Raw genomic sequence first — 57,671 nt, 5'->3', positions numbered from 1 at the left:
GCGCGCCTCGGCGAGCAGCGCCGCGGCCTCGCCCAGCGGCGGCGCCTGCGAGAACGTGCCGGAGAACCGGTAGCTGACGGCCGCGGCCGTGGCCAGGTCACGGGCGGTCCCGGCGGGGTCGCCGGCGCCGCGTGCGACGTCGGCGGCGGCGCGGTACAGCCGGTACATGCCGTCGCCGTGCCGGCGGCAGCCGGCCACCGCCGCGGCGTGCCGGAGCGCCGACCGCACCGCGACCGGATCGTCGGCCAGCGACGCCGCCTGCTCGTAGCGCTGCTGGGCCTCGCCGGCCAGGTTCCTGGTGAAGGTCGACTGGGCCAGGGCGAGTGCCAGATCGTGCGCTTCGGCCCGGTGCTCGGGCCGGTCGGCGGCCCAGCCCAGGGCGGCCCGGATGTCGTCGGCCGCCGCGTCGAACGCGGCGCGCCATGCTCCGGTGGCCGGCGGCGTGGCCCGGGCCAGGTCGGTGGCGGTCGCCAGGCTCCAGCGCAGGTGGCGGGAGTGGACTTCGTCGAGCTCGCCGGCGCCGGCCAGCTGCTCGGTCCCGTACTGGCGGATGGGCTCCAGCGTGCGGTAGCGGGTGCCGCCCGGGGACGGGGCCGCCGTCAGCAGGCTCTGCTCGGTGAGCCGGGCCAGGGCGTCCATCGTCGCCGCCGTCTCCAACGGCGCGAACCCGGCCACCTGCCGCGCGGCGTCCACGGTGAACGGAGCGACGAAGACCGCGATCCGGCGCAGCAGCGTACGGTCGTCCGGCTCCAGCAGGGCGTGGCTCCAGTCCAGCATCGCCCGCACCGAGCGGTGCCGGTCGTCGGCGCGCGCCCCGCCGGTCAGCAGCCGCAGCTGGTCGGGGAGCACCTGGGCCAGGCCGTCCAGGCCGAGCGCGGGCAGCCGGGCGGCCGCCAGTTCGATCGCCAGCGCCACCCCGTCCAGTCCGCGGCAGATCTCGGCGGCCTGGACGCGCTGCTCCGGCGCCACCGGCCAGCCCACCGCCGCGGCGCGTTCGAGCAGCAGCGCGACCGCGTCCGAGTCGCCGTCGCCGTCCAGCGACAGCGGCGGGACGGGATGGACCCGCTCGAACGGCACCGTCAACCGGGCCCGGCTGGTGGCCAGCACGGTCAGCCGGGGACACCCGGCGAGCAGCCGCTCCAGCAACGGCGCCACGCCGTCCCGTACGTGCTCGCAGTTGTCGAGCACCAGCAGGGCGTGCCGGTCGGCGAGCGCGGCGACGACCGACTCGTCCATGCCGCTGCTCTGCTGCTCACCGGCGCCGATCGCCGCGGCCACCGCCGCGCCGACCATCGCCGGATCGGTGACCGGGACCAGATCGACGAACCACACCCCGTCGGCGAAGTCGGCGGCCGCGGCCTCCGCCACCGCCAGCGCGAGGCGGGTCTTGCCCACCCCGCCCGGGCCGACCGCGCTCACCTGCCGGTGCTCCCTGACCGCTGCGATCAGCGCCGCCCGCTCCTGTGACCGGCCGATGAACGAGGTCACCGGCGCGGGCAGCCCAAGCGCCGGCGCGCCGCCGCGTCCGGCCCGGCTCCACTCCGCGGCCAGCTGCGCGAGCCCTCGCCGGTCCGCCGCACCGAGCTTGCGCAGCAGCGAGGAGACGTGGGTCTCGACGGTGCGGACGGAGATGAACAGCCGCGCACCGATCTCGGCGTTGCTGAGATGCTCCCCGACGAGGGTCAGCACCTCGGCCTCCCGGCCGGAGATCCCTTGAGCTACCACGGCCCCATCCTGCCCTACCCGTGCGGCCGGACTCCGTGGTGGTCTCCGTGGTCGGCACGGATGCGGGCCCGCCGCAGCCGCGGGAGGCTCCACTGGCGGCCGTCGCCGACCTCGACGGCGGGCGTCTGCGCCTCGCGACCAAGGAGCGAAACATGATCAAGACTGTGCTGCACCCCGTGTCCGACCTGGCCGCGGCCAAGGCGGTGTACGCCGCGCTGCTCGGCGCGGTGCCCCGGGTCGACAGTTCCTACTACGTCGGCTTCGACGTCGACGGCCAGCACATCGGGCTGGTGCCCGGCGGCGGACCGCAGGGCATGACCTCGCCGGTGACCTACTGGCACGTGCCCGACATCGGGGCGAAGCTGGCCGAGGTCACCGCGGCGGGCGCGACCGTGAAGGACCCCGTACGCGACGTGGGCGGCGGCCGCCTGGTCGCCACCGTGACCGACCCCGACGGCAACGTCCTCGGCCTGCTGCAGGACCGCTGAGCGCGGCGCCGGAACGGGCTGACCGGAGGAGGGCGGACGCCCTCCTCCGGTCGGCTCTGTCAGCAAACGCCCCGGGGTGCGATCACTTGAAGCGGACGAACTGCGAGAACTGGCTGTTGGCCGTACCCACCGACACGGTGCGGTGGCTGTAGGCCGACCCGCCGTTGTAGTTGTACTCGTCGACCTCGAAGGTGCCGTTGGAGTTCACCCTGGTCACGAACGCGACGTGGCCCCAGGTGCCGCCGAGGCGGACCGCGACGTCACCGGCCTTCGGGCTGCCGTACACCGGGATGCCGGCGCTGCGGGCGGCGTTGGCCCAGTTGTTCGCGTTGCCCCAGTGGACGCCGTCGTAGTAGTTGTGGAACGGGACGTCCAGGCGGCTGCGCACCGCCCAGGCCGCGAAGCTGGTGCACTGGCCCTTGTAGAAGTTCCACGGGTCGACGCCGGTCGTCTGCCCGCGGTAGGGGTAGTCGTCCTTGGCGGGGTAGCTGGTGCCACCGGAGGGCGCGGGCTGGTGCGAGGCGTTGTTGTTCTTCAGCGAGGCGTTCAGGTTGACCTTCGCCCCGGCCGCGATGTCCTGGGACGTGCCGCCGAAGTCGCTGTTGTAGTACACGCGGATGGTGCTGCCGGTGCGGTTCCACGCCGACGCCGCGTTGTTCTTGACGCACAGGCCCTGGCCGCTGCCGGCGCTCTTGAACTCGTAGCACGACGGCTGCGTGGCGCCGTAGTCCGCCAGCGACGATCCGTGGTCGGAGAGCGACCCGGCGAAGTCGCTGTTGTAGTAGTAGCAGAACTCGCCGCTGTCGCAGACGCCGTCACGCGATGCCGCCTGGGCCGGTGCCGCGGCGACGGCGATGCCTGACACCGCGATGGCGATGGTCACGCCGACGGCGCGCAGCACGCGTCCGACTCTCCCTGACATGGTTTGCCTCCCCGAGGATGGACATGAAGTGCACGGTGAGGCGAATGTACGAAGCCGACTTACACACTCCATACATTTCCACTACAACCGCCCGGCATGAACGATCGCGGGCGGCCGCCGGAGCTCCGGCAGCCGCCCGCGACCTGCTCGCGGCTACACCCGCCCGGCCAGGCCACCGGCCTCCAGCAGGCGCATCGCCTCGTCGGCGGCGTCGGACTCGACCAGGATCTGGTAGCGCTCGGCCTGCATCGCCGCCACCGACGCGAAGTCGCGGCGGCGGCCCGACAGCACGTGCCCGGCCATGCCCATCAGGGCACCGGCGACCGCGCCGAACAGGACGCCGTACAGCACCAGCAGCAGCAGCGACACCAGCGGTGTCACCCAGTTGAAGAACCCGAACAGCCACGCCAGCAGCCCGCCCATCACCGCACCGGACACACCGGACTGCAGCGCCGCCCGGCCCAGCGACAACCGGCCGGTGACCTGCTCGACCAGGGTCAGGCCCCGCCCGGCGATGGCGGTGCGCTCCACCGGGAAGCCCTCCCCGGACAGGTGGTCGACGGCCCGCTCGGCGTCGGCGTAGTTGTCGTACGTGGCGATGACGACCTGCCCGGTGGTGCGGCTGTCGGCGGTCCACTCGGTCTGCGTCATGGGGTCCTCCTAGTCCGTTTCTCGTTGACGCGCCTATGCCCGGCGCGCCGGCCCCGGAAACGGCGACCGCCCGCCCTCCGCGGGGGAGGACGGGCGGTCTGCGTGGGCCGGTCACTTCGAGCGGCGGCCCAGCCACCACACGAAGCCGACGATCGCGGCACCGGCGACCCAGGGGGCCGGGTTGCGGCGTACGCTGTCGCGCACGTCGCGGCCCAGGGACTCCCACTGCTGCCGGTCGCTGGGCACCTGGTCGGCCAGGGCGTGCGCGACCTCGCCCGCCCGGTCCTTGGCCAGCGTCGCGGTCGCGGCGACCTGCTCCTTCACCTCACCCGCCGAGGCGGCGACGGTGCGGCCGGTGTCGGCCAGGACCTGCTTGACCTCCCCGGCCTGCGCGGCGACCGCGCGTCCCGAGTCGGCCAGCGCCTGCTTGACCTCGCCGGCCTGGTCGGCGACGACCCGGCCGGTGTCGGCCAGGGTCTGCTTCACTTGGCCCGCCGCCGCGGGCACTCCGTTCGTGCTTCTAGCCATGACGGACCTCCTCGTCGAGTCGGGCCGCTGCCGACCCGACGAGATCGCGATACCCACCGGGGTAGGCTTCAACCGCCCTCGGCCGAGATTTCAGCCGTTGGTGACCGTCCACTCGATCCACGGGGGACGGACGCTCGCGCACACCGGGGTGCCGTCCCGACCGGTCAGCGGCAGCGTGCCGGTGACCGCGGCCCGGACGTCAGGCCGCTGCACCAGCAGCTCGGCCACGGGCGCGAGCTGCAGTTTCGCGCGCCGGAACATGACCGGCAGGCCGGTGGAGGCGTGCGACCAGACGAGGTAGAGGAAGCGTTCGCCGCGCCGGCCGTGCACGTACGGGCCGCGGAAGTCGGGTCCGTCGGCGGTGTCGACCACGGTCACGTCGAACTCGAACACGGCCTGCTCGCCGTCGGCGGGCACCCACTGCTCGACGTCGCGGTCGCGCTGCACGCCCACGCGTACGCCGTCGACTCCCGCGCAGGACGCGCCGGGCAGCTGCCGTCCGATGATCCTCACCAGCACGGCACCACTGTGCCACCCGGGTCGGACGGTGGCCGCCCTCCCACGCGGGCAGGCGACGACCCATCATTCCCATATTTCCTATCGGGTTGCTAGAGTATCGCCGTCACTGGCGACGCGACCACCGCCGCACCCCCTCAGGAGATCCGCCCATGACCGTCCTGCCTCGACTGTCCCGCCGTACGCTGCTCGCGGCACTCGCCGCCGCCCCACTGACCGCGACCCTGTCCGCCTGCGGCGACGACGCACCCGCCGCCGCAGGCGGGCAGCCTTTGCGCATCGGCTACCAGCGCTTCGGCGGGCTCAGCCTGGTGAAGGCGCGCAACGCCGCCGACCCGAAGGCGACCTGGTCGCTGTTCGAGAGCGGACCCGCCCTCACCGAGGGCCTGAAGGCCAAGTCGATCGACCTGGGCCAGACCGGCGAGGCACCGCCGATCTTCGCCGCCGCCGGAAAGGTCGACTTCAAGATCATCGGCACCTCGGCGCCGGTGCCCAAGGGCGAGGCGGTCCTGGTCAAGCAGGCCAAGGGCTTCACCTCCTTCGCCGACCTCAAGGGCAGGTCCGTCGCGCTGAACAAGGGCTCCAACGTCAACTGGCTGCTGGTGAAGCTGCTGGAGAAGCACCAGCTGACCCTGAACGACATCGAGGTCAAGTACCTCAAGCCCGCCGAGGCCCGGCCCGCGTTCGACAGCGACCAGGTCGACGCCTGGATCATCTGGGACCCGTACTTCGCCCTGGCCGAGCAGCCCGGCGTCGCGATCCTGGAGGACGCCACCGGCCTCGCCTCCAACCGCGAGTACCTGCTGGCCGACCCGGCCGCGCTGGAGCAGAAGACCGACAAGATCCGCGAGTTCCTGCAGCAGTACCGCACGGTCACCGACTGGGGCATCGCCAACCCGACCGAGCGCGCCGCCGTGCTCGCGCCGGAGCTGAAGATCGAGCTCGACGTCACCACCCGGGCGCTGTCGCGCAGCGCCCAGCCGCTGGCCGCGGTCACCCCGGAGATCGGCGCCGAACTGCAGGCCATCGCCGACGGCTTCGCCGAGCTCAAGCTCATCCCCGAGAAGATCGACATCAAGTCCCGCGTCGACGGGCGCTTCGCCGAGGTCTTCAAGTGACAGCCGCAACCGGGACGGCGGCCCACGCCGCCGTCCCGGCCCTCGACGACACCGCCCCCGCCCCGGTCGCCGCCCGCGCGGGCGGCCGCCGCTGGCAGCGCGCGGTCACCCCACTGGTGCTGCTGGCGGTATGGGAGGCCGCCGCCCGCACCGGCCTGCTGCCCCCCGGGAAACTCCCCGCCCCCAGCGACGTCCTGCGCGCCGGCTACACCCTGGCCGCCGACGGCACCCTCACCACCCACCTGCTCGACTCGCTGCACCGGGCCGCCGTCGGCCTGGCCGTCGGCTCGGTGCTCGCGGTCGTGCTCGGCACCGTCGCCGGACTGCTCCGGCTGGGCGAGGACGTGATCGACCCGCCGGTGCAGATGGCCCGGATGCTGCCGCACCTGGCCCTGGTGCCGCTGCTCATCATCTGGATCGGCATCGGCGAGGAGCTGAAGATCACCCTCGTCGCGCTGGGCAGCTTCTTCCCGATCTACTTCAACACCTACGCCGGCATCCGCGACATCGACGAGCGCCTCGTGGAAGCCGCCCGCACCTGCGGACTCGGCCAGCTCGCCCGGCTGCGCCACGTGGTGCTGCCCGGCGCGCTGCCCGCCCTGTTCCTGGGCCTGCGCCTGGCCATCGGCGCGGCCTGGCTCAGCCTGGTCGTCGGCGAGCAGGTCAACGCCCAGTCCGGCATCGGGTTCCTGATGATGGAGGCCCGCGACTTCATGCAGACCGACATCGTGGTGCTCGGCCTGGTCATCTACGCGCTGCTCGGGCTGCTGTCCGACCTGCTGCTGCGCCTGGCCGAACGGAGGGCGCTGACATGGCGGCGCGGCCTGAAGGCGACCTGACCCCGGTGCTGACCGCCGACGGCGTACGCCGCGCCTTCGGCGACACCGTGGTCCTCGACGGCGTCGACCTCGCCATCCGGCCGGGCGAGGTGGTGGCGCTGCTGGGCGGCAGCGGCTCGGGCAAGAGCACCCTGCTGCGGGTACTGGCCGGACTCGACCCCGACGCCGCCGGGGCCGTCCACCGCCCGTCGCACCTGGCGGTGGTGTTCCAGGAGCACCGGCTGCTGCCGTGGAAGCGGGTCGCGGACAACGTCTCGCTCGGACTGTCCGGCGCCGACGTCCGCGCCCGCGCCCTGTCCGCGCTGGAAGAGGTCGGCCTGCACGGGCGCGGCACGGCCTGGCCCGCCGAACTGTCCGGCGGCCAGGCGCAGCGGGTGGCCGTGGCCCGGGCGCTGGTCCGCCGGCCCCGGCTGCTGCTGCTCGACGAGCCGTTCGGGGCGCTGGACGCACTCACCCGGCTGCGGATGCAGCAGCTGCTGCACCGGCTGCACCAGCAGCACGGCTTCGCGGCGCTGCTGGTCACCCACGACGTGGAGGAGGCGCTGCTGCTGGCCGACCGGATCGTCGTGCTCGAACACGGCCGGCTCGTCGAGTCGATCGAGGTGCCGCTCGCCCACCCCCGTACCCCCGACGACCCGGCCTTCGGCGCGCTGCGACGGCACCTGCTGGGGCGGCTGGGCGTATCGGTCTGAACCAGGCGGGCCCACGCCAGGCATCCGCCGGGCGCGGGCTCCGTACCACGCAACGGCGACCACCGCCCAGGAGGCACCATGGCCCGGCACCGCGCAGTCACCACCTCGGCCCCGCACCGCCACGCCCACGTCCTGCGCGACGGCGCCGAATCGCTGGCCGCCGCCGCGGAGCTGGCCGCCCAGCGGCACCAAGCCGCCCTGGACCGCCTGCGCACGAGCGGGCTGCTCGCCATCACCGTGCCGGCCGTGCACGGCGGAGCCGACGTCGGCTCCGCGGTGGCCGGCGAGGTCGTCGACCTGCTCGCGGCCGCCGATCGCGGACTGGCCGGGCACCTGCGCGGCCACCTCGCGCACGTCGACGCGCTGCGCCGCTGGGGCAGCACCGCCCAGCAGGTGTTCTTCTTCGCCGAGGTGCTCGCCGGCAGCCGCTTCGGCGGCCGCAGCCGCGACCTCGGCACCGGACCGGCTACCGCCCGGCTCAGCGCCGACGGCCCCTGCCGCTACCGCCTGGACGGGACGGTACGCGGCGACGGCTCGATCTGGCTGGCCGACTGGATCGCCGTGCCCGCGCGCGGCGACGACGGCGGCATCCACCTGGCGTACGTGTCCGCGGGCTCGCCCGGCGTCGACGTGCTCGGCCGCTGGCAGGGCACGGACCGCCGCGGCCGGGCCGGGGTGACGGTCCGCCTGCGCGACGTGCTGGTCCCGGGCGGCCAGGTCATCCCGAACGACCCGGCACCGCACCGTTCCGGGGCACCCCGACCGGCGGTGCGGTGCTCCGCGCCGTACCGCCGCGACAGAGAGAAGTAGGCACGATGAGTCTCACCTTCCACTGGTTCCTGCCGACCTACGGCGACAGCCGGTTCATCGTCGGCGGCGGCCACGGGCTGCCCGCCGGGGTGGCCACCGGCGCCCGGTCCGCGACCCTGGCGTACCTCGGCCAGATCGCCCGCACCGCCGAGCAGCTGGGCTTCGTCGGCGCACTCACGCCCACCGGCGCCTGGTGCGAGGACGCGTGGCTGTCCACCGCGATGCTGACCGAGGTCACCGAGCGGCTGAAGTTCCTGGTCGCGTTCCGGCCGGGACTGCTGTCGCCGACGCTGGCCGCGCAGATGGCCGCCACCTTCCAGCGGCACTCCGACGGCCGGCTGCTGCTCAACGTGGTGACCGGCGGCGAGGCGCACGAGCAGCGCGCGTACGGCGACTTCCTGGACAAGGACGCCCGCTACGCCCGCGCCGACGAGTTCCTGCACGTGGTCCGCTCACTGTGGCGGGGCGGGAGCACCGACTTCAGCGGCGGGCACATCCGGGTCGAGGGCGCCACCATCCCGCGCGTACCCGACCCGGTGCCGCCGATCTACTTCGGCGGGTCCTCGGCCGCGGCCGGACCGGTGGCGGCACGGCACTGCGACGTGTACCTCACCTGGGGCGAACCGCCCGCGCAGGTGGCGGCCAAGCTGGACTGGATGCGCACACTCGCCGCCGAGGAGGGCCGCGAGCTGCGCTACGGCATCCGGCTGCACGTCATCACCCGCGACACCGCCGAGGAGGCCTGGGCGCAGGCGGGCAAGCTGCTGGCGGGCATCAGCGACGCCGACATCGAGCGGGTGCAGGCGGGCCTGGCGCGCAGCGAGTCCGAGGGGCAGAAGCGGATGCTGGCGCTGCACGGCGGCAGCCGCGACCGGCTGGAGGTGGCGCCGAACCTGTGGGCTGGGGTCGGTCTGGTCCGCGGGGGCGCGGGCACGGCGCTGGTGGGCAGCCACACCGAGGTCGCCGACCGCATCGCCGAGTACGCCGAGCTGGGGATCAGCGAGTTCATCCTGTCCGGGCACCCGCATGTGGAGGAGGCGTACTGGTTCGGCGAGGGCGTCCTGCCGCTGCTGCGGGGGCGCGGGCTGTGGCGGCCCCCGTTCGGCGGCGCCGCCGACGAGGTGCCCGACGTGCCGTTCGCCGCAGCCGGATCCCGCTGACCCGATGGCCCGTCCCGACGCCGGTACCCGGCGCCAGTGCCCGCCGCGCGGCGCGGCGGTCGCCCTGCCGCTCGCGCCGCGGCGCGACCGCTGGTGCTGGTGCCCGGACGTCGGCTTCCACGACCGGATCGATCCGGCCCGGACGGTCGTGCTGCGGGTGGGCACCGCGCTGCTGCCGGGCGGCCGGGCCGTGAGCGCGCGCCAGGCCGCGGAGCTGGGCGCGGGCGGTGCGCTGCCGCCGGTCGCCGCGGGATTCTGCGGCCTTGACCAGTGGGTACGGTTCGACGACGCCACCCCCTTCGCCCGCCTCGGCCACGCCTCCCTCCAGCTCGAACAGGCGTTAGGAAGGGACCCTTCCACCACGGATAGCGATAACGAGGGTCCCTTCCTTCGGGGCGTGGTGGTGGGGGCGCTGGGGCGGATCGAGCCGGGCGGGCTGCCCGCCCCGTGGCGGCGGCCGCTGGCCGTCGCGGCCGCCGAGAGGGTGGATCCGCAGGAGCTGGCCCGGCTGGAGGACGTCTGCGACGCGGCCTACCGGCGGCTCACCCGGTTCACGTCAGGTTGGCCGCCGCCGGTGCTGGACCGGCAGGCCTGGTGGGACTACGCCGCCGCCCGTACCTGCGTCGCACTGTCGAAGCAGGACTGGGACGCCGCGGCGCAAGCCGTGACGGACCTGTACGGGCAGACCCGGCCCAGCCGTTCTGACGCGGTGGACTGGCTGGACTCCGTCTCGGCCGCGCTGACATCCGTCTTCCACGGCTGAGCAGCGGATATACCAGAGATATACCGCTTTCGAACCGGAGCCGCCGAGGGTGGGGCCATCCGGCAGGCAGGCTGCCGGCTCTGGTCGAAGGAGATCACGAATGGTCAAGGCAGTGACGCGCACCCTCGCGGTCGGCGCGCTCATCGCGGGTGGTGCCCTGATTCCGGCTTCCGCGGCGCAGGCGGCCCCGACCGGCTGCGTGGAGAGCTACGTGGGTTCCACCCAGTACAAGGCCAAGTGCGGCACCCCGTACCCGTACCCCACCTTCTACGTGCGGCTCGTCTGCGACAAGGTCGTCGGCAGCGGCACGCAGATCAAGCTGGGCAACGTGGCCACCACGAATGCCGGCACCTACTCGACCGCGACCTGCAGCAGCGGCTACGAGGCCACGGTCGGCACCGTCGAGCACTAGTTCCGATCCGGCGATCCTGTCGTGAGCGGCGGGGGAGGGTCACGCCTGGGCTGATCCTCGCCCGCGGCCAGACTCCGGCGCATGACCTGGCGGTCCGGTCACAAATCGGGGGGCTGCGGAATCTCGGCGGTCAAGGCTGCCGCTTGGGCGGACAGGAACTGGTATCCGTGCTCCTGCGCCATGGCCAGCGCCTCAGCCGCGCTGGCCATGGCCGCCTCGTTCGCTCCGAGATCACGGCAGGCGGCGGCCAGGCCGAGCAGGATCCGGGTGGTGATGTATCGCTCGGGCAGGTCTCGAGCCTGTGCCAGGGCCTGGCGGTGGCCCCGCACCGCAGCCTCGACATCGCCGACATAGTGTCGGATGAGCGCGTGCGTGTATCCGATGATCACTTCCTGTCGGGGTTCGCCGACGGAGCGAGCCAGATCCGATGCGGCATCGGCGAGGTCCTGTGCCCGGGTCGCCTCGCCGAAGGCGGCGAGCGCGGCGGCGAGAGCGCACATCGCCGGGATCTGGTTGCCGGAATCGGCCAGCGACATGCTGATGTCCACGGACGCGGTGAGGTTGGCGATCGCGTCGTCGAAGCGTCCCGACAGATACTGCGCCTCACCCGCGCGCATCAGGGCCTCTGACCGGCCGCTGCTGGAGTTGGACTCCGTGTAGAGGGCCAGAGAGTCCAGTGCCTGTTGCTCGGCCGCGTCCAGGTCGCCCGATATCAGGCTCACCTGCGCCAGATTGACGCGGTTGACAGCCAGCATGGCCCGATTGCCGATGTTGCTGTTCAGCTTGTGGGCGCGGCTGAACTGCTCGGCGGCGGCCTGCAACTTCCCGGCATCGAGACTGCCGACCCCCAGGTTGTTCACGATGGCGGCTTCGCCTTCCTGCCAACCGCTCTCCTCCGCCAGTTCGGCGGCTCTGCGGAGGTGGCGCCACGCGTCGAGATGATTGCTCTGACGCCAGAGGAGCACGCCCAGACCGAGCCGGATGCCGGCCTCGGCGACAGGATCACCGGCCTGCTGCGTCGCGGAGAGTGCCGCTGTGGCGACGGCCGTCCAGTCGGTGAGGTGGGACCGGTGCTGGAAATAGGCGCGCAGCGCGTCGGCCAGCTGCCAGGCTGCGGGCCAGAGGCGATGCTCTCCGGCATGGACGGCTGCGGCCACCAGGGCGGGGCGTTCATCGTCAAGCCATGCGGCGGCCAGGGCGTCCGTGGCGAACGGGGCCGCCGAGGGCAGCGCGGCCGTGTCGGGCAGCTGGACCACCCCCGGGAAGAGCATGCGGGTGGCGCTCTGGACGTGCGCCAGATAGAAGGCGAAGAGCCTGTTCACGGCGGCGGCAGCGGCCGACTCCCGGTCAGCCTGTTCAAGGCCGTACTGGCGTAGCAGGTCGTGCAGGGTGAACCTGCCGTTCGGATGCCTCTCGACCAGGTGAGCGTTGACCAGTCCTTCCAGCAGCGCAGCGGCGTCGTGCTCGGGAGCCTCGATCAGCGCGGCGGCCGCGCCGACGGTGAAGTCCGCACCCGGGACCAGGCTCAGCAGGCAGAAGAGGTGGCGCTGCCTGGTGGACAGCGCCGTCAGGGACAGGTCGAACGCCGTCCGCACGGCAGCTTCGTCATCGCCGTATACCGACAGCGCTCCCAGGCCGTGCGTGCCCAGTCGGCGTACCTGGTCGGCGATGGTGAGATCGCTGCGCCCGGCCATGTTGGCCGCGGCGATCCGCAGGGCCAGCGGCAGATAGGCGCACAGCCTGGCGAGGTCGTAGACGGCTTCGGGTTCCCGGGCCGCCCGGTCGGCGCCGAGTAGTTGCTCCAGGAGGCTGCCTGCCTCGTCTCTGGACAGCACGCCGAGCCGCACCGCGTGCGCCCCGTCCCGGGCGGTCAGGCCGCTGAGTGCATTGCGGCTGGTGACCAGTACGAGGCAGCCCGGCGAGCCGGGCAGCAGCGCCCTCACCTGGGCGGCATCCCGCGCGTTGTCCAGGATGACGACTATCCGCCGGTCGGTCAGCATGGACCGGTACAGGGCTGCCGCCTCGTCCGCGTCCAGGGGGACGTGGGCCGGTGCCACCCCGAGCGCGTGCAGGAATCTGCTCAGGGCCTCTATCGGGCGCAGCGGCGGTGCCGACGAGTGTCCCCGGAGGTTGACATAGAGCTGGCCGTCGGGGAAGCGTGACCTGGCCTGATGGGCCCAGCGCAGCGCCAGCGCGGTCTTGCCCACGCCCGCCATGCCCGCGATCGCCGAGACGATCACGGTGGTGGACTGCGTCTCGGTGAGAGAACACAGCCTGTCCAGTTCGGCGAGCTCGTGGGCGCGTCCGGTGAACGCGGAGACGTCAGCCGGCAGCTGCGCCGGAGCGATGGCCGGAGGCTGGCCGACGCCGCCGGAGGCCTGCGTCGCCTGATCGAGCTGCGGCCCGGTGTCCGTGCCGCGGAGGATGTCCAGGTGGATTCGCCGAAGGGCGTCGGTGGGCTCGATACCCAGCTCTTCGCCGAGGATCGTGCGCCCCTCCTCGTAGCACTGCAGGGCTTCCGCCTGCCTGCCGCTACGGTTGAGCGCCAGCATGAGCTGCCCGCGCATCCGTTCGCGCAGCGGATGCTCCATCACCTGGGCGGTCAGCTCGACCACGATCGACGCGTGCGCTCCGAGCGCGAGGTCGACGTCGACCCGGTCTTCCCAAGCCCCGATGTGCTGCTGGGTGAGGGTGGTGACGGTTTCGCGCAACGCGGTCACCGAGGCCAGGTCGGCGAGGACCGGGCCGCGCCATCCGGCCAGCGCCTGGGTGAGCAGTTGCCGGGTCTGCCGCAGGTCGCCTGCGGCCAGTGTTCTTCTGGCCTGCTGGAGGTCGTGCTGGAAGTTCTCCGCGTCGAGTTCGCCATGCCCGACCTTCAGCGCGTATCCGTGCGGATGCCGGACCACACGCGCCCGGCCCAGCGCCTGCCGGAGCTGAAGGACATAGCCTTGCAGGTTCTTGACGGCGGTTCTTGGCGGCAACTGCTCCCAGATGGCGTCGATGAGCTTCTCGGTGGAGACTGGCTGGTTCGGGTGGCACAGCAGGACCGCCAGCAGAACTCGCGGGTTGCGGGCGGTCAGCGTGACAGGCCGAGAACCGTCCGTGACGTGCAGAGGTCCTAGGATCCCGAACTGCATTCCGCCTCCTGGACCGGACGGCCGGGCTTGATCGCCGGGCGGCCGACCTGAACCCTACCGTGCACTCAGGACCGTCGCTGGCCCCAGAGAACCGCTCGCACGCTGGGCCGAGTGGCTTGACGTCCGAGGTGACCACCGCCGCACCGCAGGGACGGCGTCCGGTGGGGACGCCGCCACCTCCCGCCAGGTCGGCGAGCCGCCCTCGTGCATGCGGAGAACGGCAGCAAGTGGGTGTTGACGTCGGATGCGCACCGCGTCGCCGGTTCGAGCACGTCCAGCCCGGCCGCCTCCGGCTGGGCGAAGATCGTCCTCCGCCTCGATAATGCGACACGTGACAGTTGCCGGACAGACCTCCCGCACCTCCGACAGCCACATCGGAAAGGTCGTCGACCGGGTGCTGGACAGTCTCCCCGACCCCGCGAGGTGGCAGAATCCGGGCGGCTACCCCGACGGACTGGCGCTGTGCACCATCGACGCGGTCCAGTCGATCGGAGTGCGGTACGGCAGCGTCGTGACCGTGCTCGACCGGTACCGGACCTTCCGCCGGGCACAGGGTGCCGAGCCGGCGGTCGACGGCGCGGCGGAACTTCTGCGGACCTTCGCCGACGTGGGCGGGGTGAACCCGTGGGCAGCGGCGATCGGCAACGCGCACCGCACCTCCACCACGCCAGGCGCTCCGCTGAAAGCCGAAGCGGTCGAGCAGGCGGCCACGGTGCTGCTGGCCGCCCGGCTGCCGACCTGCCACGCCCTGCGGCAGGGCGCTGACGATCAGCTGCATGTCGCCAAGCAGGCGTGGCTGAGGGTTCCGGGTCAGCGATCGGGCATTTCGTGGCGGTACCTGCTGATGCTTGCGGGCAGGCCGGGGGTCAAACCCGACCGTATGATCATCAGGTTCGTCGCCGCGGCGCTCGGCTGCCCGGTCGGCGCCGTGACCCCGGACCAGGCGGCAGACCTGGTCGAGCAGGCGGCGGGGCGGCTCAACGTCACCTCGACCCACCTCGACCACGCGATCTGGCGCTGGCAGTCCGGTCGCGACCTCGGCACCGGCGCGCAGGTGGACCGATGACGGCCGGATCGGCGGCGGCTGGCCTGCAGCAGGTGATCGACGGTCTGCACGCCGCACCGGTAGCCCTGGGTGAGGCGGTCGCGCGCCTGCCGCGTACACCGGGCCTGTACGCCTGGTGGGCATCGCCGAGCGTCCTGGCTGACCTGCCCGGCCCGGTGAACGCCACCGACTCGGGACTGAGGCTGCTCTACCTGGGCATCGCCACCAGCCTGCGCACCCGGATCGCCGGCAACCACCTGGCCCGATCGGGTAGCTCGACTCTGCGACGCACGCTCGCCGGCCTGCTGCTGCCGACGCAGGCATATCAGACCGTGTGGACCGACCGGGTCGTGCTAACCGCGGCTGACGAACTGCGCCTCACCGGCTGGATGACCGACAACCTGCGCCTGACGTGGTGGGCGTGCGGCGACCCGCGCGACCACGAACTCAAGCTGATCACCGCACTGGCGCCCCCGCTGAACGTCGAAGGCGCGGCGCCTGGCCGCCACCGCGATCTCGTGCGGAACGCGAGGGCTGCCTACCTCGCCAGCGCCGGGCCGCGCCCGTCGTCGCGGTAGCGAGCCACTGTTCGGTCCCGCCGGTGGCCAGGTCGCGGGCGGCCTCGTCAGGGTGGCGGCATCCGGGGGTGCCGGATGCCGCCGGTGGTGGTTACGGGTTGCCGCTGCGGCAGGCGACGCCGCTGGTGTCGGTCGCGGACGCGCCGAGCGCGTCGACGACCACCGCCTTGTACTGGTTGCTCTTGGTGGTCGAGCAGCTCCAGCTGGTGAAGGCCTTGTTGTCCTGCGAGGCGAAGTAGGCGCCGTTGTAGTACCAGCGGGTCGTGTACGGGCCGGTGCCGCCGGTGATGGTGCGCTCGCAGAGCACTGCGTAGTGGCCGAGCGATTCGCAGGTCACGTCGACGGCCAGCGCGGCCGCCTGGGCGGGCGACGCCTGGGCGATCCCGGCGGTGGCCAGGAGCGCGACGGCGGCGAGCCGGATCAGGTTGTGTGATCGGTTCATGCCCGTACGATATCGACTAACGACGATGCAAGCCAGGTCTGCGGACCCGGTCGCGCAGCACCGCTGATCAGGCCGCGAATTCGAGGTGGACGCCGGGCTGGCCGATGGCGCCGACGCCGAAGCTGTCGTCGGGCGTGCCGTACTCGTCGAGCACGACCACGTGCAGGGCGCAGCCGAAGTAGGCGCCGACGCAGTCCTGCCCGTCGCCGAGGAAACGGTACACCGCGACGGTGACCCGGAACGTGCCGTCCGGCCGCAGCGGCACCGTGGCCAGCGGCAGGCTGCCGGTGCAGCCGCTGCCCTGGATGATCTGGAAGCAGCTCGCCTCGACGATGGTGACGTAGCGCCCGGTCGAGCCCTTGGCGGTGCCGGTCACCGTGACCCGCTGCCCGTCGGCCAGCCCGGTCGCGGGCGTGGCGCCGATCGTGGCGGGGGACCCGGTGAAGTGCATGACGTCGGTGCCGACCGAGTGCGGCCCGGTCCCGTCGGTCCACTCGAAGAAGTAGCGGCAGATGTCGGCCCGGCAGTAGACGGGGCTCGGGTCGCCGTACTCGTGGCTGCGGTAGACGAGGTTGCGCGGGTTCAGCTGCACCGATGCCCTGCCGGCCGCCGAGGTCGTCACCGTCGCCACGGCCGGGCAGCCGACGGGCCCGTCGCCGGTGTCGTAGGTCTCCACATCGCACTCGACCACCGCGACCTCGATCTGCGCGGGCAGGCCGGACGCGCTGACGGTGACCGTGGATGCGGCGGACAGCCCGAACCTCGGCTGCACCCGGGCCGCGGGCGGCCCGTCGACCGCGGCGGCGGGACTGGACGCGACCAGGCTGCCGACCGCGACCAGCGTCAGGACGGACAGCAGGGAGACAGATTTCACGGAGTACCCTTCCCGCGGCGACAGCCTTCGAGGAGCCAGTCTGCGACACCGGCCCGTCTCTGGATGTCGCTCAGGCGACATACGCGCGCATCCGCCCTCGACGATCCGGCAGTCCGGTCGGATAGGAGCGTTACAACCGTTCCGTGATCGGGTATGGCAGGCCGGTGCCGGACGGTGACGACACAGTCGACCCCGGATGGCCGAAGAGACGCTGCCGTCCTGGCCGAGTGCCCGCCGCGACGGCAGCGTACCGTCAGCGCGTTCCGGATCGAACCTCGTCGCGCCGGGACAGGACACTCAGGGGAGGCAGGGATGGGCCAGCCGCATCCCGGATCGGCTCGGCAGGCGCGCAAGCTCGTCCTCGACCTCGGGCGCATGCTGACCGACATCACGTCCGGGCGGGACGTGTCCGAAGTGCACCAGCGGCTGCTGGACCGGTTTGACGCGGCCGACCACGACAGCCGCATCGACGCGATGGAGGTCGGCCGCCGGGAGTTCACCGCCACCTGGACCGCGCTCGTGCAGGGCGTCGGCCTGCCCGAGGCCGCCTGGGAGCAGGTCGTCCTGCCCACGATCGTGGCGTTCAGCGACCCGGTGCACGCCAAGAACAACCTCGGACTGGCGACGTCGTGCTGGCTGGCGGCCCGCGCCGCCGTCGACGCCGTGCCGGACTTCCCGACCGAGTCCGCCGAACTGGCCGCGCTCGAAGCCCCGGCTGCCGAGAGCGCGGCCGCTTCGGTGCGGTCGCTGACCACCACCACCGTCCGCACGCCGATCGTGGCGCCGGCCGCGGCTGCGGCCCCGGCGACCGGGCCGGAGCACCCGTCGCGCCCGCGGCGGCGCCGTACGCTGCTCGCGATGGCGGCGGTCGCCGCCGTCGCGGCCGTGGTCGTCGTCCTGGTGCTGGTCAACGGAGCCGGTGACGGTGACGACCGGGCCGCGGGTGTGCCCGCCGGGATGCCGCTGCCGGGGCTGTCGGCCGGGGTCATGGCCAGCTACGGCGGCCAGCCGGTGACGCTGCCGACCGCGCCGCCCACGGCGAGCCCGCAGCCGCTGCCGGTGATCACCGGCGAGCCCACCCCCGAGCCGGTCTGGAGCCCGTCCGCGGCGGCCAGTCCGGCGCCCGGAGCGCCGTCGCAGCCCGCTCCGGTGCCGCCCACGGCGCCGACGGGCCTGACCGCGGTCGCCGCCGACGAGCACACCATCTGGTTGGCCTGGTCCGCGCCCGCCGACGGCGGATCGGGCGGCGTCTCCTACTACCGGATTCTGCGCGACGGCCAGTTCGTGGGCTGGACCCGCGCCACCAGCGTGACGATCGACGGGCTCGCGGCCGGGACGTCGTACACGTTCGCGGTGGTGGCCTGCAACGCGGCCGGGCTGCAGTCGGGTCCGAGCGGCCAGATCACGGCGCTGACCGCGTCCCCGCCGGTGCCGTCGCCGTCACCGGTGGTCGTGCCGACGCAGGTCCAGGAGCCGTCGCCCACCCCGTCGCCGTCGCCGGAGCCGCCGTCTCCGTCGCCGGTCGAGACCGCCGCACCGTCCTCGGAGCCGTCCCCGCTCGTGGCGCCGGAGGTTCCTGACGACGAGGCCTGACCGGCCGCGTCCCGTTCCGCGGTGACCGCCGCCGGTCGCGGCGGTCACCGCGGGCGGTCAGAACAGCAGCGGCCGCAGGTGTTCGACCTCGATCACCTCGGTACGCAGCCCTAGCGCGCGCACCACGTCCCGGACCCGTGTCACCGCCGTACGGTCGACCGTGGCGGCGAGGTCCGGGTCGTCGTACCCGGTGACCATGTCGTCATGGTGCACCGGGATGACATAGCGGGGGCCGCCCAGCACGGTCAGCAGGCGCTCCAGGTAGCGGTGCAGCGAGCTGTAGTCGGTCATGCACAGCGCCACGACGTCGGGCCGCAGCCCGGACAGCTCCCGCTCGACGAAGTTGGTCCCGCCGAACAGCAGCACCTTGAGCCGGTCCCGGACGGTCACGTGGTAGGCCAGCGTGCCGCCCTCTACGAGATCGTTGATGCTGGCCGGGGCGGGCGGCGGGGCGACCCGGGTGCCGGGGGCGAAGAAGCCGTAGCCCAGGGACTGGCTGTGCAGGCTCCGGATCACCTGCACCCGGTAGGCGCCGCCGCCGAACTCCAGGTCCTCGCCGCCGGTGGCGACGATGTTGTTCTTCAGCCTGGCGTCGGAGGTACCCATGGCACGCAGCAGGTTCCGGTGGGTCTCGGTGCTGATGGTGCGGATGGTCGCCGCCGCCCAGTCGGGGCGGGCCAGCAGCTGCGGGACGTCGGCCAGGTGGTCCCAGTGCCCGTGACTGATCATGATGAGCTCCGGCGGTCCGGCCAGCCGACCGGAGGCCAGCAGCCGGTCCACCGCGGTCGGGTCGACCGCGAGCGGGCCGCCGGGCAGCCGGTAGTCGAAGCGGCTGACGTACGGGTCGAAGTAGAGCACCCGGCCGTCGAAGGCGATCTCCCAGCCGGACACGCCCAGCCAGCGCATCGACACCCCGGCCCGTCCTGAGGCGACGGTCGCCGCCGACGGCGCGGCCTGCGGCGCGGCCGCCCCCGCGGCGGCCGCGGGCAGCCCGGCCGCGGCGACGCCGACAGCGGCACCGCCGAGCACCGCGCGGCGCAGCACATCCCGGCGCTGCACGCCGTCACCGGAGGTCGGGGTGGAGGTGGCGCAGTTCTGACACATCGGATGGTCTCCCTCTCGGTAGGTTCACCTGACAGGCAGCCAACCCCGGGCGGCGGCACCCGGTCCAACATCAATTCCGGTCAGGTGCGATATCGGATCGGGTATCGTCGCAGCGCATGGACCTCGTGCGGCACCTGCGATACTTCATCGCGGTCGCCGAGGAGCTCCACTTCGGCCGCGCCGCCGGCCGCCTGCACATGTCGCAGCCGCCGCTGTCGCAGCGCATCCAGCGCCTGGAACGGGAGCTGGGCGTCCGCCTGTTCGACCGGTCGCCGCGCGAGGTCACCCTGACCGAGGCGGGCCGGGTCCTGCTGCCCCAGGCCCGCGAGCTGCTCAGCCGGGCCGAAACGGTGCTGAACCTGGCGGCCGAGGTCGGCACCGCGGCGACGGGCGTGCTCCGGGCCGGGCTGCCGCCGGAGCTGGAAGGGGACACCGTGGCGGCGGTGCTGGCCGGATTCCGGCAGCGCCGCCCGCGGATCAGCCTCGAGCTGCGGGAGAGCACCACAGCCGCCCAGCAGGAGGCGCTCGCCGAACGGCGCCTGGACGTCGGCGTCCTGCAACTGCCCTTCGACCTCGGGAACCTGACCGTCGGCCCGGTCGTGCACCGCCCGCTCGGGGTGCTGGTCGCCGCCGCCGGGCCGCTGGCCGCTCAGGCCGAAGTGCTGCTGGCCGACCTGGGCGGCCACGACCTGGTCACGTTCCCGCGCGCCGCCGCGCCCGCCCGCTTCGACGACATCCTGGACACATGCGCCCGGCACGGCTACCACCCGCCGACGGTGCACCAGGCGGACGGGCGCAGCTTCGCGATCGGACTGGTGCTGTCCGGCACCGCTGTCACGTTCGATCCGGGCGCGGGCCCGCCGCACCCCGACGTCGTATGGCGGCCGCTGGCCGGGCAGCCGCTGGCCGAGCGGATGGCCGTGGCCTGGCCACGGGAACGGCACCACCCCGAGGTGGGGGCGTTCGCGCTCACCGTCGCCCGACTGCTCGAACCGGCGCCGGCGCTGCGGCCGCTGCCGCACAGCCGCCCGTCCTCGGAGTTCCTCGCCGCACCCCACGGAGCAGCCGATGGCGTATGACGACATCCGCGACCGGATCACCACCCAGTTCGCCGACGCCGGGGTCACCGGCCGCCTGCACGCCACCGACCTCGACACCGGCCGGGAGGTCGGCGTCGGAGCCGACTCCGCCGTACTGATGGCCAGCGTCTTCAAGGTGCCGCTCGTGCTCGCGCTGTACCGGGCCGCCGACGCGGGCCGCCTCGACCCGGCGGCACCGGTCACGGTCGTGCCCGAGGCGCGCACCGCAGGCCCCACCGGCATCGGCGCGATGGCCGACCCGGTCACCATGTCCCTGCGAGACCTCGCCCACCTGGCGGTCAGCGTCTCCGACAACGCCGCCGCCGACGCCCTCGCCGACCGGGTCGGCCTCGACGCGGTCGCCGACGCGGTCGCGGCCGTCGGCCTGACCGCGACCCGCGTCGTGGAGGTATGCCGCGACGTCGCCGCCCGCACCGCCGCGTCGCTCGGCACCGAGGACCCGGCCCGGCTCGCGCGGCTGCTCACCGACCCCGTCGCGCTGTCGCAGCTGGCCACCCTGGACGTCGGCCGCTCCAACCGGACGACCGCCCGCGACTGCACCACGCTGCTGGCGGCGCTGTGGCGCGACACCGCGGCCTCGCCCCGCTCCTGCGTCGCGATCCGCAGGCTGCTGTCGCTGCAGGTCTGGCCGCACCGGCTCGCGTCCGGTTTCCCGTTCGACGACGTCCGGGTGGCCGGCAAGACCGGCACCTTGCCGACCGTACGCAACGAGATCGGCGTCGTGGAGTATCCCGACGGCGGCCGCTACGCGGTGGCCGTGTTCACCCGCAGCGCCGCGACGTCGCTGACGCTGCCGCGCGCCGACGCCGTCATCGGCGCCGCGGCCCGTACGGCGGTCGAGCACCTGCGGTCCGCTCGCCGCTGAACGCCGGCGACGACCCGCCGACGTCACCATCAGACGGGCGGACCCGGACGGGTTTGCGAACCCCGACCAGGCAGATATGGCCCGACGACGTGGCGGCGACCGGGGACGGGATCGCGCGTGCGTGATCGCCGGCGGGTCGGGAGCAGAACGGGTAGCACCGGCGCTTCCTGAACGGCTCCGGGACGGCGTCAACGGCGCCGAATGACGTTGATCCTGGGCGCTGCGGCACTCGCGGCGTTGAACACGTGACGAGGGCGCCCCACCGCGGTCGCCGAACGGTGCGGGTGCAGTCGGCGCCTGCTTAGGCAGGCTCCTGGGGCGCTCTAGACAAAGCCATCCAATTCACCTGAGGAATCGTCATGAAACGGACACGGGGGCCTCGTGTGTGCCTCGGCTCAGAGTGCGCTAGTCTGTACAGGCTGCCGCGGTGAGAGATCATCAAGGCAACGGGCTGTAGCGCAGCTTGGTAGCGCACTTGACTGGGGGTCAAGGGGTCGTCGGTTCGAATCCGGCCAGCCCGACGTTGTGTAAGACCTGGTCAGAGCCCGTTTCCGGAGTTCCGGAGACGGGCTTTGATGTTCTTCGAGACACGGTTTTTTACACGTACGAGCGTACGGTTTTGACGAACCGCGCCCACGGAACTTGGTGCGTCTGAACTGGCCAAGGCTTCTTTGATCTTGGTTGTGGTGTTACGCATCTTGGGCGACACTCTCAGATGCCCTGGTGGGCAGAGGGAATGGCCACGGAAGTCTTTATGATCATGTCCGCGGGACGTGTCGTCGGCCCAGTCCGGCGGTGATCAGGATGTCTGTCGTGTGTGGATGGTCGCGACACGCTTGGGGCACATACTCACGCCGCAACCGCAGGTCTTCGATGCCGCACAGGCTTGGAGGAGACGTGTCGCTGGCCTAGACCGAGGTTTCTAGGATGCGTAGGCGTTATGGTCCAGGACTCAGGTGAGACAGCTCGTTCTCTATGGCTGTCAACCCTCGGGAACCCGTGCTGTGCGCAGGACCGCCGGCCGAGGTCGAGTACACCGCTCGTGGACACCTTGACCCACGCCCCAGGGCGGCGAAGACGCCGAGAGCGAGTCCGACGGCGGCATAGTCGACCACAGTGATGGCCTGCACGACCGGGCCGGAACGATCTGGCCGGGCACGACCGCGTACAGGAACCGGACGCCGGTCACACAGCGGTAGTGGTCCAGCCTGCAGCGCGCAAGAGCGGGATGACAGCCGCGCCGTCTCGGCCAGGCTGGCGGTGAGCCGGACCCGCAATCACAGCGCTGGTCGGACGTGTCGAAGCCACACACCCCGCACTGCTCGCCTTAGGTCACCTGCAGGCCCGTGCGCACGCCGCCGCAGGGGACGCCGCGACAGCAGTTGATCTATATGAACGACTCCTCGCGGACATGCCCGCTGGCCTTCCGAACGCAGACGCCATCGCCGTTCGGCGCGAGCACGCCGTGCAGCTCGCGATCGTCGGCGAGGTACGGCGCGCGGACGCACAGCTGAACGCCCTGCTTGAGGAGGTAGTAGCCATGCGGGGCCACGAGGACCGAGAAGCCATCACGGTCAGAACATCGCTCCAGCTTGTCCGCTCCCGAGCTCATTAGCCAGCCCATCAACGGTCGACTAATTCGACCTCCTCGGCGGCGGTGGCGTCTTGGGCACCACGACCCCTAGATTGGTGCGCCGGCACTCGCAGCCGGTCGGCTTAGCGGGACCAACCACGACGAGAGGCGGACCAGGGATGCGCGAAGACTTCCGGAATCGCATCCAGTCCGAGGCCGACAACGTGGCCAGGCTGTACCTTTTCGGCAGGGAGATCGGCCAGCCGGCTACCCTCGAGCAGAAGGCAGTCATCGAGAGTGTGGTCGCCGCGGACTACGACGGGCGTACGCTCATCGAGCTGCTCCAGAACGGTCACGACGCCCATCCCGGCGACCGCACCGACGGGGCGCTGGAGTTCGTTCTTCGCGAGGGCGAAGGCCCCTGGGGCGTGCTGTACGTGGCAAACGGCGGGCGGCCGATCCGGCATGAAGATTTCGAGGCCATGTGCCGGGTCGCCATGTCGAGCAAGCGCCCCGACGAGGGCATCGGTAACAAGGGAGTGGGGTTCAAGAGCGTTCACCAGTTGGCGGATGCCCCGGAGATCTACAGCCGTGCCGACGCGGAATCGGAAACGTTCGACGGCTACTGCTTCAGGTTCGCCAAACCCGGCGACTTCGACGACCTCGCCGCGCGCGTCGCCGGGAACATGAGCGGTCTCGCGGAGGAACTTCGCGAGAATGTCGCCTCGCTGAAGGTCCCCGTGCCCCTCGGGCCCGCTCCGAGCCAGGTCGCCGACTTCGCAAGCCGCGGATTCGCCACTGTGATCCGGATGGAGCTTCGCTCCGCTGAGGCCCGCGAGCGCGCCCGCCAGCAACTCAACGAGATCACTTCCCAGGGCGTGCCGTTCCACATCTTCCTCCAGCGGGTGGGGACGGTGGTCGTCACCAGGGAGGACCGCGAGGGAAAGATCTCCAGTACGACGCTGCGGAAGCAGATCCTCGACAGCACCCGAGCCGGAGACGTGGTCGTCGAGGACGTGCTGCTGCAGTCTTCGCGGCGGTTCGTCATGCTGCGCCAGTTCGTGCCAGAGGAACTGGTGAAGGATGCCATCGCTCGAAGCCGCAGGGAAGGCCGGCTGAGCAGCGGCTGGGACAGCTGGCGCGGCGATGCGCAGGTGTGCGTGGCACTACCCCACGATGGCGACGTCGTGGCGGGCAGGCTGTACACGTTCCTTCCCATGGGCGAGGCAGCGGCCGCACCGCTGGCCGGCTTCGTCAACGCGCCGTTCTTCGCCCGGCTCGACCGCCGCACCCTCGATCTGGGCGTCGCCCTGAACGATCTGCTGCTCAACCAGGTCGCGCTGATGTGCGCACGCGTCATCGATCTGGCCTGCCGCGGTGAGATCGCGGTCTCGGCAACGCATCTGATCGACCTCACGGCCTGGAAGAGGGAGCACCTCGCCCGGATCGAGGACGCGTTCAAGCAGGTCGGCGACGACATCCGGGACGCCGCGTTCATTCCGTCGCTGGGCCGGGTACGGCGCACGAGCCTGCGTGATGCGCGCCTGTGGTCTGGCGAAGGCAGAACATTCACAGCCCACGCCGCTGCGTCAGCAGGGGTCGACCATCTCGTCGACCCCGCACTCGACGGGGCGCGTCAGCTGAGGCTCAGAAAACTCGCGGAGTGGCTCGGCTTGTCGATCGACGCCCGGGAAGAAGAAGTCGCCGCGTGGGCAGAGCGCTACGCCGACGTGCTCACCCAGGAACCCCTCGATACCAACGCATGGGCGGACTTCTACGACGACCTGTCCGCCATCTTCAACGATGGTTCGGTCCTGGCAGGACGAACTATCATCCTGGCCGATGATGGCCGACTCGCTCGAGCCGAGTCACGCAGCGACGACCTGGCCGTCTTCTTCTCGCCCCAGCAACGCGCCGACTCATGGAGCCCTGCGCTGGTTCCGAAGATGCCGGCGGCCATCACGTCCCGGCTTGTGTTCGCGCACCGGGCCGTTCCATGGCGAGGCGACGACCCTGCCCGCAAGCGCCGTCCCGGCCGCGCGTGGCTTGAAGAGCATGGCCTCGTGCGCGAGTTCCGCACTGAGACCGTGCTCGATCTCGTCGGAGCGGCGATGCGAGCACTGCCCGCATCCGAATCTGAACAGCTACGGGAACTGCTGATGTTCGCGTTCGCTGTATGGCGCCGCGCGTCACGCGAGGTCACCGCAGACGCTGTCGCCGGTGCACGGCTGCTGGTCCCCGCCGGCGACACGTGGATGCCGGCGGAGCAGGCGCACTTCGGACCGGGCTGGAACGGGCCCGCCCGCGACCTTGACGACCTGCTCGCGCGGTTCCTGCGCAGAGCCGCAGACCACTCACCGGCGCTCAAGGAACTGGCCGAGCGGACGCTGAACCGGCCCAAGACCCTGCATCTCGACGACCCTGACGGGGTCGAACGGTTACGACTGTTCCTTGAGCACGCAGGAGTCCGGCACGGACTGACGCCTGTGTTCCTCCCTCGCCAGCACTTCATTCTGCCCGGCAGCCAGCTGGCGTTACCACGCACAGCGCCGAACCTGCCGATCAGCGTCCCGACTGAGCAGCAGAAAGCCTGGCGCGGCGTTGCCGAGCGCTGGCCGAATCACCAGCCGGTGTTCACCTCCGTCCGGTACCAACCTGCCGATCACGTGGCGGTGCTGCCCGCACAGGACGACTACCACTGCTTCGACAGCGAAGCACGCCGCATGTTCGCCGAGCTGATCCTGCACGGCCTGGACCGGTGGCCCGATCACGCCATGGAGATCGAGTTCCGCAGGCAGCAGGAGACCGCCGCGACCTGGCCCAGCTTCCTGGCCGCATTCCTGGCTACGGCCGACTGGCTGCCGCAGACGACACCCGGCCAGCGCGATGACATCACCTTCCTGCCGGTCAGCAACTCGTGGTGGATCAGAACAGCCGAGACGCCAAGCTACCTGAGGGCACAGCCCGGCCACCTGCGCAGCCTGGCGACAGGCAAGGTTCTCGACCGCCTGCGCAAGATCGGCGTCCGGTTCTGGGACGACTCCAGCACGGCTCGCGACAGGCTCGTGGAGCTCACCGCACTTGTCGGCGCGCGCCCGCTGGACGCGCGCAGCCAGACCAGCCTGTCGGTCCGCAAAGCGTACGAAGCAGCCTGGAGCGACCTCGTCTCCGCCAGCACGCAGGAAAATCCGCTGCCGCACGACGTGATCGCCCACCGGTCGGGAACCCTGTTTGTCGCACTGCTCGGTGACGGGGCGGAGACCGTTTACGTACCCGACCGGGCCGGCGTCGTCCAGGAACGCCTGCTGCGCCAGGCCCCGATCCCCGTGCTTGCACTGCGCGACATCAACCTGTCTGAGAACGTGTACCACCTGCTCGACACGACCGGCGCAGGCAACCTGCGCCGTACCAGCGACGCCCGCGTCGACATCACCGTCGATGGTCAAAGCCCGCACGACAAGCATCGGCGGCCGCTGCTAGCGGCCACCGGCCAGTGGGTGACCACTGTGGTGCTCGCAGCGATGGAGTTCCACCACGCCATGCCCACCGTGTCAGATGCGCAGCTGACCCGCGCCGCGCAGCGGCTGGCAGCCGCGACACTGACCACCGCCACCGATCTCGACACCACCGTCGACGGTCACCAGGTGACCGACCTACGACCATTCCGGTCGTTCCTGCTGGAAGGCGACATACCCCAGCTGATCGTCGCGGGCGCGGCGGACACCTCGGCCTGGTCGGTGCTCCAGGCGGCCAGCTCCGCGATCTGCGAGCTGGTAGGCGCACCCCACCTGGTCGAGACGCTGCGGCTAGCCTTCATCGACCTACAGCAGCGGTGCTCCGGCGCCATCGACCCGTCACTCGACGACATAGCGGCCGTACTGGGGGTCTCCACACAGGAACTCAACGCTCTGACCGACCATCACACGTCATGGCGCGCGCGCATTCCCCGCCTCGTGCCCGTACTCGCTCTGGTGGACGCACGGGCCGCCGAGCAGCTGCAGGGCGTGGCGGACACGCTCGACAGTCTCGACGACCTGCGCAACTGGCTCACCGACCAGCTGACAAACACGCCGCATACGCCCGCGAAGCTGCTCATGATGGCCGACGAGTCGGACGTGCGAGGTGCGGCGCGCGAGCTCGGCGTCGACCACGCGTCCATGAACGCCGCGCTGGCCGCCCTGGGCCTGCCCCGGCTACACAACCACGAGGGCCACGCCCGCCAGCTCGCGGCTTACCTCCAGCAGCACGCCAGCGACATCCACCGCCGGATCAGGGACGCCTTCCTGCACGCATACCAGGCCGGCGAGCCGCTGCAGCGCTACGTCGAGTTGCTGGGACTCGCCGGGCTCGAGCCGGAGGCCGCCTGGCTGGACCAGCACTGGGATCTGCCCGACAGCCTGCTCGGCGAGCATGTCGAGCTGTGGCTGCAGCAAACGGTTCCCCATCCGACCACCCGGACCGAGCTGCCCGCCGTCGAGCAGATGCGGGAGTCGAACCGCAGGCAACTCGGCCGGATCCTCAACGAGCTGGCACAGCTGACCGATGCATGGATGCGGCACACAGGCATCGGCCAGGAGCACACACCAGCCGACCCTGCGGCGGTATCCGACGCAATGACGGCAGCAGGCGTGCTGGACTTCGAGCGCATGTCGACGGACACCGTCATCGGCTGGCTGCGGGCGCACGAGCAGTGGCCGGCCGCCATGCCACCGACGGCAGCCCTGACCGACCTGGGCCTGACCCGCCAGGATCTCCTCGACGCTCGGCAAAGACTCCACCAGACCGCCACCCGGGATCACAGACCAGTACACGTGACCCTCGACGACCGCGAATACTCACTGGCGCCAAGCGACCTCATGACCTTCGTAGACGCCGTCCGTGACGGGATGACCGAGCAGCTCCTCAACACCCCGGCGTCGCCGATCGCCGCCACCCCGCTGGATCTGACCCGGCCGTCGGCACGGGGGACCGGCATTGCACGCTGGACCGCGACCACTGACGCCGTGCGGCCCGAAGTCACTAGAAACATCGGGCTGGCGGGGGAGATCATCGCCGGTCAGTGGTTGCAGCACCAGTTCGGCGTGCCGCCACACGACAGCTGGGTATCGGGCAACCGCAACCAGGTACTCGGCGACGGACAGGGCAACGACGCACTCGGCTACGACTTCCACATCAACGCCAGCGATCGAACGTTGTTGTTCGAGGTGAAAGCCACCACCGGAGACCAGCCGCAGTTCGTGCTCGGCGAGAGCGAAGTCCGGCGGGCGCAGAACCTCGCACCCGGCGAAGAGTACGTCATCGTATTCATCAGCCATGTCCTGGACTCGGGCCGACGACGTATCATCCCGCTGCCGAACCCGATGGGCGCCGGCGGCCTTGGCTACTACCGGGTCGTCGGCAGCTCCCTTCGGCTCCAGTTCACACTCGAAGCCGCACCAGTGGCACCGTTCCAGGCCGACCCTGCCGCTACCAGCTGATCACATCGACGGTGGCAGCGTCCGTTCGCGGACATGTCCACGAACGGACGGACCCGACGGGGAGGGCTCGGTGCCTACCGTTGGCCAGGGCCGCCCCGGCGGTGGCTTCGCACGAACGTGTGGCTGTCGGTCAGCGGCCGGTCGACGACTTGCGCGCTGCGCCGGCCGGGCCTCGTGGTAGAGCTCGATCTGCTCGTCGGAGGCGACCGCGCCCTCCGGCAGGCGCCGCACGAACGGGGTAACGGTGTGCACGGTGTGATGGTGCTGCCAGGCGTGCAGGACCTGCCGCCGGACCTCGGGATCCAGGTTCCTCACCCGCGGCTTATAGTGCAGCAGCTCAACGTGCTCCGACGGGACACGAGTGCACCTCCGTGGACTACCGCGGCAGGCTCCTGCGAAGCCGCAGCTAGACGAGAGCGATGCGACGCGGCAGGCTTCAAGCCATCAGGATTACGCGCCGCTGACCGCCTCCGGCCGTTGCCCACGAGATGGTCAGACTTTGAGAGGAAGTGCCGTGACGCGAGAGTCGGCTGGCGGGGCCGCAGGTGCTGGCGGCGTCCGAAATGAATGCCGCTGGCTGGCATGGGCCCTGGCTCACCTCCTGAGCGAGAGCCCGCTGCCCGGATGGGCAGGCGGCCGCGTGATCGACGCCGCGGGGGCCCAATCCGAGCGTGCAGCCGACGACTTCGCGGCCGTGACCTCGGATAGGGCATGGATCATGGGCCAAGCGAAAACCGTGATCAAAATCGACTCACGCAAAGGCAGCCCACTGGCGGAATCCCTCCAGCAAGTCGTCGAAGCCTACTTCACGAAGGTGCCCGCAGACGGCGCCGGAACCATGCGCGATATCCAACCAGCCCACGACCGGGTTCTGATCTTGGCAGGCCCGCAGTCACCAGCCAGCATCAACGACACACTCGGCCCGCTGATGGACCGCCTGCACGGCTGGGCTGCTCAAGTGCCCTTGGCCGAGGCGTTGAGAAACGAGCCCGAAGAGAAAGCATTTCGCTACGTCCGCGAACACCTCACGCGCGCTTGGAGGCAGATCAGAAGCGCGGACCCGACCGACGAAGAGCTACGTGCCCTGCTGCGCTTGACCGGTGTGCGCTCGCTGGACCTCGATGCAGGCCGAGACCTCGCCGACGTGTGCGCGGCGCTGAGAGCTATCTGTGAAGAGAACCTGGTCGACGACGTCTGGCGTGAGCTACAGATCCTGGCGCAACAGTACGACGCAGAGCGGCAGATGGTCGATCGGCCAGCGCTACTCAGACGTGTACAACAGAAGATCGCGCTCGAGCCGCTGGCAAGATTTCGGCGGAGCATCGCACTTGTAAAGTCGCTGACCGAGGCAAACCTGCGCAACCTGGGGCGGGGAGTGGTGCTATCGGTACCAGAAGGCACGGTGACCCTCGAACGGGCACTACTTAACGATCTTGAAAGCGTCGCCGGCAACCTGGCACTAATCGGGGATGCGGGCGCCGGCAAAACTTCGATCTTGCACCGCTTCGCGGTGCAACTGCGAACCGCCGGACACGATGTCGTTGTCCTGCGAGCCGAAGACCTCTCATCGGCATCCCGTGACAACCTCAACCTCGACTTTCCGCTGCATCGCGTACTGGCGGAGTGGCCAGGAACTGCTCCCGGCTATCTGCTCGTTGACGGCCTTGACCAGGTAAGCGGTGAAGACCTGTCGCCATGGCTGAGCGCCGTCATCGACGGCCTGGATGGCAGCCGCTGGCGCACCATAACCACGATTCGGGAGTTCGACCTCCGCAACAGCATCCCATGGAAGACGGTCTTTCGCGGCCTCGCCCCCGACGTGACCCGCAGCGCCCCGGGCCTGGAAGACGTCCGCCACATGCACGTCGGCAACCTCACAGACGACGAACTCGCTCCTATTGCTGCGACCAGCCCGACCCTGGCAGCACTGCTCAACACAGCTGATCCACGGCTGAACAACCTGCTACGAAACCCGTTCAACCTCAGCCTCGCCGCGACGCTGCTCAGCGCCCCGGAGCCGCCCGACTTCACCCAGATCAGCCACCGAGTACAGCTACTTGATCAATACTGGCAAAGCCGCGTCATCGGCCGAGGCAAAGCAGGCCTCCGCACCAGCGTCACAAAAGACCTGGTCCATGGCATGCTCGCCGCTCGAAGCCAGACGCTCGATCCGATGACACTCGAATCGGTACCCGACGACGACGTAGTGGAAAGCCTCCACCGAGAAGGACTGCTGCGATCGATACCAGCAGGACCGGGCCACCCCATGCCACTGATCGAGTTCAGTCATCCGGTGCTCTTCGACTGGGCCGTCGCACTCCTCGCGCTCGGCCCAACAACAGAACCCCGCTCCCTGATCACCGCGCTCAACAACGATCCTGACCTGGTACTCACTGTCCGTCCCAGCATCGAATATCGCCTCGTCACAATCTGGCACCACACGCAAACGCGAGAGGCGTTCTGGGACGCGGCACTCACTCTCGGCGCCACGCACCCCCTCGCCGCAGCCAGCGCGGCCAAGCAGGCCGCCGAACTCGTCCGGACCCCAGCCGACACCACCGCACTCGAACTCGCCTGCACCGCCACCGAGACGCACTCCGCAGGCTGGCAACCAACGCACGCCCGCACCCTGTTGCTGCTGACCACGCGCTACATAAGCCTGTCCGCGCGTACCGAACCCATGACCGAACTCGCCGATATGATCGCCCGCGTAGCCCAGCGCGCCAAGGCCACCGCCAACATCAACCTCGCCGATCTATGTCTGCACGCCTGTCTCCGCGCGAATCTAGCCGCAAAGATCAACGCAGCCACACCAGGCCTGACCTCGTGGACGACAGCAATCTGCGACAGCCTCACCGCAGGCATGACAGACCCGGTCGCATCAGCGTCCACCTACATTCCGCGAGCCGGCGGCCAGCTCCTCGCCGCTGTCACACCGCATCACCCGGCGGCGGTAGAGCCGATCCTGCTCAGAGCACTGCAGCCGCAGATCACTAACCACTGGGGACCTGAGCTCCTGCTCCCGCTCGCCGACCGCTTCAGCGACATCGCGCACGCTGCCCCTCGACTTGCTACAGCCATAGCCCACTCGGCGTGGCGCCATGACGGTCAACCGGGCGTAAACGGCAACCGGAACATCAACGACAGCGCAAGCCAGCAGATCCTCCACAGCGCGCAGTATGTGATCGCAGATCGATTTGCCGCCCTGCTATCCAAGGCGCCGGCTGACGCGATCCGCACGATCGCCCACATCCTCAACGCCAGCGAGCCGCACTCCACCGACCAACATCCAGCTCCGCCCAAGCTGCAGTACCCAGGCGTCATGTTCATAGGAGCGCCTGACGGCACCGACCTTAAACTCGCCACGATGCTCGCAGCCTGCCTGGCCGGCGAGCCTGTGGCGACGGGACACCCCGGCCAGGTCCTAACCCCGGAGCGGCCACTCACCGAGACCGAACTCGCCGACGCCGTCCAGATCCTCATCAACGAACTACACAACGCAGAGGCATGGCAGAAGGTCCTTCACACCGGTGCCGTCGCGAGCACTCCACGTCTAGCCTTCGCCCTTGCGCCAGCTCTCACCTCGCCTAACCTCTTCACCCATCCGGTCACCTGGATGATCGCGACCTACGTAGCCCTACGGATCGTGGCCGACATCGAACCAGCGACTCGACGCAAGATTTTCACAGCCGTCGCCGGTCTCGTCTCCGACCGTGGCTCTGCATCAGTACAGGAAGATCCTTCAGCCCACCTCCGGGAACGGGCGAGCACAATCCGCCGCGAACTACAAGCGCGGCTCGACGGTCAACCGTCGGGTCTTCCCGCCACCCCTGAAGACCCATCAGACACATTCCGGATGATCTTCTTCGAATCTAGCAGGCCAGAGGTGGGATCACCGGCGTACCTCGACCAGCAAATCCAGGAAGGCCACCAGCTCCTAACCAGCTCAGAGCCGGCAAAGAGCCAAGCCGGCGAATCCCAGCTCCTAGGCATCTGGGAGAAGTTGCGTGAAAATTCCGACTCGTCCGGCGTCGATGGACAACGGTTGACCCTAGCCCTACGCCTGGTCAAGGTCCCTGTAGTCACGCCCGACTCGGCCATCGGGCGGGAGATATACGACGTGCTGACTACTGCGATTGTTGCGCAACCGACTGCTACACCCACCGCGAACCAAGATCTGGATGAGGGCGAGGGCTACTACCCCTCGCCCAAGACACGTGCTGTGGAAGGAATCGTCGGGCTTCTGGACCGGCCCGAGTGGGCAGCTACCCATGGCACCCAAATACGGGACCTACTCCGCCCGCTCACCGCAGACCAAGACCGCGGCCCCCGCTACATCTCCACCGGCGCAATGTACTTGATCCACCCGGACATCGCGGAACTCGTTGCCGCCGTCGAAGGCCGTCTACGCGTCGAAACCTGGAGGCCGATCAGAGCGTCCCTGCTGAGCCAGCTCTGGTACACCCACCCGAACGACCCACAGCGGATCGACGATGTGATCGCTAGGCTCGCCGGCATCCCGAGCTGGAAGTTCCTCACCGCGGATCAAGACGACGAAGTGGATCTCAAGGGCACCGAACGCCAACTCTGCCTCAGTATGCTTGCGAGTCTCGCCTGCCATCGCCGCACATCGTTCGCATCAGCGCGCTGCGCAGCCTGGCTCGCGTCGCCGTGTACGTATCCCCGCACGGCCAGCGTGATCGTCAGATCATTCGGCAACCTTCTTAATCCAGCCGATCCGAGCTACGGCACCGCTCAGGTTGAGGCATTCCGCCTGCTCAGCAGCCTGACGGCAACTGCGACAAGCCAGCTAACGACCAGCACACCCGAAGACGCAGCTTCGGTACGCAGTGTTCTAGGCGAGGTCGCCATGCAGTTGTACTTCGCCAGCGGGGCAACAGACAAACAGGTAGGCCGCGAAGTAGCCCGCGGTTCCGACGACAGCTTCGCCCATCTAGCCCTGCCGATCCTGCAAAAGGTTGGCGGTGTGAACGACAGCCGCATCGCCCACTACATCATGCAAACTATCGACCATCTTCGTATGGGCCATGCCGCTGAAGCCATCACCATCATGGGCAACGTAGTCGGCGCCAACCCGCTCTACGCTTCCGAGTACCAGGGCATGAACGACGTCAAGATCCTTATAACACATTTGATCACCGAGCAAAGTTCCGCCGTCCTCGGCCACCCTCGCGGCCTGACTACCGTACGCGCCGTGCTCGAGCAACTCGTAGAGAAGGGCTGGGACCAGGCGATAGACCTCTACGACAGCCTCACCGACCTGAGCATGAAATGGACACCAGGTCACAGCTGGTGATCAAGTACGTGAGCGCTCCGACGCCTGCTGCGGCAACCGAAAGCGTCGAAGGGTACCGCCTTGCTGCAGGAGCGCCGCTCGATCCGCGGCACGAGCGGGCCTGCGCCCGATACGTGTAGGCCACCAGCCGGTCTTAGATCCCGTTAAATAGCCAGGTCAGCGGGCTGGTCGCCGGTTGAGGTGGGGCCGTACGCGAGTCTGTTTCGGTGTGTCGGGCTGATGAGGGTGGGGCCTTCAGGTATGGCTTTGGTTGTCTACGCCAAGCCCTCCCGAAGGCCCCACAGTGTCTTTCTACCTGGTCTGCGGCCAGGCCGATGCCGCACCCCCGACACCGGAGGCAGAACACCTGCCCACCGGCCGCGTACGCCGCTATCCGTCGGACACCACCGACGCCGAGTGGCGGGTCATGGCCCGTTACGTGCCCGCCGGCGGGGCCGGCCGCGCGGTGTCCTACCCGCGCCGCGACGTCGTCGACGCGATCCGCTACCTGGCCCACAACGGCTGCGTCTGGCGGGCGTTGCCGGTCGATTTCCCGCCCTGGCCGACCGTCTACCACTACTTCCGCACCTGGACCCGCGACGGCACCCTCACCCGCCTGCACGCCGGCCTGCGCGAACAGGTCCGCACCGCCGAAGGCCGCAACGCCCAGCCGTCCGCGGCACTGATCGACTCGCAGTCGGTGCGCACCGCCGAGACCGTCGCCCGCGCCCAGCGCAGCTTCGACGCCGGGAAGAAGGTGAACGGACGCAAGCGGCACATCGCCGTCGACACCACGGGACTACTGCTTGTCGTGCTCGTCACCGCCGCCGGAGTTCAGGACCGCGACGGCGGACGCGTTCTGCTCTGGGCGCTACGCACCTGCTTCCAGCGCGTCACCATGATCTGGGCCGACGCCGGCTACCAGGGCCACCTCGTCGACTGGGCCGCCAAGTGTCTGGGCATCACGGTCGCTATCGTCCGCAAGCTCGCCGGCCAGGTCGGCTTCCAGGTCCTGCACCGCAGATGGGTCGTTGAGCGCACCCTGTCCTGGATCACCCGCTGTCGATGCACCGTCCGCGACTACGAACGTCAGCCCGAACACCACGCCGCGATGGTTCAGTGGGCCATGGTCATCATCATGACCCGACGCCTGGCCCGCCGCAGCCAAGCCCGTCGCCCCAAACCACGCCCACTATCCGCTGACCTCGCTATTTAACGGGTACTAAACTCCGCGCATGAACCCGGCAGATCTGTTCGTCCAGAAGCAAGATTCCAGTTGGGCGATGAACGGTGAGCCGTGGTCGGTGCCGCATGCCTTCGACACCGACTTGGTCGAGCACCTTCGCCAGGCAAGCGCTGACGGCGTAAGCGACGTGGACGCCGCATATGCGCTGGCGCAGCTCGGGCAACAAGAGCTGACCGCCTACGGCACGGACGGCGGCGAGCGCCTCAGCAACGACGAGATGTCGCTGCTGCTGCGAAGCCTTCGGTCGGTTCTGCGCCGACTCGGGATCCAGTTCGATCCGCCATTTCGGGACTTCCAGGGCTTCCGCGGATACTGGTCTGCCAACAACATGTCAGGCGGCGGCGGTTGGGGCGCTAGGCGGGGATACGTAAACGCCCTATTCACACCGGTCCTCTCCAGCCTGGAAGTGCTGGAAGACGCCAGCGTCAGGTCAGCCCAACTCGTTGGCGTGGATGGCGAGGTCAAGAACATCATCTTCGCCTCCACCGGGCCGAAGCCCGACATCGTGTTCCGAGACGCGCTCAGCAACGTCATCGAGATCGTCGCCAACGGCGAATTCTGCCTGTTCTATAACCGCCCCCTCACCGACGTCGGTCTCGACTGGGGAACGTTGACGTCTTGGTGGCGAACAGAACATGCCTCCACTGATGCGACCGACGAGCAGGTAAAGACGAGCCTCTACCGGCGCCTGCGGGAATCGCTCGGCGACAACAAGCCCGAACTGCTCCTGTTCGACAGCTACTACCGCCGATTTCGGGGACGACAAGCAGCGACGCAGCCCGCTTTGCTGCCGCAGGTCTACCTGCACTACGACCCTGCGCGGCAGAACAGCCGTGTCCCAGAGAATCGGCCTCTGTACCGGCAGCGGCTGGACTTCCTTCTTTTGCTGCCAGGCGGAGTGCGGATAGTCCTTGAGGTCGATGGCAAGCAGCACTATGCCGTCGGTGATGTGGCTTCGCCGAAGAACTACAGCGAGATGATGGCCGAAGACCGGGCATTGCGACTGGCCGGCTACGAGATCTACCGCTTCGGTGGATACGAACTTGTGGCACCAGAGGCTCATATAATGCTCGGGCAGTTCTTCGACAGCCTCGCAACACGGCATCAGCTTCCGTGACAGCTTGCGAGGTACCTCCCTTGTGGCGCCGCCGGTCACTCAAGGTCGATGATCCGTGCGGCCTGCTGTGCCACCTCCGACCGGTCAGTTGCGTTCAACACCCCGAACTCGGCTTCCATCTGACGACGGAGGTCGTCCGGCAGCCGGATATCGGCCCCCGCGTTGTAGAAGAACACGTATCGGCGTCCGTGATCGCGATGGTGGAGCACGCCGATGGCCACTGTTGCCGACGACGGTTCCGCCCCTGCGGCCAGGGCGTTCTCGTGCCGCAGCGTGCCGTAGGCGGCAACTTGTGCCATGAACCAGTCGCCGGCTGGCCGGTCGTCGGCGTCATACTCATATAGAAACGCCAGCCGGGTTCCCCGACCGCTCGGACCTAGGGCAACGAAACTGCGCCGGGAACGGGACGCGCACATCTCCAGGTACGTCTGACGCATCTTAGCCCCGAGGTGGACTCGCACGATTGCGGGGACACGGTCAAGTTCCTCGACGATCCGTAGGTACTGCTGGGCGTGCCAGCCCGTCGCGCCCTCGGGGTCAGCAAGGCGCTCGATCAGGTCCTCGAACAGTGCCGCATCCCTGGCCTCGGCACCGTCGATCGGGTAGGGCGGCAAGACCGGCAACGACGTCAACGAGCCGGGGGCGCGCAGGTCGGCAGCGGCCAGAGCACGGTAGCGGTCCTGTTCGCAGCCGAGGTCGACCTCGACGCGGCTGTCGATGGCGCGCCGGACGTAGCTGATCACCTGCGACGTGGACCGCAGCCAGCGGTGCAGGTTACGCCAATCGTGCAGCGAGATGTAAAGCGTCTTGGGCTCTGCCGGAAGCGCGACCTGGGGATTGCTGGGATGGCCCACGATGATCACGGCCGGCCACGTCGACGCGTTCGGGAGAAGTCGCTCGAATCCGCGCAGCGACCGGACCTGGACATGGCCGTCGCAGATCGACCGGCGGGTCCCGTCGGCCTGGCGTACGGCGTCGGCGGCGGTCTTGGCGCACCACGACTGGGCCTTCTGCACAGAGTCGCGCTTCGCCGCCTCCGGATCACGGCTCTTGACCTGCAGGATCAATCCGTCGCCGCCAGCCACGAGCAGGCCATCGCTGATCTCACGTAGACCGCTGCCCTTCTTAACCACCGCCGGCTGATAGACGAAGTCGCGGACGCCGAGGTCGCCCGCCAGTTGGCGGGCGTAGTCCTCTGCCTGATGTCCGGGAGTCTCAGTGGTCACCGGACCATCGTCGTGGCCGACGACTGCAGTCGCGAGGAGATTTCCGCCGACACGCCCGACTCACGCACCACGCCCTCGAGCGATGACGTTGACCCGAGGGGCGTTCGCAATTGTCTGACTCACTCCCGTTCCGGCGATGGCAGACACCGGCACGGTCAGATCACGGCGGAGGCCAAGCCCCTGCAAATGGGCCGCCTGGCAAAGCCTGGACATGCTGCTGCCGAGCGCGGACTCGCCAGCAGATGGGTTTGAAGGCCCTATGCCTCATCGAGCAGGCGCTGATCGCTTCGAGGTTCTCGGTTTGGCAAACTGCGGCTCCACCGAGCGGTCGGCCGGGTCCCGCAAATCGGGTTGACCTCTACGCGTGAGGGCTTACTGAAGAACTCTCCGACGGCGAGAACTACTATCAGCTAACATCGCGGCGTGACGAAACCGGCGCCCCATTGGCTCCCGGAGCGCCATCTCGGCGTCGCCGCGACGCTATCCCACGCCGACGAGCTGATCGGGCAGGTCAGCGATCTCCTCTTCACGTACCAGACGCAACCCCACGGTGTGTTCGGCTTGCGCGAGGTTCGGGCCGGGTCGTTCAGTCGCACTGTGGTGGAGAGTGTCGCTCCGATTCCACGCAAAGTGCCACTCCTCGTGGCAGACGCGTTGGTCGCGCTACGGGCTGCGCTCGAACACGCACTGTTCGCCGAGGTCGAGTTTCTCGACGGTGCACCGCTAGATGAGAAGGCGGCCAAGTGCGTCGAGATGCCCGCATCGATCACATATGAGAAATTCGAGCAGTGGAAGAAGAAGAATCTCCGAGACCGGCCACCTTCGCTGCGAGAGGGCAGCGAGCTGGTGCGCCGTATCGACCAGCTGCAGCCTTTCCACCGGCTACGCAACCCTCAGCTGCACCCATTGGCTCGACTGGCACTCCACACCAACCACGCTAAGCACAGGACGCCTGCGCTCACCGCGGTTCGCCTGATCGCGATGTACCAGGATGACCAGATGCCGCGCTCAGTCCACGACCTTCCTATGCGGCCCGAAGAACCGCTGCGTGTCGGCGACGTCATCGCGCAGACGCCCATCGGCACGACGATCGACGTCACCCTGTTTCCGACGATCGGGATCAACCGGCCGGGAACGGACCGGTGGCCGGTGCTCATCCAGGAGCTCGACGAGATCTCGAACTGGGTACGTACGCAGGCAGTGCCGCGACTGCTCACGGGCACAGAGCCGCCCGAGCCGGCACTGCCGACACTGCCGACACGCTACGAGATCGCCGTCGGCCAGCAGGACGAACGCCACGCAATCTCAATGGGTTCGACCACATCGGCCGCAGAACGCCACAAGCAGCGGCTGACTGCTGCAACAGCACGGATCGGCATGGCCGAACTCATCGGTCAGACAGACGGAGCCCCGAGCGAACAGCAGATCACGGCATGGCTCGCACAGCTAACCGACGAGCAAGTGCTCGAGCGGCAGTCGAAATTGAAGGCCACCTACACGTACGATCCCGACATCCTGCTGAACAACATCGAAGTCCTGGAGCTTCTGCGTGGCGAAGCCCAGGAGTTCGAACGTGACGTTTAGCCTTCTCGCCAACTGAACCGACGCACCGGCTCGCCAGCGTACTGGTGACTGGTCGAATCTGCTGGTGCGCTTGCGTGCCGTCGGTGAGCGAACCTTGGTATGTCCAGATGGTGCGCCGCAACGATCATTAAGCCTGTTGATCGGCCTGGGCCAGTGAAAACGGGCCTTGGCACGACTGTCACGTTCCTCCGCCGACCGGAGAGGCCACGGTGTGAATCCGATTCAGCGTTATTGGATGACCGAGTCCAAGAGGTTGGAGCTCGCCTTCAGCTACCTGCGGAACGCCGCCTCCGATTCCGATGTCAAGGGCGGCGGAAACGAACAGATGATCGCAGAACTTCTGCGTAAGAGCTTCCGCGGCCACCACATCGTCACCAACACCCAGGTCATCGACTCGCATGACATGCAGTCGGCAGAGATCGACGTCGCGGTCTGCAATGCCTACCAGCCGTTCGAGCCGGACCCTCACCAACCGCTGCTCATCGTCGAGGGCGTCGACGCGGTGATCCAGGTGAAGGCAAAGCTCGACAAGCGCGAGATCGAGAGGACGTTCAAAAACGCGGCGTCGGTAAAACAGCTCCGCAGGAGATTCGTCGATCAGGACACCGTCAGAGTCGATGCCCTCGGCGACGCCGAACACTTCGTCATGCGCGTGCCCTACTTCTGCTTCGCGTTCAGCTCACTCGAAGACCGCACCGTCCACGACCACATCATCGAGGCGGCCAAGGACGTACCGTCAGAGCTCCAGCCCGACGCGTTCTTCATCCTCGACCGGTGCATGTTCCTCAATGTCAGAGACAACAACACGAGCCTGGCGCTGCGCATCCCCGTCTCGGGGTGGGTGCACAACAACGCCGGCGGTCATGTCATTCCGATGATGTTCAGGTACCTCTACAAAACCGCGCCACAGGTCCGTAGGTTGATGCACCCAGTGCTCTTCTACCCTATCAGCGACGAAGTGCTCTGACCGTTTGTGTCCATCTGACCGCATAGAGCAGCAGCTTGTACGCGAGGCGAGCTCTCCTGAGTCTGCGCGAAGGACGACCCCGGCGTTACTCGCCGGATCGAGGTCAGGGCCGCGCCGAAAGCTCTCGTGCTCGATCAAGTTTGTCGTAGGCGATAAGTAGCCGAAGGGAGTCCTTGCCGTCGATGAGGCAATAGCGCCGGCCCACACCGGGCTGAACTGCGAACGCTCGCAGTGTGGCTCGGACCGGTTCTTGGATCTCATGGCAGTGCTGCACTACCAGCAGTTGTGCTGGCGTCTGAGCTAGGCGGTAAATCTGGTCATTGTTCTTGCCGAGGTGGTTGAGCCCCATGGGAGCGAAGTTCGCTGGTCCTTTCAGCAGGAATGCGGCGGTGGTCCGTCTGCCGCCAAGGCGAAGATGCGCCGCGAAGTGGTCAGCCATCTCACCACCCCAATCAGCTCTGGCCGTGTCCCCGAGGACTTCTGCCAGGCACTGCTTGAACGCGGCTTCGCTGATGTCGCGCATGACTGAGAAGTCTGACGGGGTGGGTACGTCCCGAACGGCGGCGAAATCGTCGATGTCATCGATGAAGTTCTCGAAGAATGCATGGCTATACCACTCCGGTCCGGGGAACGGGTCGGTGCCGGTCTTCGAACTCAGCCAAGGTGAGCCCATGAGCAGAGGTTCAAAGATGAGCACCCCATCGCGATGGCTGCGCAGCTTGGCGACGACAGCGAGATCATGGCCGTCTGCTAGGTGGCTGCGAGTGGTGTCGGCTGCGATGTTGCTGGTCGAGTAGTGCAGTTCGACCTGGGGATGGTCAATGCCAGGCGTTATGACCTTGCTGACCGCACGCGGCCGCTCGTAGACCTCCGGTGCGGCAGCCAGCGTGACCGTTGAGCAGAACAACGTCCCCGATTGACCAGCCAGAACGTCACCTAGGGTCGGCGCTGGCAGGCGCTCGCAGAACAGCAGCATCATCTGCATATAGAGATGATCGATCCGCACCCGCCGCATCCAATCCGGCATGTCCGACGGCAACGCTCGTGCCCGATCGTCGACGACCGCGATGGCTTCGGGCGGAAGCACTGTCTGAATCAGCCGATGGTGCACAAATCCGGGGTCGATGGTCAGCTGCATGTCTGCAGTGCGCTGCTCGGGAGTCAGCCCGGTCCGCATCGCCAAGGTGTTCTCTTCGGTCTGCACGGGCGAAGCTAACACGTTCACCGTCCCGCCTCACTCATGCGACGTCGGCGTGTGGCCGGCATTAGAGAACGACCCGATCCGGGCTTCGGCGGACGCGGGTGCAGATCCGGTCTCACGAGATCCGGCACTTGCTCGTGTCTAGCCTGCTGACTCCGCCTACGGCTTGCACGAGGTTGCCGAACGTCTGGGCCACGACCCGGCGACGCTCATGCTCTATTACACCCGCGTCAACGCCGTCCGCCGCCGTCAGGCTGCCGACTACGCGGCGGCACTGGTCACGGGGTAAGCAGCCATACACCGGCAGGATTGGGCCGCCGGCGCCGATCATCCCGCAGTAGAGGTGTCGGCCCACGATGCCGATCGAGTAGTCCGGTCGGATGAACTTCCGATTTGGGGCGACTTCGGAGTAGGGTAGCGACCCGTCCTACGGTTAAGCTGGGCAAACACTACGTGGAAATGGTGCAATCACAGACCCCTTAACTGTGGCATTTTATACTTCTGGCGACCTCGGCAAACGTTGCCTAGTACACCGCTGACCCCTTTTATGACCTGGGGGTCAAGGGGTCGTCGGTTCGAATCCGGCCAGCCCGACAGAACGAAATAGCAGCTCAGGGGCGGCTTCTGCGAGAGCGGAAGCCGCCCCTGATGTTCTTCGAGACACGGTTTTTTACACGTACGAGCGTACGGTTTTGACGAACCCCGCCCACGGAACTTGGTGGGTCCGAGCTGGCCAAGGCTTCTTTGATCTTGGTTGTGGCCTGACGGATCTTGGGCGCCACTCTCAGATGCCCTGGTGGGCAGACGAAATGGCCACGGAAGTCTTCATGATCATGCGCGCGGGACGTGCCGTCGGCCCGGTCCGGCGGCGATCAGGGTGGCGGTCGTTTGTGGACTTTGGTGACACGCTCGGGACACGTGCTCACGCCGTAACCGCAGGTCTTCGACGCCGCACAGGCTTGGAGGAGATGTGCCGCTGGCCTTGACCGTGGTTCCTGGGATGTGTAGGCGTTGTGGTCCAGGCATCTGGTGAGACAGCTCGTCCTCCCTGGATGTCAACACCTCGGGAACCCGTGATGTGCGCTGGACCGCCGGCCGAGGTCGAGTACACCGCTCGTGGACACCTTGACCCACCCGCGCCCAGGGCGGCGAAGACGCCGCGAGCGAGGCCGACGTCGGCATGGCCGACCACGGCGATGGTCTGCGCGACCGGGCCGGAACGATCTGGCCGGGCGGGACTATGTACGGGAACCGGACGCCGGTCGCCCGGCGGTAGTGGTCCACCGGTAGTGCGCATGAGCGGGAGATAGCCGCGCCTGGGGGTGGGACAGCGCCCAGCTTGAACGCGGTCTGGGCAAGAGACCAGGTTCACGAACTACGGGAAGGGCGCCGGGCGCCCCGCTGACTGAGCAGCTCGGCACCCGGCTCCCGCACGTTCGTCGTGGATTGATCTTTAAACCTGCGTTGGCGTGGACCATCAGGTTGGCTGCCTGGCAGACCAGGCTCTTCCCGCTGACCTGGCCACCGCTGCCGTACTGTCCTCGATCCACAGGACGGCGGCTGTCGGCGGGCTGGGATATCTTCCCGGCCATGTCGACGACGAGCTACGCCTACGCCAGGCCGTCCGGTCTCACCGCCGGAGGCCTCGACCTGCAGACGTCCGGCGGGCTCAGCGCGAATCCCCGGTTCTTCGAAGGCTTCATGACGACTCCGCAGCCGGTCGCCGCCGGCCTGCTCGCGGTCGCCGATGTCGCACGTACCCGCTACTTCCAGCCCACCGGGCCGGGCAGTCTCGATCCGGTCGTCACGGGCAGCGCCGCGATGCTGCGCTTCGAGTCGTTCAGCGGCTGCTGCGGCGTCTATGCCCGACTCGACATCCTGCCATCGGGGCTGGACGGGCGGATGCTGGAGCACGGCACCACCAACATCGACGTCAACGACCCGTTGCGGCTGAGCCTGGCCAGGGTCACCCGCAACGACCCGCTGCATCTGGCGGTCGGCCCGGACGAACTGACGGTCTCCACCATGGGTGGTGCTGTCGTGGAGCGCAGGTTGCCGCTGCCGTCCCGCTGGCTGCGCGGATTCGCCGAGGTCGCGGTCATCGCGAGCGGCATGCGGGCACAGGCGGTGCTCGGCGCCGCGCAAGCGGCGGACTTCCTCAAGCGCCTACCCACCGACCGGTCGATCTTGTGGGCAGTCCCGGCCGGGCGGTCCCTGCGGCTGACCTCCCGCCCCGTGCCCGGGGCGGTCTGCGTCGCCGGTGCCCGGCGCCTGGCAGCCCTGCGCGGCATGCTGCGCCACGCCACCACGCTCACCGTCTTCGGCCCCGGCCCCGGCGCCGGACCGGACAGCCCCGCCCTGGCCAGCGCCTGGATGCTCGAATCCGCGACGACCCGGCTGCTGCTGACGCTGTCACCCGAGCCCCACCGCGGTTTCTCGGGCGAAGGCGCCGTGCTGAGCCAGCTCGCCACGGCGAATGTCACCGACGACGCCGACCTCGTCAGCGCGATGCTCGCCTGGGACCCGACGATCGCCGTCGACCGCCTCGCCGCCGACTGCGGTCTGCCGCCAGCGCGGGTCACCGCGGCGCTGACGCTGCTCGGTGCCGCCGGACGGGTCGGCTTCGACGTCGCCGAGCAGGCCTACTTCCACCGGGTGATGCCCTTCGGCACCGATGCCGCCGCGCGCCTCAACCCACGCCTGGCCGAGGCCCAGGCGCTGGTGGCGGCCGGCGCGGTATGCGACGCGGACGACCACACAGCCGTGACCAGCGGTGACACCGTCTACCGGGTCCGGGTCACCGTCGGCACGCCGGCCGGGTGCACATGCCGGTGGTGGAGCCGGCACCGAGGCGGCCGCGGTACCTGCAAACACCAGCTCGCGGTGCTCATCGTCCGGGGAGCGCTGGCCGAGGTGGCGCAGTGACCGCCCCGCTCCCGGCCGAACTGGCCACGGCGCTGAACAAACGTGACGTACAGCGGGTGCACGCGCACCTGATGGCAGCGTCCGAACGTGACCGCAAGGCCGCGTTCGCGGCCGTCGGCGCCTACCTGAGAGAAGAGTCGGGCGCTTGGATGGACGGTCACCTGGCCGCGGCAGGCGGGCTGGCGCTGCTCGGCTGCGCACCGACCGCCAAGAAGGCGATGAGTGCGCTGAACCGGGGCACTCTGAGCTGGCAGCGCCGTCACCTGCCGGCACAGGAGACCGCCGAACTGCTCGTCGCTCGGGGCGTGCCGTGGCTTGGCGAACTCGCCCGGCTCTGGGCGCAGACCGAAGGACCGTCGGCCGCAGAATGGCTGATCGTCGACGCGCTTGCCCGGGCGGCCGGGCTGCCGACTCCGCAGACCGAGGGCTTCACCCGCGGCTGGATCTCCTGGATCAGGGCGCAGGACGACCCCTACGCCGCCCTCACCCGCGGCGACTACACCCAACGGCTGCTGCCGCAGCTGTTCGCCACCGACGACATGGGCGCCATACTGGAGTTCACGTACTCCGGCACCGGCTTCAACGCATCCATGATCCGGCTCGCGGCCGAGGACCCGGCCATCCGGGCGATGCTGCTCGACGGCTGCCTCGCGCGGCTGCTACGCGGCGGGCGGCCAGGACAGCTGAGCGCGTACGTCACGCTGCACGATCAGCTCTCACCCACGCCGGAAGAGGTGGCCGGCCGGGTAGCGGACTACCTCCCGCTCCTCAGTGCTCACCTCGGCACCGCGGCCGCAACCGCCCAGCGCAGCCTGCGTGGAGCCGACGAAGCTGGGCTGCTCGACGTCGAGACGCTGATCGGCCTCGCCCCGGTGGTGCTGAGCCGCACCGAGAAGGGCTTGCTCAAGACGCAGGCGACCTGGCTGCGCCAGGCGGCCAAACGCCATCCCGGCCGCGCCGCCGAACTGCTCGCCCTGCTGGAGGGGCCGGCCGAAGCGGACGCGCTGGTGCCGGTGCCGCCACCGGCTGCGGTGATTCCCGAGATCGCGGCGCCGATCGCGAGCCTGACCGAGCTCGCCGAGGAGCTTGCCTCGATGCTCAGCGGTGACCCGTCCATCGCCGCGCGTGAACGTGTGCTCGCCGGGCTGGTCGAGTGGCACCGGCGCGGCCGCGCGGAGCTCGCCGCAGCGATCGGCCCGGTAGTGCGGGCACACGAGGGGAGCCTGGACAACCAGTGGGTCGCCGGCCCCCGGCTGCTCCTGGCCAAGGTGCTGTACGGGCTGATCGACACCGTCCCGGTCAGGCTGAACGACGTCGTGGGACTCCCGGACGACCTCGCGGTCGCCCATCTGCTCCACCGCACCGGACAGTCGCCGGATACCGTGACGGAGCTGCGGCTCCTCGACATCGAACGGCAGCTCACGCGGCGGCCGGTGCCGTTTCTCCTCGCGACGCCCACGCAGGTCAACGGCCATCTCGACCCGGCCGTCCTGCTCGACCGCCTCGAACGGGCCGAACGCGACGGCTGGCAGCCGTGGTCGGGGGATCTGGCGCAGGCGCTGCTGCGGATTCCGCGTACCGAGATCGAACCGGCAATCGCCCGCCGCGCCGACCGCCTGACCAGCCCGGCCGGGCTCGCGTTCGCCCGAGGGCTGCGCGACGGCCACACCGACCCGGTGATCACACGGGTCGAGCAGCACGGCCACAAGGGCAAATATCCCTGGCTCGCCGACCTGCCCGACCGCCGGATGGCCGTCGCCATGACCCCGCCTCCAGGAACCGATCCGGTGCAGACCGCAATCTTCACGTTGCCGTCGCATGATCAACCGCTCTTCCTGCCGTGGATGTCATCGCCTGGAATGTGGGCCGGGGCGCTGCCGTCACACCGCGACGTCGTCGCCGGTTGGGTCCTCGCGCGGCTGGCGATGTCAGCCGACAGCAGCGGCGGTGCCCATGGCGCGGCGGCTGTGCTGCCGCTGCTCGCCGAGGCGCACGGGCCGACCGGTGCCGCGACCAGCCTCGCCCTCGTCTACGGCATGACGGCGCCACAGGCAGCGGACCGGGTGGCCACAGTCGACGCGATCATCGGCTTCGGCGCAGGCGTGAACTGGCTCGAGGTTGGCGACGACCTCGGCGACTGCGTCTCAGCCGGCTCGATCAAGCTCAACCGGGCGGCCGAGACCCTGCGCAGCGCGGCGGAGGCGGGGGCCGTCGACGCCGTCTGGCAGATCTGTGCCGAGGCGCTACCTCACCTCCTGACCGCGCCGAAGCCGCGACGCGGCGTCGCCGACATCCTGCGGCTCGCCACCCGATGCGCGCGGGCGATCGGTCGGCGCGGCCGCATCGCCGGGCTGGCCGAGGTTGCGGCACGGGGAGGTGGCAGCGGGTACATCACCGCCGCCCGCGAGCTGCACGACGTGCTCGCCTAGGCATGATCGCGCAGTTCGCCTCAAGTTGGTGGCGGTACGCAGGCGCGGCGTGCCGACAATCGGGGCCGCCCATCGAGGACGCCGAGGTCGCTGCACCGTGGTGCGGTGCGGGTGGTCGAAGGAGGTCGGGCAGGAGAAGACCCACAGGCGGAAGCCGCGACCGCGGGTTATCCCAATGGGACTGTTCGGTCCTTCCAGGGCCTGGAACTCGCCGGGCTCGTCATCCACTTCGACCGGCCGCCAACTGCCGCAGCCATCCCCATCCCGGGCCACGACTGCATGCCCAGGGCACATCGTAACCCGGAATGGTGACCGTCCCTTCGGGAGCGATCCCAATGGCGCCTGCCTTACGGAGATCTGGCCCGATGAGATCGACCGGCCGACCGGCACTCGTATGCAGAGCGTGACTGCTTTAGTGTGCTGGAGTGAGCCGGCAGCCGCGAGTCCATGCTCGGCGCGATCGTCGTCGTCCACATTCACACCGCTCGGCTTCGGTCGGCAGATGAGGGTAGGGGCGCACGGGCGGCGAGCCGTCAACGTTGACTATCGGATGTGAGGAGCACCAAGCACCATGGCACAGTCGAAGACGGCGCACAGAGCCCGGCCAGACCATGGTCGGCTGTCATGGCCGCTTCCTGAACTGAGAGAGTTTCCGCAGCTGCCGCCACTCAGCGACAGTTTGCTCTCGAATCTCGCGGCCGCTGGCTGGCAACCTGGGCCGGGCTCCAACACATCTCGGTGGCTGCGCCTGGCGACCTGCCACTCCAGCTTCATGTATGAGGCGGGTCAGACGCCCGTGTCGATCGCCGCGCTGGGAGCTCTCTCTCACGTCGGATCGAGCTGGCTGGGAGTGGCAGTCGCCGACGTCGTGGTGGCGAAGGAACAGCTGGCCGACCGGGGGGTGCAGAACAGGTTCGTCGTGAAACTCCGGGACCCGATCCTGCGCCGGATCTCCGAGACGATGTCGGTCGCCGAGACGATGACCCTGGGCAAGGGGGAGGAGCCCAACCGTGGGCCTGGTGGCGTGGCGCTGAACGTGACCATGCAGATCCTCGGTGTCGTGTCGCTGTCGGGCGGATATCACACGGTGCGTCAGATGGTCGAACGACACTTCGACGCAGGCGACGGCGACGATCATGAGTTGAACGTCGACTGGTGGACCCATCTGGTCAACACGAAACCCTTCGGCGAGGTCGAGGTGGAGGTCGACACGGTCGGACCGGATCATGACGCCCGCTACGTCGTGGTGATCCGCGACAGCGGCTCCCGCTCCGGCCGCGGTGAGAGTCGGCGCAAGAAAGAGGCACGACAAGCGGCGGCACGCGACTATCTGCGCCAGGTCGGCGCGGCGCCGACCGCGGCCCGTGAGACGGCGCTCCGGCTGAAGGGGGAGCCACTGCCGTACCGCAGGCTCGACGACATACACGATCGCACTGTCGACCGCCTCCAGGCAGCATTCGACATCGAGTCGGGCCGACGCGCTTACCTCCAGCAGGCCCTGACGCACGGCTCATGGACATACGAGAACCCCGAAGCCTCCCGGAAGTCGAACCAGACCGACTACCGGCTCCTGGCCAACCACGGTTCATTCGTGCTCGACGCGTTCGCTGCGAGCTTCGTCGCGAAGGAGCGACTCGCCGACGCGCTGACAGAAACGGGCGAAGTGGGCGCGATCAGGAATCTACCTGAAGGCGCCTACTCCTCCGTCTTCGATCGTCTCGCGGTGCGACCGGCACTGCTGCTGGGCGCCGGTCAGAAGGACCAGTGCCCCCCCCCGACGATGAAGGCCGACGTCGTGCAGGCACTCACCGCCGTCGCCTGGCGCTTCGCGGGCGACCGAGAACCCTACCGGCTGCCCCCAGTCGTGACCGACTGGATCCGTACGACGGCGCTTGAGCACGACCTTGACAGCTTCTCCCGGTTGGCGCGAATCTGCGCCGCGTTCGACGGAACCGGCGCGGTCGAATACACCGTCACTGGGCCAGGCCACCGACAGGCGATCACGGCACACCTCAAAGCCGTCGTGGGCGACGTGGTCCTTGCGGCCGACGGAGGCCCTACCGCCGGAAAGGCCGCGGCGAAACAGCATGCCGCACAGCGTCTGCTGCGGTTGTTCGCCCTCGGCTCCCATGACGACGGCACCGGCTTGACAGGCGCGGAGCGTGTCCAGAGTGCCGCACTCATCCGAGTGATGATCGAGAAGCTGCCGCAGCTGTCGGGCCGGCGCCTACAGCGGTGCGTCAACGACGGCGTACTCGGTCTGGATAGGATCGCCTCGGCCGCGGCAAACGGCATCGACGCATTCCTGACCTGGGCAGAACGCGTAGACGAGATCCTCGGTCCGATACCGGGAACCACCTTCGAACAGTTGTGCTCGACCTATCGGGGCATCTGGACCACCTCACGGGGCCGCCGCCTGGAACAGGCTGTGCACAGCGTCGCGACCTGGGTCATGGGCCTCGACCCCGAAGACGAGGTCGTGGTGCGTGCCGCAGCCGAATGGGACCAGATGCTTGCGGTGACCGCCGCGCTGCGCGCCGCGACCACCGGGCGAAGCGAGCCGATCACCGAACTCGTCGCCAGATGGCAGCTGGCGGTGCCGGCGGAGGCCACCGACACACCATCATCCGGCTCAGCTCTCGGACCGGGCGAGGGCGCCGCCATCGAAGAGTGCCTGAACTGGATACGTCGCGCCACAGACACCGACGCCGCTCAGGCAGCGACCGTCCGGATACTCGGCGATGGCGTACGGGTGGAATGCGTCCTCGCAGAACCGGATCAGCAGGACCGGATGAGGACGCTCGCCGACCTGCTCACCGAGCTGGTGCCGGGCGTCCAGATCTTCCTCGACCCCGCGAAGTTCGCGGTCACCGCGCGGTTCATGCCGGAGACCGGCCACCGGTCGGTGGCCGCTGCCGGGCTGCTGGCAAGCGGCACCCCGGTGGACCACAGCCAGCTCGGGCAACTGGCCAACGTGCTGCACCGGCTGAAAAACGAGCTGGTGTGCCTGGAGGACGCGGCCCGACGTGCCAGGACCGGTGATCGCCTGTCGCGGCTGCGCAAGATGGCCGATGCGGTCGCCCACCACGAGTCCGCCTGCCAGCTTGCCGGGCACCTGAGCCGGACCAGGGGCACCGTCGGTCACACCGGCGAGGAGACGATAGAGATCGGGCGCTGGCTCGACGAGTACTGCGCCGGGCAGATCCTGCGGCTGAGGACGGGGCTACGGCTTACTCCGCCGAGCCGAGCGGGTCTGGTCGAAGTCCAGGTCGCGCCGTCGTTGCTCACCGAAGTGCTCGACAACCTGGTCAAGAACGCCGCCGAGGCGCTCGCCGACGGTGGTGCCATCTCGGTGGACTGGCACGCCGAACCCGGACATGTCGCCATCACGGTGGAGGATGACGGCCCCGGCCTGCCGCCACGCGTCCGGGACGCGTTCCTGCGCAACGAGACGGTCTCCTCATCCAAGAGCCATGGCTCAGGGCTCGGATTGTGGCTGGTGGGTAACGCTCTGCGCCGGATGCGTGCGGACATGAGCTACGTGCCGACCGACCGCGGTGTGCGATGGCTGATCCAGTTGCCCGTGCAGGGCCTCAACGAGGATCCGTCTCCGCCCGGCGCAGCAGACACCTACAGCGAGCAGATCGACCTTTCAGTGGAGCGTGACGGCATGCCTGACCAGGAGACAGAAGCTGGCACCCCCGGCCAGGCGATCGCCGGGCGGGGGAGGTGGCGCGTGCTATTCGTCGACGACCAGCAGAACGTGGCACGAACCATCGCACAGCACATCGAGAGCTTCGCCGACGTCATCGACTTCGCCGCGGACGGAACCGGCGCGTTGGCACGACTCGACGAACAGCCGTACGACGTGATCGTGAGCGACCTGCAGATGCCACCTGGCACCTGGGGCGGCATCTGGCTGCTTGATCAGATACGAGCCCGTGGCCTGCACACACCGGTGGTGGTGCTGTCCGGCGAGGGCGGGCAGGCCCAGACGATCGACGCGCTCAACGGCGGCGCCAAGGCCTACGTCGTCAAGTCCCAAGCAAGCGAGGTCCTGGCCGCCAGGCTCGAGGCCGTCATGGCCGAACACCAGCGCAACGCCACCGCCGATGTCCACCGTCTGCCGCTGCCGTACGTACTGGGAATCCAGCGTTTCCGCGCCGAGAGCGACCTCAACCTCAAGCTGCGTTTCGGCCACCGCGCCATCGAGGACTCGCTGCGTTTCCTCGGCTGCGTAGGCCTGGGCGAGACCGCGGCCGGCGGGGTGGCCCTCGCACCTGCCAGCGTGGTGGCCAACAAGATGACGATGGGCCGATGGCGTGGACTGGTGCAACGGCTGCGGGGACTGCCTGACAAGGATGCATACACCCACCAGGTCCTGCGCCACGTCGACGTCGACGGGCTACGGACCGCCGTGACCGATCGGAACAATGTCGGCCACGGAGCCGAGCCTCGCCGCGACGAGCTCGACCGCATGCTGGACCTCACCACGCAGGTGCTCGAGCAGCTTGCGGTTGGATTCGCGCAGGTCGCTCCCGATGCGGTGCTGATCCGGCAGAGCCTTGACTATGACGACGAGCAGTTTCTCGTCACGGCCGCCCGGGTCATCGGTCCCGGCCCCATCCTGCCGACCATCACGGTGAGCAGCGCCGTTCCGGTCGGCCGTGACTCCGTAGGTCTGTGGCGGCCGCAGCGTGGATGGATCCCCGTGCTTCCATGGCTCGTCGCGCGGCAAGGTGAGTCACGTGGCGAATGGTCGTTGTCATGCTTCGACGGCTTCGACCTCGCTGGGAGGGGGAGTGTCGCCAAGGTGTGGTACCGCGCTTTCGGGTCTGACCAGGTCTGGCACACATCCGCCGACCGGCGGTTCATGGATCTGCTGACAGGGCGACCTGCGCCCGGCGAGCAGTCAGCTGCCTGAACGGCCGCATACACGTCGGTGACCGGCAGTACGCGCGCCGATCCGGTCGTCGGGTGCGGGCCCGCAGGCAGCACGGGCCCGCCAGGGCGGCGGGGTCAGTGGGGAGCGCCGGTGCCGCTGTCGTTGTACGTCCTATCCGACTGCGGCACGAAATGCCAGTCGTAACTGTTGGCGTGCAGCGTCGTACAGGGCGTTGGCTCGCCATGCCTCGTACTCAGCTGCGGTTACTGGTCGGGCAAACCACCGGTAGTAATGCTGGCGGGCGATCTTCAAAACCCGGCACGTCACCGCGACGGGGATGCCGTGGCCCGGCACAGGACCTCGTTCTCCTGCTCCAGTAGTTTCAGCCGCTTGCGCGCCTCGCGGAGCTCTGCGGACACGGTGCTGGTCACGCCTGGTTCGGTGCCGGCGTCGACGTCGGCGGCGCGCATCCTTTGAACAGCGTCATCGGGTGGACGCCGAAGTCGTTGGCGATCTGCTCGACCGTCACGCCGGCATCGCGGGTCCGCGCGACCCGCACGACACCGTCACGGAACTCCTGGCGTAGGGCTTGGGCGCGGCGACACCCTTCCAGCCTGCCCGCATGGCAAGCCAGCTCAGATGTGACCTATCGGTGCAGCAGACCTCTACTACCGGTGGCTTGCCCGACCAGTCACCGATGCTGAGTACGCCCAGGCGTGGCGAGCCAACGCCCTGCACGACGCCCACCGCGACGACCCGGAGTTCGGCTACCGGTTCCTGGCCGACGAAGCCGCCGCGGCCGGGCAACCGATGGCCGACCGGACCGCGTGGAAGATCTGCTCCGGGCGCGGCTGGTGGAGCAGTTTCGCCAAGAAACGTCGCGGCAAGGGACGCAAAGTCGGGCCACCGGTCCATGACGACCTGGTCCGTCGGGACTTCACCGCCGCCGGGCCGAACCGGTTGTGGCTTGCCGACATAACCGAACACCGCACCGGCGAGGGCAAGCTGTACCTGTGCGCGGTCAAGGACGCCTGGTCCAACCGGATCGTCGGCTACTCCATCGACTCGCGCATGAAGTCCCGCCTGGCCGTGAACGCCCTGCACAACGCCACCGCCCGCCGCCGCGGCGTCGCCGGATGCGTGGTGCACACCGACCGCGGCAGCCAATTTCGATCAAGGAAGTTCGTCGGCGCGCTGCACCGGCACCGCATGCTCGGCTCGATGGGCCGGGTCGGCGCGGCCGGCGACAACGCGGCCATGGAATCGTTCTTCGGCCTGCTGCAGAACAACGTCCTGGACCGCCGGTCCTGGGCCACCCGCGACCAGCTGCGTACCGCGATCGTGACCTGGATCGAACGCACCTACCACCGGCGCCGACGCCAGCGCCCGCTCGGCAAGTTGACCCCCATCGAGTTCGAGACCATCATGACTCCACAGGCCAGTCAGGCCGCGTGACTACACCTGTCACCTATCGGTGCAGCAGACCCCGCCGTTGATCTCGCGAGTGACTGCCTTGATCTCGTCACCCGGCTGGGCACGAAGCCGGTCCCGACGTGAACCCGCACCCGCAGCGTCCGCCTTTCAGGCTGACCGCGCGGCCATCGATCTCAGCGACCATATGCGGCTTTCGTGCCTGACCCGGAGGCCATGTCCCACATTGACATCCCTGGGCATTAAAATGAGAGCTCCCAGCCCGTGTCACCGCCTGCGCATGTCCTCGTGCCCGAGCCGTTGGCCGCATCCTGCGTGCACATGATCCTTGCGCAGCACAGCCGTCACTGCCACGCTGCGACCCTCCACAGTCGTCGCGGTGTCAACCGGAGGCTTGGACGGCCCTGCGTACGGAGGACTTGGCCGCAGCTTCCTGTTCGATGGCGTAACCGCGTGCCAGGCAAGCCCGCGCGAACTGCCCTATTCGGTCGTCTCGCTCGGCGATCGCGGCAAGGTGGAAGCGGCTGTGGCTGTTGAATGGTCGCCCGGCAACGTGGTTGGCCTCGCCTATGTCGATGACGTCGGATTGGAGATTTGTAGGGATGTGGTCCACGATGCGGGCTGCAATGCGTGCGCCGCCGAGATCTGCATCCGTGCAGATAACCACTCTGCTGGATTGCTGTGCGGCTTGGGCGATCAGGCTGAGCACGGCGGTCGGGGGTTGGCCGTGGCACCAGATGACGGGGCTTTCGGGGTAGGCGTCGCAGGCGGCTTCGGCGGCTTGCCGGTTCTCGATGACCAGCAGGGTCGAGGACTGCGCTGGCAGCAAGAGTGAGATGTCGTGGCCGGTTGGCAGTCGGATGTCGTGTGGGCCGGGGATGCCAGCAAGGTTGATAGTTCCGGCACGGGTCTTGACTCTGATGGGTCCGCCCAGGCCGATGTAGGGGTTGCGCGCCAGGCCGAGTGCGACGATGGCCTCTTGTTCGAACCCGAGTTCGGCTAGTAGGTGGTGGACGTCGTCACGTGCCTTGGTGAAGCGCGCATGGGTCTGAACAAAGGCGCGCACGGAGTCATGGGTTCGGCCGTTCGCAAGGTCGTCAGCTGCCCGTATCACCCAGGCGAGCCGATCAGTGTTGGTTGCCGAGCCCAGTGCTCGGGCGACGCCGGGCCAGTCTGCGATGAGCGCCTCGGCGAGCTCTGCCGCCTGGGCGCGGATGTCGTCCGCTTCGTCCTCTCGTCGGCTGCGGTCTTCGGCGTGCGCGTGGGCCAGGTCGGGGTGGGGGTGCAGCCGCCGCGGGGGTTGCACGAGTGCGCTGATCCGAAGATCGTGCTCGATGGTCAGGCATCCCGCCTTGGCCAGTGCCGAGGCGATGCGATGGGCGTCGGGGCCGAGCCTGCCGGTGACGCTGGTCCAACTGCGGGAGCCGCTGGTGATCCACTTCCAGTCGCTGTCGCTGACGAGGCCTGGCGGCCGGGCCGGTGCGGGTGGAGGAGTGGCCGAGCGCAGACGTACCCTGCGGATCTTGGGCCGGTCGAGGCGATCACGGGGGTAGCTGCCGGTCGCGGGAACGGGTGCGTAGGCGTGCAGCCCTTCGGGCACGCCGTGCACCCAGCCGAGGACAAGTTCACGGTCGTCGCGAGCCGGGTTTCCGAGGTCGCGTTCGTCGCTCATGTCTGCGGCTCCGGTCGGTAGGAGATCATCCATTCGGTGAGCAGGCCGACACGGGCCTGGTTGGGCTCGCTGCCGATGACGACCGGGGCCTGGTTGTAAGGCATGGTGTCGGAGGTGCGGCGCAGCTTGATGTACAGGCTGGATGCGGCGACAGCGTACCTTTCCATGTCGTCTTGCAGGGCGCCTACGACGCTGATGGAGCGGTCTCGTCCGATGTTCTCGAACAGGGCGACGGCGTCGCGACGGTGTGCAGCCCCGAGGTTGCGGCCGAGCTCGTCAAGTACCAGCAGCAGGGGCCGGTCGCCGGTGCCGGCAAGCGCCGCTGCGCAGACGAGTTTGACAGCTTTGTCGTCCATTTGTGCGGTATTGCCGCGTAGGCGGTAGGAGGCGGGTGACTTGCCCTCGCCCCGCCGCCATTTCGGTGTTACCGACCAGCGCCACGCCTTGTCGGGGTCGGCGGGCGGTTCCGGCTCGGGGAAGTCCAGCCCGCCACCGTAGCCGCCATAAGCCTTGTCGATGCGGTCGAATTCGCTCGAGACCTGCTTCAGCTTGGCCTTGATCGCGGCGGCGATCGTGGCGCGCAGCGCCTCCGACGCTTGCCGTGCCTCCTCAAGCGCCGCTTCGGCGCTACGCAGCGTGGCGGTCTTATCGGTTCGCTGGCGTTCGATCTCGGCTTTCTGCTGCTTGTCAACCTGGGAGTACTGGTCGAGGTGGGTGCTGACTATCCGCAGTAGCGGGGGGATCAGCCTGATGCGGTCGTGGGACCGACGCGAGCGCCGCTGCTCGTCGACGATACGCAGTTCCTCGGGCAGCTGCTCTGCTGGCGTGCCGAGCGGGAAGCAGGCGTCCCTGACCTGGCCAGCCAGGGAGTCGGCGGCGTCGTCCCAGTCGGATTGCGGCATACGTTGTTTCTGCTCGTCGAGCTCAAGCAGGTGACGACGTGCGGCTTCGGCGGTGGCGCCCCAGGCAGCGTGCCGCTCGGGCAGATCGAGGCCGTCCCTGCGGGACGTCAGGTCTTCCCAGCGGGTTATCGCCTCGCTGCGCTCCCGCTCGGCTGATGTGACCTGGTGCCGAACGGCGGCGATGCGCAGTTCGCGGGCGGCCTTTTCCTGTACGGCCTGCTGGTGGGCTTCGGTGGCCGCAGCCAGCGGTGCGGCGAGTAGGCGCTGGGCGTTCTCGTTGTCGTCGTTGCGCGAGCGCAGCTTGGCGATACGGGCGCCGATCTCGGCCGCGTCCACACCTGCCTGCGCAGCGTCGCAACGCACTTGGGCACGGTCGAACTTCTGCTGAGATACGGTGACTGCCGCCTCGGCTTTTTGATCAGCTTCGGCTGCCGTCTGCACTGCGGCGCGGGCAGCCCTGATGCGGCCGGCGCGGCCGGTCAGCGGCTCGGCGAACCCATTGACCGCCCGCACGCCGGCCGCCGTATCGATGTGTGTCGGTTCGGTTCCGGCCCGCTGGGCCAGGCAACCAAGGAACGCGTTCAGCGCGAAGCTCTCGTGGTTGGTCGCTGGCAGGTCGGCGCCACGGTCGGGCGTGCTGTCCGGGCCGTCGGCACCCACGACTAGCGATCCCGGCAACCCTGCCAGAATCTTGGCCGCGTGGGCGGCGTGTTCGTGGGCTACGACGATCGCGTGGCGGTAGGGCAGTAGTCTGGCTTCCCATACCGCACGCTGTGCCTCGGTCAGCGAAACCACGTCCACCAGCGGCACCGCATCGATCGGGACCGCACGTAGCATTCGGACCTGTGCTGAGGACACGTCCTCGCCCCGCTCGGCCGCTGCCAGCGCCCGGTTGGCTGCTGCCAGCGCGGCGATGGTGACACCCCTGGCTTGCTGGGCGCTGCTCAGGTCGCTTTCTGCCTGCCGTCTCGCCTGGGCAGCCTCCTCCACGGTCATGCCGTCGGCCGCCTGTGCCTTCAGTTCAAGCTCACGCTTTCGTCCGGCGAGGGCCTCCAGCTGGCCGATGGTGTTGCTGTGGTCCACCCTGAGCACGTCCAGCTCCGCCTTGATCTGCTGGAACCGCTCGACCCGTTCGCGGTAGCTGCGCTCGAGTGCCTTGTCGTCGGTGAGCCTGCCGAGGTCGGCCTTGGCCTTAGCGATGACGGGTTCGAGATCTTTGCGGGTCTGCTCGTTGTTCTTCAGGTCTGAGGTGATGTCTTCGTACTCGGTGATTCCGTCGAGCAGGTGACGGGCGCAGCGGCTGCGCCAGCAGTCCCTGGCCTCGTCAAGCAGCGTCCGGGCGTGCTGGCGGGAGTTGATGCCGCGTTCCACGACGCTCATCCGCGTGTCCCACTCGTCGTACTGCTCGCGCGCCTGCTGGGCGGTGGCGGCGTGGTTGTGCTCCTGTGAGCGCGCTTTCTGCTCCTGTTCCAGTTCGCCGGTCAGCCCGGTGAGAGCCCCGATCGCGTCGAAGATCTTTTCGGGGCTCAGTTCGTTGAGCGGCTGCGCGAGCAGGTTGGCTGTCAGGCTGGCCCGCACCGACGTCGACAGGAACGACACACAGCGCACGGTGTCGCCGTAGAGCGTCTTTGCCAGCCGGTTGGCGCGGATGTCGGTGCGGCCGTTGCTCTTGGGCAGCGCGTTCCAGAGCGTGTCGGCGCCGGCGGCGCGTTCGTTTTCGGTCTCTCCGTAGGGCAGGTGCAGCCGTTGCACCCAGCGAACCTCGACGTGTGGGCTCTGCCGGTTGATACGAAGCCATACAGTCAGTACCCCGGCTTCAAGATCGTCGATGGTGTCGGCTGCTGGTGGCGCGAACACGCCGACGATGTAGCCGCGGTCGGCGTTGGCGTGCATGGCCTCCTGGCCGGCGAGTTCGGCGGTGAACAGCAGTTCGGCGGCGGCTTGTGCACCGGACTGCAGTCGCCACTGGTCGTCGGCGTGCAGCAGGCTGAGCCCGGCGATGAACGAGGACTTTCCTGCGCCGTTGGAGTCGGTGGGGCCTTGCCCGGCGACGGTGATGAGGCCGTTGGCGATGATCGGCACCGGGTGGGTGGACAGCCGCGAGATGTTGACCATCTGGACGCCGATGAGTATCCGGTTGCCGACGACGTCATGAGGGCTGTCATCGTCAGCGGTGGCGATGCGGGGGCTCGTCACAGGGGCTGTCCCTTCGGGTGCTGGCTGCGGCGCTCACGGATCGCCGAGGCGAGGGGGTGATCGGGGGCTGCGGCGAGGATGAGCTGTTCCTGTAGGCGTTCGCGTGCGGCCGGGGTAAGGCGTTGCAGTTGCGGTCCCGGTACGTAGCCGCCTTCGCTGTCGCCGCTGCGTACCATTCTGAT

37 protein-coding genes, 1 tRNA gene and 2 pseudogenes (2 of these 40 cut by a window edge) are annotated in these 57,671 nt (G+C 69.0%); 24 read left to right on the top strand and 16 right to left on the bottom strand.

Annotation, left to right across the window (positions count from 1 at the left end; translation table 11 throughout):
• Positions 1-1,725 carry the 5' portion of a LuxR C-terminal-related transcriptional regulator gene (locus QEZ54_RS20695; protein ID WP_281306319.1) on the bottom strand. Its footprint begins 1,074 nt before the window's first position, so 1,725 of the gene's 2,799 nt are visible here — the first part of the coding sequence; it begins with the start codon at positions 1,723-1,725; the stop codon falls past the left edge of the window.
• A gap of 152 nt (positions 1,726-1,877) precedes the next feature.
• Between QEZ54_RS20695 and QEZ54_RS20690 the strand changes: the two genes are divergently transcribed.
• Entirely contained in the window at positions 1,878-2,213 is a 336-nt protein-coding gene (locus tag QEZ54_RS20690; protein ID WP_281306318.1) for a VOC family protein, read from the top strand.
• A gap of 82 nt (positions 2,214-2,295) precedes the next feature.
• On the opposite strand, the gene QEZ54_RS20685 is transcribed toward QEZ54_RS20690, so the two are convergent.
• The 4 genes from QEZ54_RS20685 to QEZ54_RS20670 form a co-directional block, all read right to left on the bottom strand.
• Positions 2,296-3,135: a CHAP domain-containing protein gene (locus QEZ54_RS20685; protein WP_281306317.1), complete on the bottom strand. Its 840-nt coding sequence runs from the start codon at positions 3,133-3,135 to the stop codon at positions 2,296-2,298.
• Between the two features lie 153 nt (positions 3,136-3,288).
• Positions 3,289-3,786 (bottom strand): general stress protein, encoded by a 498-nt coding sequence (locus QEZ54_RS20680; RefSeq protein ID WP_281306316.1) that lies wholly within the window; start codon positions 3,784-3,786, stop codon positions 3,289-3,291.
• Between the two features lie 111 nt (positions 3,787-3,897).
• Positions 3,898-4,314, bottom strand: a complete 417-nt coding sequence (locus tag QEZ54_RS20675; protein ID WP_281306315.1) for a hypothetical protein — start codon at positions 4,312-4,314, stop codon at positions 3,898-3,900.
• A gap of 90 nt (positions 4,315-4,404) precedes the next feature.
• Positions 4,405-4,833: a DUF5990 family protein gene (locus QEZ54_RS20670; protein WP_281306314.1), complete on the bottom strand. Its 429-nt coding sequence runs from the start codon at positions 4,831-4,833 to the stop codon at positions 4,405-4,407.
• A gap of 149 nt (positions 4,834-4,982) precedes the next feature.
• Here QEZ54_RS20670 and QEZ54_RS20665 point away from each other — a divergent pair, with 149 nt between their 5' ends.
• From QEZ54_RS20665 to QEZ54_RS20635, 7 genes are all read left to right on the top strand, one after another.
• Complete coding sequence (locus QEZ54_RS20665) at positions 4,983-5,948, top strand: aliphatic sulfonate ABC transporter substrate-binding protein (RefSeq protein ID WP_281306313.1); 966 nt, start codon at positions 4,983-4,985, stop codon at positions 5,946-5,948.
• Positions 5,945-6,787: an ABC transporter permease gene (locus QEZ54_RS20660; RefSeq protein WP_281306312.1), complete on the top strand. Its 843-nt coding sequence runs from the start codon at positions 5,945-5,947 to the stop codon at positions 6,785-6,787. The genes QEZ54_RS20665 and QEZ54_RS20660 overlap by 4 nt, the downstream gene beginning before the upstream one ends.
• Entirely contained in the window at positions 6,760-7,479 is a 720-nt protein-coding gene (locus QEZ54_RS20655; RefSeq protein WP_281306311.1) for an ABC transporter ATP-binding protein, read from the top strand. Before QEZ54_RS20660 ends, QEZ54_RS20655 begins: the two co-directional genes overlap by 28 nt.
• 78 nt (positions 7,480-7,557) lie before the next feature.
• Positions 7,558-8,289 (top strand): acyl-CoA dehydrogenase family protein, encoded by a 732-nt coding sequence (locus tag QEZ54_RS20650; protein WP_281306310.1) that lies wholly within the window; start codon positions 7,558-7,560, stop codon positions 8,287-8,289.
• A gap of 5 nt (positions 8,290-8,294) precedes the next feature.
• On the top strand, positions 8,295-9,449 hold the full coding sequence (locus QEZ54_RS20645; protein ID WP_281306309.1) for an LLM class flavin-dependent oxidoreductase: 1,155 nt from the start codon (positions 8,295-8,297) through the stop codon (positions 9,447-9,449).
• Between the two features lie 4 nt (positions 9,450-9,453).
• The gene (locus QEZ54_RS20640) at positions 9,454-10,212 is read left to right on the top strand and encodes a hypothetical protein (RefSeq protein ID WP_281306308.1); all 759 of its coding nucleotides are present in this window, start codon (positions 9,454-9,456) and stop codon (positions 10,210-10,212) included.
• 100 nt (positions 10,213-10,312) lie between these two features.
• Positions 10,313-10,624, top strand: coding sequence for a hypothetical protein (locus QEZ54_RS20635; RefSeq protein ID WP_281306307.1), 312 nt, complete (start codon positions 10,313-10,315; stop codon positions 10,622-10,624).
• A 98-nt stretch (positions 10,625-10,722) separates the two neighbouring features.
• Here QEZ54_RS20635 and QEZ54_RS20630 read toward each other — a convergent pair whose 3' ends face one another.
• Entirely contained in the window at positions 10,723-13,761 is a 3,039-nt protein-coding gene (locus QEZ54_RS20630; protein ID WP_281306306.1) for an AfsR/SARP family transcriptional regulator, read from the bottom strand.
• 331 nt (positions 13,762-14,092) lie between these two features.
• On the opposite strand from QEZ54_RS20630, the gene QEZ54_RS20625 reads away from it, so the two are divergent.
• Positions 14,093-14,827 carry a hypothetical protein gene (locus QEZ54_RS20625; RefSeq protein WP_281306305.1) on the top strand — a complete coding sequence of 245 codons (735 nt, stop codon included), beginning with the start codon at positions 14,093-14,095 and terminating at the stop codon, positions 14,825-14,827.
• Positions 14,824-15,384, top strand: a complete 561-nt coding sequence (locus QEZ54_RS20620; protein WP_281306304.1) for a GIY-YIG nuclease family protein — start codon at positions 14,824-14,826, stop codon at positions 15,382-15,384. Before QEZ54_RS20625 ends, QEZ54_RS20620 begins: the two co-directional genes overlap by 4 nt.
• A gap of 91 nt (positions 15,385-15,475) precedes the next feature.
• Here QEZ54_RS20620 and QEZ54_RS20615 read toward each other — a convergent pair whose 3' ends face one another.
• Both QEZ54_RS20615 and QEZ54_RS20610 read right to left on the bottom strand, forming a co-directional pair.
• The gene (locus QEZ54_RS20615) at positions 15,476-15,826 is read right to left on the bottom strand and encodes a hypothetical protein (protein WP_281306303.1); all 351 of its coding nucleotides are present in this window, start codon (positions 15,824-15,826) and stop codon (positions 15,476-15,478) included.
• A 67-nt stretch (positions 15,827-15,893) separates the two neighbouring features.
• Positions 15,894-16,700, bottom strand: a complete 807-nt coding sequence (locus QEZ54_RS20610; RefSeq protein ID WP_281306302.1) for a hypothetical protein — start codon at positions 16,698-16,700, stop codon at positions 15,894-15,896.
• 312 nt (positions 16,701-17,012) lie between these two features.
• Between QEZ54_RS20610 and QEZ54_RS20605 the strand changes: the two genes are divergently transcribed.
• The gene (locus tag QEZ54_RS20605; RefSeq protein ID WP_281306301.1) at positions 17,013-18,293 is read left to right on the top strand and encodes a fibronectin type III domain-containing protein; all 1,281 of its coding nucleotides are present in this window, start codon (positions 17,013-17,015) and stop codon (positions 18,291-18,293) included.
• A 57-nt stretch (positions 18,294-18,350) separates the two neighbouring features.
• Here the strand turns inward: QEZ54_RS20605 and QEZ54_RS20600 are convergent, their stop codons facing one another.
• A complete protein-coding gene (locus QEZ54_RS20600; RefSeq protein WP_281306300.1) occupies positions 18,351-19,397 on the bottom strand; it encodes an MBL fold metallo-hydrolase in 1,047 nt (348 codons plus the stop codon).
• Between the two features lie 116 nt (positions 19,398-19,513).
• Here QEZ54_RS20600 and QEZ54_RS20595 point away from each other — a divergent pair, with 116 nt between their 5' ends.
• From QEZ54_RS20595 to QEZ54_RS20585, 3 genes are all read left to right on the top strand, one after another.
• Complete coding sequence (locus QEZ54_RS20595; protein WP_281306299.1) at positions 19,514-20,476, top strand: LysR substrate-binding domain-containing protein; 963 nt, start codon at positions 19,514-19,516, stop codon at positions 20,474-20,476.
• Positions 20,466-21,362, top strand: coding sequence for a serine hydrolase (locus QEZ54_RS20590; protein ID WP_281306298.1), 897 nt, complete (start codon positions 20,466-20,468; stop codon positions 21,360-21,362). Before QEZ54_RS20595 ends, QEZ54_RS20590 begins: the two co-directional genes overlap by 11 nt.
• A 447-nt stretch (positions 21,363-21,809) precedes the next feature.
• Positions 21,810-21,883, top strand: a tRNA-Pro gene (locus QEZ54_RS20585).
• 866 nt (positions 21,884-22,749) lie between these two features.
• Here QEZ54_RS20585 and QEZ54_RS20580 read toward each other — a convergent pair.
• Positions 22,750-22,986 (bottom strand): hypothetical protein, encoded by a 237-nt coding sequence (locus QEZ54_RS20580; protein ID WP_281306297.1) that lies wholly within the window; start codon positions 22,984-22,986, stop codon positions 22,750-22,752.
• Positions 22,987-23,114: 128 nt separating this feature from the next.
• On the opposite strand from QEZ54_RS20580, the gene QEZ54_RS20575 reads away from it, so the two are divergent.
• The 4 genes from QEZ54_RS20575 to QEZ54_RS20560 all read left to right on the top strand — a co-directional run bounded on the left by QEZ54_RS20575 (position 23,115) and on the right by QEZ54_RS20560 (position 36,071).
• A complete protein-coding gene (locus QEZ54_RS20575) occupies positions 23,115-28,412 on the top strand; it encodes a DUF3883 domain-containing protein (RefSeq protein WP_281306296.1) in 5,298 nt (1,765 codons plus the stop codon).
• A gap of 640 nt (positions 28,413-29,052) precedes the next feature.
• Positions 29,053-33,729, top strand: a complete 4,677-nt coding sequence (locus QEZ54_RS20570) for a hypothetical protein (RefSeq protein ID WP_281306295.1) — start codon at positions 29,053-29,055, stop codon at positions 33,727-33,729.
• 346 nt (positions 33,730-34,075) lie between these two features.
• Positions 34,076-34,924, top strand: coding sequence for an IS5 family transposase (locus QEZ54_RS20565; RefSeq protein ID WP_281306340.1), 849 nt, complete (start codon positions 34,076-34,078; stop codon positions 34,922-34,924).
• Positions 34,925-34,943: 19 nt separating this feature from the next.
• A complete protein-coding gene (locus tag QEZ54_RS20560) occupies positions 34,944-36,071 on the top strand; it encodes a hypothetical protein (protein ID WP_281306294.1) in 1,128 nt (375 codons plus the stop codon).
• Positions 36,072-36,106: 35 nt separating this feature from the next.
• On the opposite strand, the gene QEZ54_RS20555 is transcribed toward QEZ54_RS20560, so the two are convergent.
• Positions 36,107-37,297, bottom strand: coding sequence for a hypothetical protein (locus tag QEZ54_RS20555; protein WP_281306293.1), 1,191 nt, complete (start codon positions 37,295-37,297; stop codon positions 36,107-36,109).
• Between the two features lie 423 nt (positions 37,298-37,720).
• Between QEZ54_RS20555 and QEZ54_RS20550 the strand changes: the two genes are divergently transcribed.
• Positions 37,721-38,881, top strand: coding sequence for a hypothetical protein (locus QEZ54_RS20550; protein ID WP_281306292.1), 1,161 nt, complete (start codon positions 37,721-37,723; stop codon positions 38,879-38,881).
• A 235-nt stretch (positions 38,882-39,116) separates the two neighbouring features.
• Complete coding sequence (locus QEZ54_RS20545; protein ID WP_281306291.1) at positions 39,117-39,848, top strand: DUF6602 domain-containing protein; 732 nt, start codon at positions 39,117-39,119, stop codon at positions 39,846-39,848.
• 103 nt (positions 39,849-39,951) lie between these two features.
• Here the strand turns inward: QEZ54_RS20545 and QEZ54_RS20540 are convergent, their stop codons facing one another.
• Complete coding sequence (locus tag QEZ54_RS20540) at positions 39,952-41,052, bottom strand: hypothetical protein (protein WP_281306290.1); 1,101 nt, start codon at positions 41,050-41,052, stop codon at positions 39,952-39,954.
• Positions 41,053-42,639: 1,587 nt separating this feature from the next.
• On the opposite strand from QEZ54_RS20540, the gene QEZ54_RS20535 reads away from it, so the two are divergent.
• From QEZ54_RS20535 to QEZ54_RS20525, 3 genes are all read left to right on the top strand, one after another.
• Positions 42,640-43,974 (top strand): SWIM zinc finger family protein, encoded by a 1,335-nt coding sequence (locus QEZ54_RS20535; RefSeq protein WP_281306289.1) that lies wholly within the window; start codon positions 42,640-42,642, stop codon positions 43,972-43,974.
• On the top strand, positions 43,971-46,403 hold the full coding sequence (locus tag QEZ54_RS20530; protein WP_281306288.1) for a DUF6493 family protein: 2,433 nt from the start codon (positions 43,971-43,973) through the stop codon (positions 46,401-46,403). Before QEZ54_RS20535 ends, QEZ54_RS20530 begins: the two co-directional genes overlap by 4 nt.
• A gap of 571 nt (positions 46,404-46,974) precedes the next feature.
• Positions 46,975-51,327 (top strand): response regulator, encoded by a 4,353-nt coding sequence (locus QEZ54_RS20525; protein ID WP_281306287.1) that lies wholly within the window; start codon positions 46,975-46,977, stop codon positions 51,325-51,327.
• A gap of 210 nt (positions 51,328-51,537) precedes the next feature.
• Here QEZ54_RS20525 and QEZ54_RS20520 read toward each other — a convergent pair.
• A pseudogene (locus QEZ54_RS20520) lies at positions 51,538-51,704 on the bottom strand (IS3 family transposase); the annotation flags it as partial.
• Positions 51,705-51,954: 250 nt separating this feature from the next.
• Here QEZ54_RS20520 and QEZ54_RS20515 point away from each other — a divergent pair.
• Positions 51,955-52,743, top strand: a pseudogene (locus QEZ54_RS20515) (IS3 family transposase); the annotation flags it as partial.
• Between the two features lie 358 nt (positions 52,744-53,101).
• Here QEZ54_RS20515 and QEZ54_RS20510 read toward each other — a convergent pair.
• The 3 genes in view from QEZ54_RS20510 to QEZ54_RS20500 are tightly spaced (each overlapping or abutting the next) and all read right to left on the bottom strand, a layout consistent with a single transcriptional unit that may run on beyond the window.
• Positions 53,102-54,391, bottom strand: a complete 1,290-nt coding sequence (locus tag QEZ54_RS20510; protein ID WP_281306286.1) for a DUF2399 domain-containing protein — start codon at positions 54,389-54,391, stop codon at positions 53,102-53,104.
• Positions 54,388-57,489 (bottom strand): hypothetical protein, encoded by a 3,102-nt coding sequence (locus QEZ54_RS20505; RefSeq protein WP_281306285.1) that lies wholly within the window; start codon positions 57,487-57,489, stop codon positions 54,388-54,390. The genes QEZ54_RS20510 and QEZ54_RS20505 overlap by 4 nt, the downstream gene beginning before the upstream one ends.
• Positions 57,486-57,671, bottom strand: the 3' portion of a protein-coding gene (locus QEZ54_RS20500) for a hypothetical protein (RefSeq protein ID WP_281306284.1). It continues 474 nt past the right edge of the window; 186 of the gene's 660 nt are visible here — the last part of the coding sequence; its start codon lies beyond the right edge, outside the window; its stop codon occupies positions 57,486-57,488. Before QEZ54_RS20500 ends, QEZ54_RS20505 begins: the two co-directional genes overlap by 4 nt.

This window comes from Catellatospora sp. KI3 (assembly GCF_029948125.1).
GTDB lineage: Bacteria > Actinomycetota > Actinomycetes > Mycobacteriales > Micromonosporaceae > Catellatospora.
The sequence above is the reverse complement of the archived record's forward strand: the minus strand, read 5'-3'. Positions and strand labels throughout refer to the sequence as shown.

What these genes read in the sequence shown, in the direction of transcription:
- QEZ54_RS20690 (WP_281306318.1), top strand. Translation starts at nt 1,878, where the DNA reads ATGATCAAGACTGTGCTGCACCCCGTGTCCGACCTGGCCGCGGCCAAG.
- QEZ54_RS20685 (WP_281306317.1), bottom strand. Translation starts at nt 3,135, where the DNA reads ATGTCAGGGAGAGTCGGACGCGTGCTGCGCGCCGTCGGCGTGACCATC.
- QEZ54_RS20680 (WP_281306316.1), bottom strand. Translation starts at nt 3,786, where the DNA reads ATGACGCAGACCGAGTGGACCGCCGACAGCCGCACCACCGGGCAGGTC.
- QEZ54_RS20675 (WP_281306315.1), bottom strand. Translation starts at nt 4,314, where the DNA reads ATGGCTAGAAGCACGAACGGAGTGCCCGCGGCGGCGGGCCAAGTGAAG.
- QEZ54_RS20665 (WP_281306313.1), top strand. Translation starts at nt 4,983, where the DNA reads ATGACCGTCCTGCCTCGACTGTCCCGCCGTACGCTGCTCGCGGCACTC.
- QEZ54_RS20655 (WP_281306311.1), top strand. Translation starts at nt 6,760, where the DNA reads ATGGCGGCGCGGCCTGAAGGCGACCTGACCCCGGTGCTGACCGCCGAC.
- QEZ54_RS20650 (WP_281306310.1), top strand. Translation starts at nt 7,558, where the DNA reads ATGGCCCGGCACCGCGCAGTCACCACCTCGGCCCCGCACCGCCACGCC.
- QEZ54_RS20645 (WP_281306309.1), top strand. Translation starts at nt 8,295, where the DNA reads ATGAGTCTCACCTTCCACTGGTTCCTGCCGACCTACGGCGACAGCCGG.
- QEZ54_RS20640 (WP_281306308.1), top strand. Translation starts at nt 9,454, where the DNA reads ATGGCCCGTCCCGACGCCGGTACCCGGCGCCAGTGCCCGCCGCGCGGC.
- QEZ54_RS20635 (WP_281306307.1), top strand. Translation starts at nt 10,313, where the DNA reads ATGGTCAAGGCAGTGACGCGCACCCTCGCGGTCGGCGCGCTCATCGCG.
- QEZ54_RS20630 (WP_281306306.1), bottom strand. Translation starts at nt 13,761, where the DNA reads ATGCAGTTCGGGATCCTAGGACCTCTGCACGTCACGGACGGTTCTCGG.
- QEZ54_RS20620 (WP_281306304.1), top strand. Translation starts at nt 14,824, where the DNA reads ATGACGGCCGGATCGGCGGCGGCTGGCCTGCAGCAGGTGATCGACGGT.
- QEZ54_RS20615 (WP_281306303.1), bottom strand. Translation starts at nt 15,826, where the DNA reads ATGAACCGATCACACAACCTGATCCGGCTCGCCGCCGTCGCGCTCCTG.
- QEZ54_RS20605 (WP_281306301.1), top strand. Translation starts at nt 17,013, where the DNA reads ATGGGCCAGCCGCATCCCGGATCGGCTCGGCAGGCGCGCAAGCTCGTC.
- QEZ54_RS20600 (WP_281306300.1), bottom strand. Translation starts at nt 19,397, where the DNA reads ATGTGTCAGAACTGCGCCACCTCCACCCCGACCTCCGGTGACGGCGTG.
- QEZ54_RS20595 (WP_281306299.1), top strand. Translation starts at nt 19,514, where the DNA reads ATGGACCTCGTGCGGCACCTGCGATACTTCATCGCGGTCGCCGAGGAG.
- QEZ54_RS20590 (WP_281306298.1), top strand. Translation starts at nt 20,466, where the DNA reads ATGGCGTATGACGACATCCGCGACCGGATCACCACCCAGTTCGCCGAC.
- QEZ54_RS20580 (WP_281306297.1), bottom strand. Translation starts at nt 22,986, where the DNA reads ATGGGCTGGCTAATGAGCTCGGGAGCGGACAAGCTGGAGCGATGTTCT.
- QEZ54_RS20575 (WP_281306296.1), top strand. Translation starts at nt 23,115, where the DNA reads ATGCGCGAAGACTTCCGGAATCGCATCCAGTCCGAGGCCGACAACGTG.
- QEZ54_RS20560 (WP_281306294.1), top strand. Translation starts at nt 34,944, where the DNA reads ATGAACCCGGCAGATCTGTTCGTCCAGAAGCAAGATTCCAGTTGGGCG.
- QEZ54_RS20545 (WP_281306291.1), top strand. Translation starts at nt 39,117, where the DNA reads ATGACCGAGTCCAAGAGGTTGGAGCTCGCCTTCAGCTACCTGCGGAAC.
- QEZ54_RS20535 (WP_281306289.1), top strand. Translation starts at nt 42,640, where the DNA reads ATGTCGACGACGAGCTACGCCTACGCCAGGCCGTCCGGTCTCACCGCC.
- QEZ54_RS20525 (WP_281306287.1), top strand. Translation starts at nt 46,975, where the DNA reads ATGGCACAGTCGAAGACGGCGCACAGAGCCCGGCCAGACCATGGTCGG.
- QEZ54_RS20510 (WP_281306286.1), bottom strand. Translation starts at nt 54,391, where the DNA reads ATGAGCGACGAACGCGACCTCGGAAACCCGGCTCGCGACGACCGTGAA.